Origin of the sequence: Bordetella genomosp. 7, from assembly GCF_002261415.1 — a bacterium.
Taxonomy (GTDB): Bacteria; Pseudomonadota; Gammaproteobacteria; order Burkholderiales; family Burkholderiaceae_B; genus Bordetella_A.
Genome location: NZ_NEVI01000001.1, coordinates 226,187 through 283,857 on the forward strand (window position 1 = coordinate 226,187; position 57,671 = coordinate 283,857).

Sequence of the window (57,671 nt, forward strand, 5' to 3'; positions counted from 1 at the left end):
GCGGCCTCGGCGGCCAATGCTGGCGCCACGTTCGACAGCATCAAGAAGAAGGGCTTCGTCCAGTGCGGCGTGTCTACCGGCATCCCCGGCTTTTCCATCGCAGACAGCAAGGGCCAATGGCAGGGCATCGACGTGGACATGTGCCGCGCCATCGCCGCCACCATGTTCAACGATGCAAGCAAGTTCAAAGTCACCCCCCTGAATACACAACAGCGCTTTACCGCGCTGCAGTCGGGCGAAGTCGACGTGCTGACCCGCAATACCACCCAGACCTTGACGCGCGACACCACGCTCGGTCTGATCGGCGCGGGCGTCAACTACTACGACAGCCAGGGCGTCATGGTCTCCAAGGACCTGGGCGTCAAGAGCGCCAAGGAACTCGACGGCGCCACCATCTGCGTGCAGCCGGGCACCACCACCGAACTGAACCTGGCCGACTGGTTCCGCGGCCAGAACATCCAGTTCAAGCCCGTGGTCATCGACAAATACGACGAAATCATCCGCGCCTTCTCGGCAGGCCGCTGCGACGCCTTCACCACCGACAAGTCGCAACTGGCCTCGACCCGCACCACGCTCGAAAACCCGGACAACTTCGTCATCCTGCCCGAAGACTTCTCGAAAGAGCCGCTGGGCCCCATGGTTCGCCAGGGCGACGAGCAATGGTTCAACATCGTGCGCTGGACGCTCAACGCGATGCTGGAAGCCGAGGAATACGGCATCACGTCGAAGAACGTCGACGAAATGCTCAAGAGCTCCAACCCCAACGTGCAGCGCATCCTGGGCGTGACCCCGGGCATGGGCAAGAACCTGGGCGTGGACGACAAGTGGGCCTACACCATCATCAAGCAAGTGGGCAACTACGGTGAAGTGTTCGAGCGCACGCTGGGCAAAGACAGCGCCATGAAGCTCGAGCGCGGCTTGAACGCGTCGTACAAAGACGGCGGTTTGATGTACGGCTGGCCGGTGCGCTAAGCACGGCTGCCCGGCAAGGCGGGGCCCCCCGCCTTGCCAAGCCCGCCTGCGGCGGGCGGCAGGAGTAAAGGTGGCGAGCGGATCTGCAGCCATCCCTGTTCGACTTCTGTAGATTCAATCCATGACAACTACCAACCCCCAGGTCCCGGCGGCGGCGCCCAAGCGACGCCTGAGCTGGAACGACCCCGGCGTGCGCGCCGTGGTGTATCAGGTTGTCGCGCTGGCCTTGGTTGCACTGGCCGCGTGGTACCTGGTTTCGAACACGCTGCATAACCTTGCAGTGCGCAATATCTCTACCGGATTCGGTTTCATCGACCGCGAGGCCGGCTTTGCCATCGGCGAGACGCCGATCGCGTATTCCCCTGCAGATACTTATGGCCGCGCCATTGCCGTCGGCCTGCTCAACACGCTGCGCGCCGCCGTGCTGGGCATTGTGCTGGCGACCCTGCTCGGCACGCTGATCGGGGTGGGGCGGCTGTCGAAAAACTGGCTGATCGCCAAAGTATGCTCGGCGTACGTCGAGGTCATGCGCAACGTGCCGTTGCTGTTGCAACTGTTCTTCTGGTATGCGCTGATCACCGAGAACATGCCCGGGCCGCGGCAGGCGGCCAATCCGCTGCCGGGCGTCTTTATTTCGAACCGCGGGCTGAAGGTGCCGGCCGTCGAAGGCGCGTCGCTGGATTTCGTGCTGGGCGGGCTGGCCCTGGCCATCATCGGCATCCTGGTGGCGGCCCATTGGGGCAAGAAGCGGCAGGAAGCCACCGGCAGGGTGTTCCCGCTGGGGCGGCTGGCGCTGGCGCTGCTGATCGGCCTGCCCGTGGCGGGCTGGCTGGTAAGCGGCGCGTCGTTGAGTCTGCAGATGCCGGAGCTCAAGGGCTTTAACTTCAGCGGCGGGCTGACCATGTCGCCGGAGTTCGCCGCCTTGCTTGCCGGGCTGGTGATCTACACGTCGGCCTTTATCGCCGAAGTGGTGCGTTCCGGTATCCAGGCCGTCAACCAGGGGCAGTGGGAAGCCGCCGGGTCCCTGGGGCTGAGCCGCGCACGCGTGCTGCGCCTGGTGATCCTGCCGCAGGCGCTGCGCGTGATCATCCCCCCCATGACCAGCCAGTACCTGAACCTGACCAAGAACAGCTCACTTGCCGTGGCTATCGGCTACCCGGATATCGTGTCGGTGGTCAACACCACCATGAACCAGACCGGGCAGGCCATCGAGGGCATCCTGATCATCATGGCGGCCTACCTGACGGTGAGCCTGTCGATCTCGGTGTTCATGAACTGGTACAACAAGCGCATCGCGCTGGTGGAGCGTTGATATGAGCACGACGACTCCCGTCCTCAATGAAGGCCTGCCCCCGCCCCGCAACCACGCGGGCCCCTGGGCCTGGCTGAAAGAGCGCCTGTTTTCCTCGCCGCTGAGCATCCTGGCCACGGTGCTGATGGCCTGGCTGCTGATCATGACCGTGCCGGCCCTGGTCGACTGGGCCTTCCTGCAGGCCGACTTCACGTCGGCCACCGCGCAGGAATGCCGCAAGGCGGCCGGCGCATGCTGGGCATTCATCGTCGAGAAACACCGGCTGATCCTGTTCGGCACCTACCCGTACGACGAGCAATGGCGCCCGCTGCTGGCCACCATCATTCTCATCGCCGTGATTGTCTGCAGCGGCCTGAGGCGTTTCTGGAACATGCGCCTGGCGGTGATCTGGGTGGTGGGCCTGACCGCCGTTGCGATCCTGATGTGGGGCGGCGTGTTTGGCCTGACCTACGTCGAGAACTCGCAGTGGGGCGGCCTGCCGCTGACGCTGATATTGTCGACCTTCGGCATCGCCTTCGCGTTCCCCATCGGCGTGCTGCTGGCGCTGGGCCGCAGGTCGCGGCTGCCCGCCATCAAGGCGCTGTGTGTCGTGTACATCGAGCTTATCCGCGGCGTGCCTCTGATCAGCCTGCTGTTCATGTCGTCGGTGATGCTGCCGCTGTTCCTGCCGGTGGGCTTTTCCATCGACAAACTGCTGCGGGCGCAGATCGCCATCATCATGTTCGCGGCCGCCTACATTGCCGAGACGGTGCGCGGCGGGCTGCAGGCGATACCCAAGGGGCAATACGAAGGCGCCGATTCGCTGGGCCTGAACTACTGGCAGCAGATGCGCAAGATCATCCTGCCGCAGGCGCTGCGCATTGTGATCCCGCCGCTGGTCAGCATCTTCATCGCGCTGTTCAAGGACACGTCGCTGGTGGTCATCATCGGCATCTTCGACCTGACGCTGGCCGCCAAGGCGGCGCTGTCGGATGCGGCATGGCGCGGGTTCGGCGTAGAGGCCTATGTGTTTATCTCGCTGATTTACTTCGTATTCTGCTTTTCGATGTCGAAATACAGCCAACGCCTCGAGAAACGCCTGGCGACCGGGCATCAACGATAGTTGCCGGGCCCGCGCCCGCCATCGGCGGGCCGGGCTGGCGTACCTTATGGGAGTAAAGGCATGAGCGATGCCATCATCCGCATGCAGAACGTGAACAAGTGGTACGGCCAGTTCCACGTGCTGCGCAATATCAACCTGGACGTGGCGCCCGGCGAGCGCATCGTGGTGTGCGGGCCGTCGGGCTCGGGCAAGTCGACCATGATCCGCTGCATCAACCGGCTGGAAGAGCACCAGCAGGGCCACATCATTGTCGATGGCACCGAGCTGACCAACGACCTGAAGCACATCGAGACCATCCGGCGCGACGTGGGCATGGTGTTCCAGCACTTCAACCTGTTCCCCCACCTGACGGTGCTGGAGAACCTGACGCTGGGGCCGACATGGGTGCTGAAGAAGCCCCGCGCCGAGGCCGAGGCCACGGCCATGAAATACCTGGAGCGCGTGCGCATTCCCGAACAGGCCAACAAGTATCCCGGCCAGTTGTCGGGCGGGCAGCAGCAGCGCGTGGCGATCGCGCGTTCGCTGTGCATGAACCCGAAGATCATGCTGTTCGATGAGCCCACGTCGGCGCTGGACCCGGAAATGGTGAAAGAAGTCCTGGATGTGATGGTGACGCTGGCCCAGGAAAGCGGCATGACCATGCTGTGCGTGACCCACGAAATGGGCTTTGCGCGCAAGGTGGCCAACCGTGTGATTTTCATGGACCGCGGCGAGATCATCGAGCAGAACACGCCCGACCAGTTCTTCGATAATCCGCAGAATGAGCGCACCAAGCTCTTCCTGAGCCAGATCCTGCATTAAGGGCCGGCCCGCGGGACGGAAAGCGCCTGTGCGTCGGGGTGGAGTATGCTAACCGACGCACAGAAGCTCAATCCGGAGACTCAAAACAATGCGCAACCCGCAAAAATTCCACGTTTCTTCTACCCGTCGCGCGCTGGTGCGCGGCGCCGTCGCCCTGGCGGCAACCTTCGGCTGCCTGGCGCCTGCCGCCGCGCAGGGCACCGATTTCCCGACCAAGCCGCTGCGCTTTGTCGTGCCGTATCCGCCCGGCGGCCCGCTGGACACGACGGCGCGCCTGCTGGCCGAGAAGGTCCGTGTCACGCTGAACCAGCCTGTCATCGTCGAGAACCGCTCGGGTGCGGGCGGCAACATCGGCGCCGACCTGGTCGCCAAGGCCGCGCCCGACGGCTATACGCTGGTGATGGGCGCGGTGGCCACGCACGCCATCAACCCGTGGCTGTTCGCCAACCTGCCCTACGACCCCATCAAGGATTTCGCGCCGGTCACGATTGTGGCCGCCGTGCCCAATGTGCTGGTCGTGAACGTGGATTTCGCCAAGAAGAACCAGATCGAGTCGCTGCAAGACCTGATCGCGTACGCGAAGAAGAACCCCGACCGCCTCAATTACGGCTCGGGCGGCAATGGCAGCGCGGGGCACCTGGCCGGCGAACTGCTGAAGGCCCGCGCGGACATCGATGTGGTGCACGTGCCCTACCAGGGCGCCGCGCCGGCGCAGCTGGCGCTGCTGGGCGGCCAGTCGGACTTCATGTTCGACAACCTGGCCGCCGCGGCGCCGCTCATCAGGGACGGCAAGGTAAAGGCGCTGGCCGTGACGACGCTGAAGCGCTCGTCGCTGTTGTCGGATGTGCCCACCATGGACGAAGCGGGTGTCAAGGGCTTTGACCTGGGCACCTGGTTCGGGGTGTTCACCACCGGCGGCACACCGGCCGATGTGGTGGCCAAGCTCAACAAGGCCTATGCCGACGCACTGCGCCAGCCGGACGTGCAACAGCGCCTGCTGGCCATGGGGTCCGAGGCGCAACCCATGACGGCCGAGGAATTCGCCGCGTTCGTCAAGCGCGAGAAAGACAAGTACCAGGAGATTGTGAAGCTCTCCGGGGCCAGCTTGAATTAATCGTTCTGCAGAGGGCGCGCTTATTGAGCCGCCCGGAACAAAGGGCGCCTCATGGCGCCCTTTGTCGTTCCGATCCCGTGCGCAATGACAGCGCCGGAGCTTCGGCGCTCGACGGTGTTTCGGCCTGGCTCGGAAGGTGTCAGACACCCGTCGACGGTGTCCCGGCCGGGCTAACGTGTCAGACTCCCGCAGGGTGTCTGACACTGGCGTGTCGGCGTTGCCGGCGCCATTGCGTATGGTGTCAGACACCCGCCGAGACCGGCGTTGATTGGTCGTGTCTCGCACCGGGTGTCAGACACCTGGTGCACTGTCTCGCATCGGGAGTCTGACACCGGGTGCACGGGTATCAAACACCGGGTACACGCCCGCTGCATATCGCGGAAGGCATCTGCGGAAGGCGTCAGACACCCGTCGACGGTGTTCCGGCCGGGCTAACGTGTCAGACTCCCGCAGGGTGTCTGACACTGGCGTGTCGGCGTTGCCGACGCCATTGCGTATGGTGTCAGACACCCGCCGAGACCGGCGTTGATTGGTCGTGTCTCGCATCGGGTGTCAGACACCTGGTGCACTGTCTCGCATCGGGTGTCAGACACCTGGTGCCACTGTCTCGCATCGGGAGTCTGACACCGGGTGCACGGGTTTCAAACACCGGGTACACGTCCGCGGCATATCGCGGAGGGTACCTGCGGAAGGTGTCCGACACCCGTCGATGGTGTTCCGGCCAGGCTAACGTGTCAGACTCCCGCAGGGTGTCTGACACTGGCGTGTCGGCGTTGCCGGCGCCATTGCGTATGGTGTCAGACACCCGCCGAGACCGGCGTTGATTGGTCGTGTCTCGCATCGGGTGTCAGACACCTGGTGCACTGTCTCGCATCGGGAGTCTGACACCGGGTGCACGGGTATCAAACACCGGGTACATGCCCGCTGCATATCGCGGAAGGCATCTGCGGAAGGTGTCAGACACCCGTCGACGGTGTTCCGGCCTGGCTAACGTGTCAGACTCCCGCAGGGTGTCTGACACTGGCGTGTCGGCGTTGCCGGCGCCATTGCGTATCGTATGGTGTCAGACACCCGCCGAGACCGGCGTTGATTGGTCGTGTTTCGCATCGGGTGTCAGACACCTGGTGCACTGTCTCGCATCGGGAGTCTGACATCGGGTGCACGGGTATCAAACACCGCGTACACGGATATCAAACACCGCGTACACGCCCGCGGCATGTAGATCGACGCAAACGCCCACGGCAAGCGGTTTCCGAATGGCCGCGCACGCCGCGCGGGGCGGCGTGCGCGGCCGGCGCTGCACTATCTTCCTCGCCCCCTACAGCGTCGCCAAATATGCAAGAACCCTGTTCGCCCCAGCGCCGTTGCGAGTTTGTACGGTGCGAGTCGGGGCGGGCCGGGGTGAGCGGCGCGGCGCCTCGGGGCCGGGCCCGGGCGCGGGGGGCGCCCGGACGGCGCCGTGAAGCCAAGGCGCTCACCCCGGCCCGCCCCGACGCCTCAAGAACCCCTCAACTTTGTAACCCTCCCCCCTCAAGCAAAGTTACGTTTAACCCCTGAAGTATTCCCGTAATCCAGACTGCCTACGATCTGCCCAGTATCCACAACCTGGCCACGAAAGCTGATCCCGAGCAGCCATGGACAACGTCATATCCTTGCAGCGCCGCACCGTCACCGCCCGTACTCCTCTGCCAGCCGCCATGCTGGCGTTCCGCGCCATGGCGGGCCACGAGGCCTTGTCGCAACTGTTCGAACTCGAAGTCGACCTGGTGTCGCCCTCGCATTCGCTGGACATGAAGCAGCTGCTGGGCAAGCCGCTGACGCTGGACATCCAGGCGGCCAGCGGCATCCGCCATCTGAATGGCCACATCACCCGCTGCAAGCTTGCCGGCCGCGAAGGGCCGACCTCGCGCCTGTACCGCTATCGCGTCACGGTGCGCCCCTGGCTCTGGTACCTGACCCAGACCTCGGACAGCAAGATTTTCCAGAACCAGAGCGTGCCCGACGTCATCCGCACCGTGCTCGCCGAGTATCCGTTTCCCGTCGAGTACAAACTGACCGGAGCCTATCGGAACTGGGATTACTGCGTGCAGTACCAGGAGACCGATTTCGCCTTCATCAGCCGCCTGATGGAGCACGAAGGCATCTACTATTGGTTCCGCCACGACGCCGAGCAGCACACCCTGGTGCTGACCGACGACGTGACGCAGCACGAAACCTGCCCGGGCTACGACACCATTCCGTACTACGGCCCCGACCGCGTCGCAGTACCCCGGCAGGAATACATCTCGAGCTGGGAAGTCGCCGAGCAGATCACGCCCGGCGCCTTCGCCACGTCCGACTATTTCTTCGAGACTCCCGGCGCAGACCTGCAGGCCCGCCGCAACAATCCGGGCGCCTACGACCATGGCGACCTGGAAATGTACGAATGGCAGGGGGGCTACACCAATCCTGCCGATGCCGAGCGCTATACCCGCGTGCGCCTGGAAGAACTGCAGTCCCGGCAGGAACAGGTAAGCGGCGGCTGCAACGTGCGCGGCATGGCGCCGGGCTGGCTCTTTACCCTGCGCAACCATCCGCGCCAGGCAGAGAACCGCGAATATTTGATTGTTTCGGCGCACTACCGCATCCAGGAAGCCGCCCAGGCCAGCGGGCTGGACGCGGCGACATTCGATGTGGGCTTTACCGTATTGCCGGCCGCCGTGCCGTTTCGCGCGCCGCGCGTCACGCCCATGCCGCATACCCATGGCCCGCAAACGGCCAGGGTGGTGGGCAAGGCCGGCGAGCAGATCTGGACCGACGCATACGGCCGCATCAAGGTGCAATTCCACTGGGACCGGTACGGCCAGAAGAACGAGAACAGCTCATGCTGGGTGCGCGTGTCCAGCCCCTGGGCGGGCGGCGGATTCGGCGGCATCCAGTTGCCGCGCGTGGGCGACGAAGTGATCGTGGATTTCATCGGCGGCCACCCCGACCGGCCCATCGTCATCGGCCGCGTCTATAACGCGAGCAACATGCCGCCGTGGGACCTGCCCGGCAACGCGACGCAAAGCGGCTTTCTGAGCCGTTCGCGCGACGGCACGCCGGGCAATGCCAACGCGCTGATGTTCGAAGACAAGCCGGGCAGCGAACTGGTGTGGCTGCATGCCGAACGCGACCTGACCACCGAGGTCGAAGGCAACGAGCTGCACGCCACCGACGGCACGCGCACCACCTTTGTCGGCTCGCACGATACCACCGTCATCGGTTCGGGCGGCGCAGGCAATCGCGACGTCACCGTGCATGGCACCGACACGCTGCACGTGGACGGCGATCGCACGGTAACGGTAGACGGCAGTGAAACCTATACCGTCAGGCAGGGCCGTACGGTGCACGTTACCGACGGGCTCATGGACGAGAAATTCGACCAGGGCCTGCACACCACCATCGCTGCCCAGGGCGAAATACGCGAAGTGACCGGGCTTTTCGACGAAACCCTGCACAGCGGCGAGCGGCGGCATGTCACCGGCGATGTCAACGAGACGCTCGATGGCAATGTGACCTTTGCCATCGAAGGCGGCGGCACATTTACGGAAACCATCCAGGCGAACCATATCCACGAACTGACCGGCACCCAGGATTCGACCATCACGGGCGAGGTTACCCATACGATCAACGGCGCGCTGACGCAGACGGTGACCGACCCGGTCATCGTCAACGCGCAAACCAGCATGACCGTGAACACGCCCAGCTGGACGGTCAGCGGCGCCAAGCAGGCGTTCTGGGCGTCCAGCTTCGTGCGCGGCACGCCTGCGCGCGCCACGCTGGTGGGCGCGGCCGCAGACCTGTGGGGCGTGCGGCAGCAGGTGTATGCCGGCGTCAACTCGCAGTGGTCTACCGTGAAAATCGACCTGGCCGCGTTCAAGAACGGCGCGTCGGGCTTTGAGTTCGGTGGCGCGGCCACGCAGATCAAGGCGATAGGCGTGCAGGTCAAGAGTGGGGTGGCCGGCATTATTTCGCGCGCGGCCAGCATATTCACGTGAGGCCCGGACAACATGACCAATCTTGCATGGTGGGTGGCCGGCACTGTCGCGACGGTGTTGTTCGTGGGTTTTGTCGCCATGATTGTGCGCGACAACGCCCGGCTGTTTGACCAGGAACGCGCCCTGGCCGGGCAGCTGGCGCAGTCGGGGCAGCCCGCCGTGGCCACGGTGCTGGCGCTGGAGCGCCAGCCGGGGGGAAGACCGTACGCCGCGCCGATGAAGATGCGGCTGCGCTACGCAGATACACGCGGCCGCGAGCAGACGGTCGAGCTGCGGCTGTATATCGATCGCGAATTGCTTGCCGGCTTCATGCCGGGCCAGGCCGTGCACGTGCGCTACGACCCGCAGCAACCTGGCAGCATTGCCATCGACCGCGAGCTCAGCCCCACGGATGTCCCGGCGTCATGGCGCAGTTGAGGGGGCGGGCATGAAGATCGTCAAGCCATTGCGCCTGGGCCTGTTGAGCCGGCCCTACATGATGCGCGGAAGATCGGCTCTGGGCATCAGCGCGCTGGCGCTGGCCGGTCTGGACGCGCGGGCTTTGTTGCTGCCCGAGGCCGAGCTGTGGGAACTGGCCGGCGAGGCGCTGGGCGAAGACGGCGTGCTGGACCTGGGCGTGCCCAAGCCTTGCGCCGAGTTCCTCGTCACCGGCAACGCGTACACCGCGCACCAGGCGCGCCGGGATGCCTGCGCGGTGCGTGTGCGAGTGGGCGACAGACAGAAAAGCCTGATGGTGTTCGGCGACCGGTTCTGGGTGGGCCAGCAGGCCAGCGAGCCGCTGCCGTACGAAATCATGCCGCTGGACTGGCGCCATGCCTACGGCGGCCCGTCTTATCCGGACAACCCGCAGGGGCGCGGCGCGGACGATGAGTTCATCAACGGCGTGCGCACCCGCCGCCTGCCCAACATCGAGCCCCTGGAAGGCCGCATGGCGCGGCCTGACCAACAGCCCGCGCCCGCGGGGCTGGGGCCGGTGTCGCCGCTGTGGCCGCGCCGTTTCGAGCGCGCCGGGGCCTATCACGACAGTTATCCGGATACCGCCTTTCCGGGGTTCCTGGACACGCTGGACCCCCATTTTTTCAACGCTGCGCCGCCCGACCAATGGTGGCCCGGCCGCCCCGAACTTGCGCCCGGTATCGATTACGAGTTCTGGAACATGCACCCGCGGCATGCCTGCATGCAGGGTGTACTGCCGGACTGGCGCGCGCGCTGTTTCGTTCGGCGCGCCGCCACCCAGGCCCTGGAGGCCGTGCCGCTCGCACTGACGACGGCCTGGTTCTTTCCTGACCGCGAGCGGGTGCTGCTGATCTATCAGGGCGTTGCGCCGCTTGCCGAAGATGACGGCGCGGATGTGGACCTGCTGATGCCCGCCCTGGACACGGGCGTTGATGAGCGGCCCATGTCTCATTACGAGGCCGTGCTGGCGCGGCGGCTGGACCCGGACTATGGGCCGCTGCACGTGCTGCTCGATGATGAACTGCTGCCGGCCGGGCACCTGGGGCCCTGGGAATCGCTGGCGGCATGGGATCCGATGCGCAGCCCGCTGGCCCGCAACCAGCATGCGCGCGCGGCGTCGATGCGCGCGCACATGCAGGCCGAGGCGCAGGCCGCCGGATTGGATGCGCAAGCCTTTGACGTGACGCTGCCCCCGGACACTGCCTTGCCCGCCTTGCAGGACCTGCCGTCGATGGCCCGGCAGGCAGCGCAGGCCGCCCAAGAGGCGCGTATCGACATGCTGCATGCGCGCAGGCAGGTAGCCGCGCAGATACGCGACCAGGCCGGCGACATGCCGGCCGGCATGAACGCCGCCACATTGCTCGACAGCGCCGAGAAGCCCGCCAGGGGCGGGCCGCCGACGCTGCTTGGGCATCCCGGCCTGGCGGAGCTGCAGGCGCTTGCGTCGCGCCGGCCGCCCGAGCCGGGCGGGCAGGCGCTGGATGACGCGTCGGTGCGCGGCATGATGAAACAGGCCGACGACCAGCTGCGGTCGCTGTATCTGCAGGGCGCGCACCTGCAGCCGCCCGCCGACGCGGCAAGGCCGGCGCGCGCGGCGCGCATGAGGCGCCGGGTGCAGTCCATCATGGCCGGCAGCCGCGATCTGTCCGGCCTTGACCTGACCGGCGCCGACCTGTCGGGGCTGGACCTGCGTGGCGCCCGATGTGCAGGCACGATGTTCGAAGGCGCCGACTTGTCGGGCGCGCGCCTGGACGGTGCGGACTTGACGCGCGCGGTGCTGGCGCGTGTGCGGGCGCAGGGCGGTTCATGGCGCGCCACGCAGTTGCATGGCGCCAATCTGGGGAGCGCCGTGTTGCGGGATATCGACCTTGGCCAAGCCACGATGACCGACTGCGAACTGACGGGGCTCAGGCTCAGCCATTGCCGGCTGGCGGGCCTGGCCATGAAGAATTGCGCCCTGGCAGAAACGGAATGGACCGATTGCTGCTGCGACGGCGCCAGTTTTGATACGGTGACGTTCTGGCAACAAACCCGCCTGACGCGCGTGAGTTTCGCCAACGCGAGCATGACGCGCGTAAGCTGGGTGGACTGCGTGCTCGACGAAGCGGCGTTCGGCGACGCGCAGTTCGTGCGTTGTTCGTGGGTGCAGTCGCATTGCGTGACGCCGCCGGACTTTACGCGCGCGCAACTGACCACTTGCTGCGCGGTAATGACCGATATGGACGAGGCAGTGTTCGCGGGGGCCTTGCTGCGCGAGTGCAGCCTGCGCGGTATCGGCCTGGCGGGCGCCGATTTCGGCAAGGCCGGCCTGCTGCGCTGCGACCTGTCGGGTGCGGACCTGCGCGGCGCCGACCTGTCGGGCGCGTGCGCGGACGAGTCGCTGTTCATCCGCGCCTTGCTCGACGGCGCCGATTGTTCAGATGCCGACCTGAAGCAGGCATTGCTGCACGATGCCACGCTTGCACATGCCAGCCTGCGCGGCGCCAACCTGTTTCGCGCCGATCTGGCGCGCGCGCGGCTGGATGGCAGTACCGATACGCGGGGCGCCTACGTGCACCTGGCCAACACGCGGCCCGTCGCGCCCAAGGCGTCATGCTGACGCCCGCCGACTTGCAGGCCCGCGTCAAGGGCGGCGAGATGCTGGCCGGCCTGGATCTGCGCGGCCTGTCGTTGCGCGGCATGGACATGGCCGGCGCCGTGCTGCATGACTGCGACCTGACAGGCGCCACCCTGGCGGACACCGATTGGCGCGACAGTCGCTTCCATGCCTGCCGCATGTCGCACACCGATTGGCGCGGCGCGGATATCAGCCATTGCGCCTACTTCCGCTGCGCACTGGAGCAGGCCGATTTCCGTGCTGCCGTGTGCAACGAGGCCGCGTTTACGGAATGCCGGGCGCGGGGCATAGATTTCAGCGGCACGACGCTGGCGGCCTGCCACTTTACCCAGACCGACCTGGCCCATTCGCGTTGGGAGGCCGCCCAGCTGCATGACGGATCCTGCGGCGAATGCGCGCTGGAGCACGCGAGCTTTGCGCAAGCCAGCCTGGTCAAGGTTGTGTTTATGCACGCCGATCTGCGGGTCACGGTATTGAGCGGGGCTGCGCTGGACAAATGCGTGTTCACCGAAGGCGACCTGCGCGGCCTGGCGCTGGGCGGGCAGCGGCTGGAAGGCTGCCAGTTCATCGATGCGCGCATGGATGGCTGCGACCTGAGCTGGGCGCAACTGCGGCAGGCCAACTTCAAGGGCGCATCGCTGCGCGGCGCGCGGCTGGTGCAGGCTCGCGCCGACCGGGCGCTGTTCGTGCAGGCCGACCTGACCCAGGCCGATGCAACAGGGGCTTCATTTGTGCAGAGCATGTGGCCCGACGCCTGCCTGGATGGCGCGACGCTGAGCGGGGCGAACCTGACGCAGGCGGTGCTGCATCGTGCGCGCTGCGCCGCCGCGCGGTTTGATGGGGCGCAGTTGGGGTATGCCGATTTTTCGTGCGCCGACCTGCGCGATGCCGACCTGCGGCACGCCAGCTTCGGGCGCACCCAGTTGCACCGCGCGCTGACCGAGGGCGCACGCTGGACGACGCGCGCTGGCGTGCTGGAAAACGATGCCGCCCTGTATGAGGCCGAGCTGTGGTCGGCCCGCCGCCCTGGCGCGACTTCGGCCGCGTCAGGGCCCTAGCTACAACCGGAGGCTCTGTGTTCGCCGACTGCCAGCTCATGGGAATGGACCTGGCCTTTCCCGATATTTGCAAGACGCCCCCTGCGTTGTTGCCGGTTCCGTACCCCAACTTTGCGCTCGGGCCGATGGCGATTCCCAATGTGTGGAACACGCTGCTGATGATGATGCCGGCGCACAACCTGCTCACCACCATTCCCATCACCAATGGCGACAATCCCGGCGTGGCCCTGGGGTTGATTTCCCAGACGGTGATGGCGCAGGCGCGCCGCATCACCTGCGTGCCGAATGTGTTGTTCGGGTGCATTCCCGCCACCCGGCTTACGGGGCTGACCATCCAGAACACCATCAATGCGCGCGGCATGCGGGTGCTGCCCAGCCAGCTGAAAGTGGTGTTGCTGGGCGGCGGAGCAGGCGCCGGGCGGGCGGCGTCGGCCGCGCGCGGCGCGGGGGTGGGCGGCACGACGCGCACTGGCCGCCTGGCGGCGCGCGCATCAGGCAAGTCCGGCCAGAGCCGCGCGGCGCCCGCCCCGAGCGCGGCGTCGCGCCCGGCCACGCCGGCGGCCAGGTCGGCCCCGCGGGGCGGCCAGCCCCGCGCCGAACCGCCCAAGGCCGATCCACGCTACAAGCGCGGCAAGTTTCGCAAGGGCGTGCGCGACCAGGCCTGGGACGCCGCCAAGGGCAGGGACGGCAAGGTGCGCGACCCCGTGTCCGATAAGGTGATGAAGAAAGACGAGCCCTGGGATATGGGGCACAAGCCGGGTTTCGAGCATCGCAAGCACGCCAGGAGCGCCGCCGAGCGGAACATCGACCGCAAGCAGTTCCTCGATGAATACAATGACCCTTCCCACTACCGGCCCGAACTGCCCAGATCCAACCGCAGCCACCGGGGCGAACTGAAAACGGACGACTACTTTGGCTACTGACGCGTCTCCCGCCGTAACGCCGCAACGCAAGGCCGTGGCCCGGCATGTGCTGGATGTGTTCGACGGCGCACCGGTGGTGCATGCCTACCACCACGACACGCTGGCGCTGTCGATCGACATCCTGGAAGTCGATGACAGCCCCGATGACGGGCTGGTGTCGTATTCCACGCTGGGGCTGTTCGAGACCCTGCTGCGCCACGGCGACGGCACGCCCTTGGAAACGCGGGTAGAACTGTGCGCCGAGGCCCCGCAAGAGCAAGACCTGTGGGGCAATATCCTCGGCACCGCGGCCTTCGGGCTGATGCGGTCAGGGCAGGCCGTGGGCCCCGGCAGCGTGCTGCGCGACTGCGTGCTCGAGTACTACCCGCAATGCAGCGTTCCGCATCTTTATCTGTGCGCGCCGTTTTCGTGGCAGGACGGCGAGTTCGCCCGGGTCGAGGTCGACGGCGAGCCGGTCAACTGGCTGCAGGCGTTTCCGATCAGCGAAGCCGAGCGCCAGTACGTGCAGGAACGTGGCGCAGATGCGTTCGAAGACATCCTGCTCGACCAGGATCCCGACCTCTACGATCTCGAACGCCCGTCGGTCGTATAACACCGCCACCCGCCCCCGCCGGGTGGCCGCAGCCACATAGGTGTCTGACACCCTTCGGGAGTCAGACACCGTCCTGGCACAAAGCCGACCGCCACAGCGATGGGGTGTCTGACTCCCAAAGGGTGTCAGACACCGTACCCGCACAGAGCCGACCGCCACAGCGATGGGGTGTCTGACTCCCGAAGGGTGTCAGACACCATACCCGCACAGAGCCGACGCCACAGCGATGGGGTGTCTGACTCCCGAAGGGTGTCAGACACCGTCCTGGCACAGAGCCGACCGCCACAGCAACCGGGTGTCTGACACCATACGAACTCGCGCGGGCCGCGCCTGTTTCTTACGTCGGCCGCGCCCAGCCCTTGGCGTGTTCCACCGCCTGACGCCAACGGGCCAGGCGCGCCTGGCGCTGGTCGGCGGACCATTGGGGTTCGAAGCGGTGCTCCGCTTCCCATTGCGCCGCGAATTCGTCCAGCCCGGACCAGAACCCCGTGGCCAGGCCGGCCAGACCGGCTGCGCCTCGCGCGGTGGATTCGGCCACGCGCGGGCGCACTACCGGTACGCCCAGCAGGTTGGTCTGCATCTGCATGAGCAGATCATTGCGCGCCGCGCCGCCGTCGACGCGAAGTTCCGACAGCTCGATGCCGCTGTCTGCATTCATGCATGTGAGCAGTTCGGCGCTTTGCAGCGCGATGGCTTCCAGCGTGGCGCGCGCCACGTGCGCGCGCGTGGTGCCGCGCGTCAGGCCCACCAGGGTTCCGCGCGCATACGGGTCCCAGTCGGGCGCGCCCAGGCCGGCGAAGGCCGGCACCAGGAACACGTCGTCTGTGTCGGCCACGCTGGCTGCCAGCGCCTCGACCTGGTCTGACCGCTGGATGATGCCCAGCCCGTCGCGCAGCCACTGCACGGCGGCGCCGGCCATGAAAACGCCGCCTTCCAGCATGTACGTCGGTTGCCCCGCCGTGCCCGCGCCGGGCGCGGGCAGGCCCCAGCCTATGGTGGAAAGCAGGTTGTTCTGTGACGCGACGGGCCGGTCGCCGACATTCATCAACATGAAGCAGCCGGTGCCGTAGGTGTTCTTGGCCATGCCCGGCTTGAAGCACGCCTGCCCGAACGTCGCGGCCTGCTGGTCGCCGGCGACGCCTGCAATAGATATGGGGCCGCCGAACCACTCGGGCAGGGCATGGCCCACTTCTGCGCTGCTGGGAGCCACCGCCGGCAGCACGCTGCGCGGAATGTCCAGCAATGCCAGTATCTCGTCGCTCCAGTCGTGCGCATGGATGTCGTACAGCAGCGTGCGCGACGCATTGCTGGGGTCGGTACTGTGCACCTGCCCGCCGGTCAGGTTCCATACCAGCCAGGTGTCTACCGTGCCGAAGGCCAGCTGGCCGCGCTGGGCGGCCTGGCGCGCACCCGGCACATGTTCGAGCATCCAGGCCAGCTTGGTGCCGGAAAAATAAGCGTCCAGCACCAGCCCCGTGCGTTCTTGCAGCAGTTTGTCGTGGCCTTGCTGGCGCAGCGCGTCGCACATGGGCGCGGTGCGGCGGTCTTGCCAGACCAGGGCGCGGGCCAGCGGCCGGCCAGTGGCGCGGTCCCAGATCAGCGTGGTTTCGCGCTGGTTGGTGATGCCGATGGCGGCGATATCGGCCGCGCTGGCGCCGGCATTGCGCAATGCCTCGCGCGCCACATCGAGCTGGCTCTGCCAGATCTCGTTGGCGTCGTGCTCGACCCAGCCCGGCTGCGGGTAATACTGGCGGAACTCGCGCTGCCCGACGCCGCGCGCCGCGCCATGCCGGTCGAACACGATGGCGCGCGAACTGGTGGTGCCCTGGTCCAGGGCCAGAATGTACGATTTCGTCACGGATGCCTGCCTATCAACCTTGCAGTTGAGCCCCGGCCTGCGGCGCCAGCCGCCTGAACGACAGCGTAGAGGCCGCGCACAGCACGCCGATGACCACGAACGCCACCATCGCGTCGCCAGTGGCGAAATGGTCGGCGCCACGCACAGCCATGCTGATATTCAGCGTGACCGCGGCCACCCCGACCCCCAGGCTGATGCCCAGTTGCTGGGCCATGGCCGCAAAACTGCTGGCGCTGCTCATGCGCTCGGGCGCGATGTCGGCATAGGTTAGCGTATTTACCCCGGTGAACTGCAAGGACCGGAAGAAGCCGCCCACCAGCAGGATGCCGATCAGCAGCCACACCGGGGTGCCTGGCGTGAACGCGGCGCAGGCCATGATGAACAGCCCCGTGAGCACCGCGTTGACGGTCAGCACGCGCCGGAAACCGAAATGCCGCACGATGGGGGTGGCCACGAACTTCATCAGCAGCGCGCCGGCCGCGCTGGCAAAAGTGATAAGCCCGGCCGAGAACGGCGTCAGCCCGAACCCCACCTGCAACTGCACGGCCAGCAGGAAGGGCATCGCGCCCACCGCAAACCGGCACAGGTTGCCGCCCAGCACCGAAATGGCGAAGGTCGGCTCTCGCAGCAGGGTGAGGTCGAGGATGGGGTGGGCGGCCCGCCGGGCATGCCACACGTACAGGCCGCCGCAGACCAGGCCCACGAGGGCCATGCCCGCCACCATCAGGGGCGGCACCAGGCTGTGGCCCAGCGCCTCGAAGGCGCTGACCAGGGTGGCCAGGCAGACGGCGCTGAGCAGAAAGCCCAGCCAGTCCAGGCGCGGCGTGGACGCCTCGCGGATTTCGGGCACGTAGCGGCGCACCAGCGCAATGCCCGCGATGCCTATGGGTATGTTGATCAGGAAAATCCAGTGCCAGGACATGTAGGTGACCATGAATCCGCCCAGCGGCGGCCCGATCACGGGGCCCAGCAGGGCCGGTATGGACAGGAAAGACATGGCCTTGAGCAGGTCTTGCTTGGGCACCACGCGCAGCAGGATGATGCGCCCCACCGGCACCATCATGGCGCCTGCCATACCCTGCACGACGCGCGCGGCCACCAGCTGGGCCAGGCTGTGCGACATCGCGCAGGCGATCGAGCTCAGGGTGAACAGGGCGATGGCGGCGGTGAACACCCGGCGAGCGCCATAGCGGTCGGCGGCCCAGCCGCTGACGGGCACGAACACCGCCACTGCCAGCAGATAGGACGTAATGGCCACATTGAGCCGCACCGCCGTGGTCTGCAGCGACTGCGCCATGGCCGGCAGGGCCGTGGCGACGACGGTGGAGTCGAGCATCTGCATGAAAAGCGCGCACCCGACAATGAAGGGAATCATCCGCGCCGCGCGGGCCGCGTCCGGGGAAGGGGGAGGAGAGGAGGCTGGTGCGACGGAATCTGCAGACATGTGGACGGGAGACAGGGGGGCCAGCCGATTGTAACGTCCGGGGGCCGGCCGGGCTGAAGTAAACTGGGGGAATCTGCAACCTGTTTTTATACGGTGCCATGGCAAGTCATTACGAATCCGACATCACTCGCTTTCTGAAGTCGTACAAGGCGCAGCATCCCGACGTCGAGCAACGCCAGCGCGAAGGCCGCGCCCGCCTGTGGGACAAGAAGCAGGACACCGAGCTGCTCGAGGCCTTCCGCGCCGCGCGCGTGCCGCAGAAGCCTTACGTGTATCACAGTGAATAAGCGCCATCGCCGCGCGCGCCTCGTGTCTGCATCCTGACGACGCGCCATGCCTGCGAACCATCCCGTTTCCGGCGAGGCCCTGGCCGCCCTGGTCGAACCCCCCGTCGACAGCACGCCCGACGTGGTCGACAGCGTGGCCTTTGCGCGCCTGTACGGCGAACCGCTGTTCCAGCTGCCGACCGACCTGTACATTCCGCCGGACGCGCTTGAAGTATTCCTGGAAACCTTCGAAGGCCCGCTGGACCTGCTGCTGTACCTGATACGCAAGCAGAACTTCAATGTGCTCGACATCCCTATGGCTGATGTCACGCGGCAGTATCTGTCGTATGTCGAGCAGATCCGCATGCACAACCTCGAACTGGCGGCCGAATATCTGCTGATGGCGGCCATGCTGATCGAGATCAAGTCGCGCATGTTGCTGCCGGTAAAAAAGACAGACACCGGCGAAGAGCCCGAAGACCCGCGCGCCGAGCTGGTGCGGCGGCTGCTCGAGTACGAGCAGATGAAGCTGGCGGCCCAGAAGCTCGACACCCTGCCGCAGCTGGGCCGCGATTTCAAGCGCGCCCAGGCCGTGGCCGACATCACGACCGAGCGCATGCTGCCCGATGTCAGCGTCGACGACCTGCGCGCCGCGTGGGCCGATATCCTGAAGCGCGCCAAGCTGAACCAGCATCACCACATCACGCGCGAACAGCTGTCGGTGCGCGACCACATGACCCACATCCTGCGCCGCCTGAATGATGTGCGTTTCATCGAGTTCGGCGAGCTGTTCATGGAACGCATCCGCGAAGGCGCGCCGGTGGCGGTGGTGGTGGTACATTTCATCGCCATGCTCGAACTGGCGCGCGAATCGCTGCTGGAAATCACCCAGGCCGAGCCCTACGCGCCCATTTATGTGCGCCTGGCGTATACCAGCGTAGCTGCCGCCGCCTGAAGCCGCGCGCGGGCTGCACGCCGTTTCGGAGATTCCCTTGAAAGTCGTCCACACCATCCAAGAGTTGCGCGACCACTTGCGCGGGCAGAACCGCGTGTCGTTCGTGCCCACCATGGGCAATCTGCACGCCGGCCACCTGGCGCTGATGAAGCTGGCGCGCCAGCATGGCGACCCCGTGGTGGCCAGCATCTTCGTGAACCGCCTGCAGTTCGGCCCTGCCGAGGATTTCGACCGCTATCCGCGCACGCTGCAGGACGACGTCGCCAGGCTCGAAGCGGCGCGCGACGTCTACGTGGTGTTTGCGCCCGACGAGCGCGAGATGTACCCCGAACCGCAGAACTACCGGGTGCAGCCGCCCGACGATCTGGGCAACATCCTGGAAGGCGAGTTCCGCCCGGGCTTCTTCGGCGGCGTCAGCACCGTGGTGCTCAAGCTGCTGGCCTGCGTGCAGCCGCGCGTGGCGGTGTTCGGCAAGAAAGACTACCAGCAGTTGATGATCGTGCGGAACATGTGCCGCCAGTTCCAGCTGCCGGTGGACATCGTCGCCCACGAAACGGTGCGAGCCGAAGACGGCCTGGCGCTGTCGTCGCGCAATCGCTATCTGACGCCGGCCGAGCGCGCCGAGGCGCCTGCGCTGTACCAGGCGCTGCTGTCGATACGCCAGCGCATCGGGGCCGGCGAACGCGACCTGGCCGCCATCGAGCGCGAGTGCGCGCAGGCGCTGTCCGCGCGCGGCTGGCAGGTCGACTACCTGGCCGTGCGCCGCCAGCGCGACCTGCAATCGCCCGCGCCGGCCGACCTGGATGCCAGCGAACCACTGGTGGCCCTGGCCGCCGCCAAGCTGGGCGCCACCCGGCTGATCGACAACCTGGAACTCTAGGCGCGCGGGGGCGCGCGCCATCGCGCGTAAAAATCCTGTCAAGTTTGACAGTATCTGGGGCCCAGGCGGCCCTGGCAGACTGCCTTGCAATCCGACATTGCAAGCGAGCTCTTCATGCAGGATACCCCCCCGCCGCATGGTCCGGCCGCCATCGCCCGCCTGACGCCGCGCGAGCAGCAGATTGTGTCGTACCTGGCGGCCGGCAGGCCCAATAAGGTCGTGGCGATTGAACTCGGCATTTCGTTGCGCACCGCCGAGGCCCACCGTGCGCGCATCTTTCGCAAGCTGGGCGTGCGCAACGCCCTGGAACTGGCCTGCCGGCTATGCCCGCGCCAGGGCACCACTTCCCTGCGCGGCTGAATGCGTCAGCGCATCGGCGCCGCCCCGGCGCTGCCTGCCTGCCGAGCTGCGGTCGCCGCCAGCACGCCGGCGCCGAACGGGCCGCCGCCGTCCGGCGGCAAATCTTCCAGCAGTGTCGCAGCGCCCCATACGCCATTGTTGCGCGCCAGCACCTGGTAGGTCTGCATCTGGCCGGCGCTGCGCGCCACGACGTACAACGTGCCGTGCAAGAAACGCATGGCGGGTAGCGACGCGGCGTGCGCCTGCAGCCGGGTCGCGCGTTCGCCTTCCACCAGCCACAGGGCCCCGCCCGGGCTTTCGAGTACGGCCACGGCGACGTGCCCATGCGCATCCGCGCCCACCGCGGGCTTGCCCACGTACGGCACGCCCAGATCGACGGCCGGTGTCCAGTGCAGGGTGCGGGCGGTATCGGCAGCTTGCCCGCCGGCTTGCGCAATGCGCATCAGGTGGCCGGTGCCGTGGGCGCGGAAATACAGTTCGATCAGGCCCTGGCCGTTGCGTATGGCGGCCAGGCCTGCGCTGCTGCGCGGGGCGGGCAGGCGCTGCCACGGGGCCCAGGCGGCGCTCTCGTGCGCTTCGCGCTGCCATGTGGCGAACAGCTGCCCGTCTTTATCGATGGCAAAGGCCCAGTAACGCCGGGCTTCGTCGCGGGCGATGGCGGCATTGCCGCGCGCGTCCGGCAGCAGGGGCAGGGGTTGCCAGGGCGTCCAGCCGCTGTCGAGCCCTGTCAGGGCGGTCCAGTGGTAAAGGCCGTCGTGCCCGATGGCCACGATGGCGGCATCGCCGCGGGGCGCCACGGCGGGCGATCGTGCCGCACGCATTCCCGCCATGGCCTGCCACCCGTTCCAGGCGCCGTCCAGGCCCTGTCTATTGATCCACAGGCCGCCCAGGGTATCGCGGGCCACGATGCCGACGCTGGAGTCCGGGAATGCCAGCGACACCAGCGGGCCCGCGGTGCGGCCGCCCAAGGTGTTCCAGCGGCGCTGCCGGGCATCCCACATATTGACGGCGTCGTTGGCTTCGCCCGCCGCGAACACCATCAGGCCGCCCTGCGGGCCGGCATAGAGTTCGGGCGCGACGTCGTGCCGCGACACATAATAGGCGCGGCGCACCCATGCCGCGGCCGGGCCGGCCGGCTCTTTGCACCCGACGGGCCCGCTGCAATAGTGGTAATCGTTCCATGCGTAATGGCGGAAGATCTCGGACTTGCGCGCGATTTCTGCCTCGGCCAGGTTGATGCCCCGTTCCTGGCTGGGGTAGTCGACATAGCCCGTCTCGGCATAGTTGCCGGGGGCCAGGGCGATGGCGTCGCGCACCAGCCGCGCGCTGGAGATGTGGTCCGGGTGGCCATGGCCCGCGCAGCGCCAGCACAGCTGGGTGTAGGGCACGCTGATGGTGTCATCGAGATGGCGCACCGCCGTGGGCCGGTATGTGTCGATGATGGCGGCGAGCGTGCGCACCAGATCCTCGCGGCCGTATGCCTGCAGGCGCGGGCCCAGTGTAAGCGCCACCATGCCCGGCACGGATTCTGCCTGGCTCAGCGGCGTCAGGCTGCCCCAGCCCTCGCCCAGCCATGGATCCTGCAACCGCATGTGCCATAACTGCACGCCGGGGTTGCCCTGCAGGGTGAAGCGCGCGATGTCGTAGCCATCGACCCGCACGGCGTCTTCCTTCCACAGGTCCGGCTGCCCGGCCATGTATGCGTAGGCGGCGCGCACGCCTCGCTCGCGTCCCAGCATGTAGGGCTCGCCTTCGCCGGCATCGCTGGCCGTCAGATACACCACGCGCACGCACCCGCCGGCCTCGATGTTGGCGGCCAGGTCCGGGTTCATGAACAGCAGGTCGTCGTCCAGGTGGGCCACAAAGGCCAGGTCTTTGATCCCCCGGCAGTCAGCCAGGGACGGCGTGTCGGGGGCGGCGGGCGCAGCGGGGGGCGTGGCCATGGCGGCGCCGGCCCAGGCCAGCCAGCCCAGGCAAGGCAGCAAACAACGGAAGGCGCGCGCGCAGCGGGCCCGGAAATGGCGCATGGATCGTCTGTGGGCGACAACCCGATACTTGGCTTGGCGGGGCTGCTGCCGCGCGAGTATCTTGGTATGAGGTGATGGTTTTCTGTGCGCGGCGAGTATAGCGAGCCGCCGCGACGCGCGCCATGGGGATGAACGCGAATGCGCCCGGCTGGCGCCGGGCGCGGCAGGTTCAGCGGCTGACGGCCCGCGTCAGGCGCGGCAGGTTCAGCGGCTGACGGCCCGCGTCAGGCGGAACACTTGGGGGCGGGCTGCTTGGACAGTTCGTCGATGGCGTCCAGGTCGGGCTGGCGCGTCAGGCTGTAGTTCAGATTGGGCGTCTTGCCCAGTACCGACCGCAGTCGCAGCACGTTATTGGCCGCCACCACGAATTCCGCGCGCGGCGCGCCGTCGGCGTCGAATATCAATACGCGCGGCGGGCGTTCGGTCGTGGCATCCCAGCAGCCTTGCTCGGCCGTGGGCTTGCTGAGATTGCCGGCGTTGTCCAGGTAGGCCACGCGGCTGCGCCAGCGGCCGTTGGGGGCCAGGGTCAGCGTGATGCGTTGCGCGGCGCATTGCTCCGAGGGCGACAGGCAGGGCAGGGTGCCCATGTAGGTCTGTGCCTGGGGCACCAGCGCGTGGGCGGCCGGCGAAGCGCTGCCCGCGGCCTGCGCCGCCGAGGCGGCGCTGGATTCGGCGGCTTCCTGGGCTGCGGCGTCTTCGGCTTCGGTGCGGGGGCGCGTCTGGCCCGGGGGCGGCGCCTTGAGTTCGATCTGCAACTGCGAGGGGGCGCGCACCACGCTGCGGTAGGCCGCGCCTTCGCCCTGGTACTGTGCGTCGGTCAGCGTGCCGGCCGGCGGCGGGTTGTAGTAGCCCTCGGTGCGCTGCTGCGCGCAGCCCGCGATCAGCGCCGTGCCAGCCAGCGTGGCCGCGGTCAGGGTCAGGAATCGATGGCGAGGCGCCTGAAGACTTGCGGGTGCGGGCATGATGGCTGACAAACGTAGTGGATATGTCGGAATTCTACGCATTTATGGAAACATCCGATACGTTTGCATCACGGCGCGCGTTTGAACTATTTGCCGCATGCCGGAATAATGCGGCGTCACCGGCCCTGTTGCGCGTCATGCCGCGCCCGGCCCCTACACAATGCTGGCCTGAATACCTATGCGGCACGCCTTCGCAGTCGATCTCCACTGGGCCATCGCCATGGCTGCGGTGCTGGGCCTGTTGGCCGGCGCCTGGCTGACCGTGCTCGCCCATCGCCTGCCGCGCATGATGGAGCGCGAGTGGCTGCAGCAATACTACGACTACCGCCAGTCGGCGCTGCCCGATGCCCTTGCGCCGCTCGCGCCGGCTCCCGGCCCGGCCGCCTATAACTTGTGGACCCCGGGCTGGCACTGCGCCGCGTGCGCCGCTCCCATACGCGGCTGGCGCCGGCTGCCCGTGGCCGGGTGGCTGTGGCTGCGGGGCCGCTGCGGGGCATGCGGCAGCGCCATAGGCTGGCGTTATCCCGTCACCGAACTGGCCACCGCCGCGCTCTTCGCGCTGTGCGTCTGGCGGTTCGGGCCCACGCCGCTGGCCTTGTGCGCCATGCTGTTGTGCGCGGCGCTGGTGGCGCTGGCGTGGATCGATCTGCAGACCAGCCTGCTGCCCGATGCCATTACCCTGCCCCTGGCGTGGCTGGGCCTGCTGGTCAACCTTGGCGGAGCAATCGCGCCGCTGCCGCTGGCCGTGCTGGGCGCGGTGGTGGGCTACGTGTTCCTGTGGCTGCTGTTTCATATGTTCCGGCTGCTGACCGGGCGTGAAGGCATGGGGTACGGCGATTTCAAGCTGCTGGCCGCGCTGGGCGCGTGGTTCGGCCTGGCGGCGCTGCCCGCCCTGTTGCTGATGGCTTCGCTCGCGGGCGTGGCCGGCGCAGGTATCCTGCGGTTGACGGGCCGCGCGCGGCGCGGGCAGCCTTTGCCCTTCGGCCCTTATCTTGCGTTGGCCGGCGTGGTGATGCTGCTGACCCCGGGGGGGCCGGCATGGTTCTAGCTAGCCGACGCGGGCCGGGCGCCCATGGCTTTGACGGATTACATCTATGTACAAAATCGGGCTGACCGGCGGCATTGGTTCCGGCAAGACTCGCGTGGCCGACATGCTGGCCGAATGGGGCGCGGCGGTGGTCGACACCGACGCCATCGCGCACGCCCTGACGGCGCCCGGCGGGGCCGCGCTGCCCGCCATACGCGAGGCGTTCGGCGATGCGGCCATCGGCGCCGACGGCGCCCTGGACAGGGCCTGGATGCGCGACCTGGTATTTCGGGAACCCGACGCGCGCGCACGGCTCGAAGCCATCATGCATCCGCTCATCGGCGCGGATACCCGGCGCGCGGCCGCCGTGGCCACGGGCGCGTACCTGGTGTTCGTGGTGCCGCTGCTCGTAGAGTCCGGCCGCTGGCGCGACCGGGTCGATCGCATCTGCGTCGTCGACTGCGATCCGGCTACCCAGGTCGCCCGGGTGCAGTCGCGCAGCGGGCTGACGGAGCCAGCCATACGGCGTATCATGGCGGCACAGGCCGCGCGGGCAACCCGGCTCGCGGCAGCAGACGACGTCATCGTCAACGACGGCGCCACTACTGTCGAACAGCTGCGCGCGCGGGCAAAGGCTCTGCACGACCAATGGCGCCGACTGGCGGCGGCGCCGCGCAATCCGCCGCCCGGTGCGGCCGGCTCTCCTGAATAACCCGGCCCGCGGGCCGATCACAAACAGGCCTGTACATAGCGTGATTCTGTACGAATATCCTTTCAATGAACGCGTCCGTGCCTACCTGCGGCTGGAATACCTATTTGACCGCCTGAACTACTTTGCGCGCGAAGGCGATCCCAGGCATCACCAGATCGCGGTCGCGACCCTGTTCGATATCCTCGACGCCACGGAACGCACCGACATCAAGACCGCCGTGCTGCAAGATCTCGATCGCCAGCGCGTGGCCTTGCAGGCGCTGCGCGACCATCCCAATGTCGCCCAGGACGCCCTCGAATCGATGCTTGCCGACCTGGAACGCACGGTGGGCAACCTGGCCGCCCAGGGACGCGCCGGGCAGCCGCTGCGCGAGAACGAATGGCTGGTCAGCCTGCGCGGCCGCCTGGCGGTGCCCGGCGGCGCCACGCAGGTCGACATGCCCTCGTATCATGCCTGGCAGCACCGGCCCGAGGCCGATCGCTGCGCCGACCTGCAGGCCTGGACGGCGCCGCTGCGCCCCTTGCACAACGCCGTGGCCATGGCGCTGCGCCTGTTGCGCGAATCGGGCCGCCGATCCGAAATCCAGGCCGAGGGCGGCGCCTACCAGCAGATGCTGGCCGGCAAGCTGTTTCAATTGCTGCGCGTCTGGATCGACCCCCAGTTGGGCGTGTTTCCCGAGATCAGCGCCAATAAGTACATGATCTGGATACGTTTTTCGTGCCAGAACGGCGACGCGAAGCCCCAGCAGGTCACGCGCGACCTGTCCTTCCAGATGTCGCTTTGCAGCGCCTGAGCCGGCGCGGCATGCCGCCGTCGCGGCGCGACGGCCGATTTCCTGTTGCGGCGTATTTCAAGCGCCGCCGCCCGGCGCCGTAAACGGCTGCTCTTGGGGGACAATAGCGCCTTCAGCCGCTTGTGTCCGACCCTTTATGCCCCAAATGTCCGAACCGACCAGGCCGCGCCGCCGGCGCTTGCTGGTGGCGACTCTGTCATTGCTGGCCCTAGCCGTTGTCGCATGGCTGGCGCTCAAGCCTGGCGATCAGCCGGCGCAGCGCCAGGGCCGTGGGTTCGGCGGGGGCGGCGCGATGGACATGCCGGTGCCCGTGCGGGTGGCCGCAGCGGGCACGCAGAACATCGACATCGAACTGCGCGCGTTGGGCACCGTTACCGCGTACAACACCGTCACTGTACGCAGCCGCGTCGATGGCGAGCTGATCGACGTGGCCTTCAATGAAGGCCAGCGCGTCAAGGCGGGCGACCTGCTCGCGCAGATCGACCCCCGCCCCTATGAAGTGGCGCTGGCCCAGGCGCGCGGGCAGCAGCAGCAGAACCAGGCGCAGCTGGCCAATGCGCGGCGCGACCTGCAGCGCTATCAAACCCTTTTCAAGCAGGATTCGATCGCACGGCAGCAGCTCGATACCCAGGCCGCGCTGGTGCGCCAGTATGAAGGCACCCAGATCAGCGACCAGGCCGCCGTCGACGACGCCAAGCTGCGCCTGGAGTACACGCGCATCACCGCGCCCATAGACGGCAGGCTGGGGCTGCGCAAGGTTGATGTGGGCAATCTGGTATCGACGGGCGACACCGAAGGCCTGGTGGTCATTACGCAGACCCAGCCTATCTCGGTGCTGTTTTCGCTGCCCGAAACGCAATTGCCCGAAGTGCTCGAACAGGTGCGCGCCGGCCGCACGCTGGCCGTGCGCGCCTACGACCGCAACGATACCGAACTCGTCGCCACCGGGCAGCTCGAGACCCTCGACAACCAGATCGACGTGGCCACCGGCACGGTCAGGCTCAAGGCGCGTTTCGATAATGCCGACGAACGCCTGTTTCCCAACCAGTTCGTCAACGTGCGCCTGCTGGTACAGACGCGCGACGACGCCACGGTGATTCCCACGGCCGCGGTACAACAGGGCAACGCCGGCCCCTTCGTGTTCCTGCTGCGTCCCGACAACACCGTAGAAGTGCGGCAAGTGCAGCTGGGCGCCATCAATGGCGACCGAGTGGCCGTCAACGCGGGGCTGGCGCCAGGCGACCGAGTGGTCGTCGAAGGCACCGACCGTCTGCGCACGGGCGCCAAGGTCAGTGTCGTCACGGGCGACGCCACCATTGCGGCCACGCCCGGCCAGACACTGGGCGCCGGCGCGCGTGCGGGCGCCGGCCAGCCAGCGAAGGCGCCGTGAACCCGTCACGCCTGTTCATCCTGCGGCCGGTCGCCACCACACTGTCAATGGTGGCGATCCTGATCGCCGGCTTCATCGCCTACCGCCTGCTGCCCGTATCGGCGCTGCCCGAGGTGGACTATCCCACCATCCAGGTCGTCACGCTGTATCCGGGCGCCAGCCCCGACGTCATGACCTCGCTGGTGACCTCGCCGCTCGAGCGCCAGTTCGGGCAGGTGCCGGGGCTGAACCAGATGTCTTCCACCAGTTCGGGCGGGGCGTCGGTGATCACGCTGCAGTTCAGCCTGGACGTATCGCTGGACGTGGCCGAACAAGAGGTGCAGGCCGCCATCAACGCGGCGTCCAACCTGCTGCCCGGCGACCTGCCCGTGCCTCCGGTGTACAACAAGGTCAACCCTGCCGACGCGCCGGTGCTGACACTGGCCATTACTTCGCCCACCATGCCCTTGCCGCAGGTGCGCGACCTGGTCGATACGCGCATGGCGCAGAAGCTGTCGCAGGTGCCAGGCGTGGGGCTGGTCAGCGTGGCCGGCGGGCAGCGCCCCGCCGTGCGCATCCAGGTCAACCCGCGCGCGCTGGCCTCGGCAGGGATGTCGCTGGCCGACCTGCGCAACGCGGTGGTCGGCGCCAACGTCAACCAGCCCAAGGGCAACCTGGACGGGCCCGAGCGTTCGACCACCATCAACGCCAACGACCAGCTCAAGTCGCCCACCGACTATAACGACCTGATCATCGCCTACCGCAACAACGCGCCCGTGCGCCTGTCGGACGTGGCGCAGGCCGTGCAGGGCGCCGAAGACGTGCGCCAGGCCGCGTGGGCGGGCGACCAGCCCGCGATTCTGCTGAATGTGCAGCGCCAGCCGGGGGCCAATGTCATCGATGTGGTCGACCGCATCCGCGCCATGCTGCCGCAGCTTGAAGACGCGCTGCCCGCTACCCTGGATGTCACCGTCGTGTCCGACCGCACGCAGACCATCCGCGCGTCCGTGTCCGACGTGCAGTTCGAGATGCTGCTGGCCGTGGCCCTGGTGGTAATGGTGACCTTCGTGTTCCTGCGCAGCCTGACGGCCACGGTGATCCCTAGCGTGGTGGTGCCCCTGTCGCTGGTGGGCACGTTCTGCATCATGTACCTGGCCGGGTTCAGTATCAACAACCTGACCTTGATGGCGCTGACCATCGCGACCGGCTTCGTCGTCGATGACGCGATCGTCATGATCGAGAACATCGCGCGGCACCTCGAAGAAGGCGAAACGCCCATGCAGGCCGCGCTCAAGGGCGCCCAGCAGATCGGCTTCACGCTCATCTCGCTGACGTTCTCGCTGATCGCGGTGCTGATCCCGCTGCTGTTCATGACCGAAGTGGTGGGGCGGCTGTTCCGCGAATTCGCCATCACGCTGGCGGTGGCCATTCTGATTTCGCTGGTGGTGTCGCTGACGCTTACCCCCATGATGTGCGCCCGCCTGCTGCGGCCCGAGTCCGAACAGCGGCACGGCCGCTTCCACCGGGCCACGGGGGCGTTCATCGACGGCGTCATCAGGCGCTACGACGTCATGCTGCAATGGGTGCTGGCGCGCCAGCGCCTGACCCTGCTGGTGGCGCTGGGCACCTTTGTGCTGACCGTGCTGCTGTACATCGCGATTCCCAAGGGTTTCTTCCCGCAGCAAGACAGCGGCATCATCCAGGCCATCACGCAGGCGCCGGCCTCGGTGTCTTTCCCCGCGATGGCGCAGCGCCAGCAAGCCGCCGCGCGCATCGTGTTGCAAGACCCGGATGTCGAATCCGTGGCCTCGTTCATCGGCGTGGACGGCACCAACGCCACGTTGAACACCGGCCGCATGCAGATCGCCCTGAAGCCCCATGCAGAGCGCGACGGCGACCTGGCCGAGATCACCCGCCGCCTGCAGGATGCGCTTGCCGCGCAGCACGACCTGAAGGTCTACATGCAGCCGGTGCAGGATCTCACCATCGAAGACCGCATCAGCCGCACGCAGTACCAGATGACCCTGTCCAATCCCGACATGGCGCTGCTTGCCGAGTGGGCGCCGCGGCTGGTCGAGCGCCTGTCGCAGTTGCCCGAGCTGACCGACGTGGCGCACGACATGCAGAACGACGGCCTGCAGACCTGGGTGGAAATCGACCGCGATGCCGCGGCGCGGCTGGGCATCACCACGGCCGCCATCGATGAGGCGCTGTACAACGCGTTCGGGCAGCGGCTGATTTCCACCATTTTTACGCAGTCGAACCAGTACCGGGTGGTGCTGGAGGTGCTGCCGCAGTTCAGCCAGTCTCCCCAGGCGCTGGAACAGATACACCTGACCACCGAGGCCGGCACGCTGGCGCCGTTGTCGGCGGTGGCGCAGATTTCGCAGGGCCGTACCATGCTGGCCATCAGCCGGCTCGACCAGTTCCCCATGACCACCGTGTCGTTCAATCTGGCGCCCGGCGCATCATTGTCGGGCGCGGTCGAGGCCATCAAGGCCGCCGAGGCCGAGATCGGCATGCCGGCCGGCATCGAGACGCGCTTCCAGGGCGCGGCGCTGGCTTTCCAGAACTCGCTGTCCAGCACGCTGTGGCTGATCCTGGCCGCGGTGGTCACCATGTACATCGTGCTGGGCGTCCTGTACGAAAGCTATATCCACCCCATCACGATTCTTTCCACGCTGCCTTCGGCCGCGGTGGGCGCGCTGCTGGCGCTGATGATCCGGGGCACCGAGCTCGACATGATCGGCATCATCGGCATCATCCTGCTTATCGGCATCGTGAAAAAGAACGCGATCATGATGATCGACTTTGCGCTTGAGGCCGAGCGCAAGCGCGGGCTGACGCCGCGCGCGGCCATCCACGAAGCGGCCCTGCTGCGTTTCCGCCCCATCCTGATGACGACGCTGGCGGCGTTGTTCGGTGCGTTGCCGCTGATGCTGTCGACCGGCACTGGCGCCGAACTGCGCCAGCCGCTGGGCCTGGTCATGGTGGGCGGGCTGCTGCTCAGCCAGGTGCTTACGCTGTTTACCACGCCGGTCATCTACCTGATGTTCGACCGCCTTTCGCGCCGGGGCAGGGCGCGGCAGGCCACGGAGCCGGCATGATCCTGTCGGCGCCGTTCATCGTGCGCCCGGTGGCCACGGTCTTGCTGTGCCTGGGGCTGGTGCTGGCGGGGCTGCTGTCGTACCGCATGTTGCCGGTGGCGCCGCTGCCGGAAGTCGACCTGCCTATCATTTCGGTCACGGCCAATCTGCCGGGCGCCAGCCCGGAAACCATGGCGTCCAGCGTGGCCACGCCCCTGGAACGCTCGCTGGGCGCCATTGCCGGCGTCACCGAAATGACGTCGCGCAGTTCGCAGGGCAGCACCCGCATCACCCTGCAGTTCGACCTCAGCCGCGACATCGACGGCGCCGCGCGCGACGTGCAGGCCGCCATCAATGCCGCGCGTTCGCTGCTGCCCACCGGCTTGCGCAGCAACCCCACGTATCGCAAGGTCAACCCCTCGTCGGCCCCCATCATGGTGCTGGCCATGACTTCCAGCACCCTGAGCCAGGGCAGGCTGTACGACCTGGCCTCGACCATCGTGGCGCAGAAGCTGGCGCAGGTAAAAGGCGTCGGCGAAGTCACGGTGGGCGGCAGCTCGCTGCCGGCGGTGCGGGTCAATCTCAATCCGGGCGCGCTGTCGAGCCGCGGCGTGTCGCTGGACGAAGTGCGCAGCACGCTGACCGAGGCCAATGCCAACCGGCCCAAGGGCTTTATCGAGAACGACAGCCATCATTGGCAGATCATGGCCAGCGACCAGCTCGAACGCGCCGAGCAGTACCGCCCGCTGGTGGTGGCGTGGCGCGACGGCGCGCCGGTGCGGCTGTCCGACGTGGCCACGGTGGAAGACTCGGTCGAAGACCTGTTCCAGACGGGTTTCTACAACAACAGCCCGGCCATCCTGCTTATCCTGCGCCGCCAGGCCGACGCGAACATCATCGAAACCGTAGAAGCGGTGCGCGCCCAGTTGCCGCAGCTGGCCGCGATGCTGCCGGGCGACGTAGACCTGACCATCGCGCAAGACCGAACGCCCAGCATCCGCGCTTCGCTGCACGAGGCCGAGTTGACGCTGGTGGTGGCGGTGGGCCTGGTGATGCTGGTCGTGCTGCTGTTCCTGCGCCATTGGCGCGCCGCGCTCATTCCCAGCGTGGCGGTGCCGGTTTCATTGATCGGCACGTTCTGCGTGATGTACCTGTGCGGCTATACGCTGAACACGATCTCGCTGATGGCGCTGATCATCGCCACGGGGTTCGTGGTGGACGACGCCATCGTGGTGCTCGAGAACATCATGCGCCATATCGAGCAGGGCGCCTCGCCCATGCGGGCGGCGTTGCGCGGCTCGCGCGAAGTCGGCTTCACGGTGCTGTCCATGAGCCTGTCGCTGGTGGCCGTATTCATTCCCATCTTGTTGATGGGCGGCGTGGTCGGGCGGCTGTTCCGCGAGTTCGCGGTGACCCTTTCGGCCGCCATCCTGGTGTCGCTGGTGGTGTCGCTGACGCTTACCCCCATGATGTGCGCACGGCTGCTGCAGCCGCAAAACCGCGAGCGCAGGCCGGGGCGGCTGTCGGCGGCGATCGGGCGCGGCTTCGACGCCATGCTGGCGCATTACCGGCGCAGCCTGTCCTGGGCGCTCGCGCACGGACGCATCATGATGCTGCTGCTGGCGGCCGCCATCGGCCTGAACGTGTATTTGTACGCCGTGGTGCCCAAGGGCTTCCTGCCGCAGCAGGACACCGGTCAGCTGCTGGGCTTTTTCCGCGTCGACCAGGGCACGTCTTTCCAGGCCACGGTGCCCAAGCTGGAATACTTCCGCAAGGTGATTCTCTCGGACCCGGCCGTGGCCAGCATCACGGTGCATGCGGGCGGGCGCGGGGGCAGCAACAGCAGCTTCATGTCGATACAGCTCAAGCCGCTGGACGAACGCAATGTCAGCGCCAACGATGTGGTCAACCGCCTGCGCGGGCGGCTGCAGAATACCCCGGGCGCGCGGGTGTTCCTGGTGCCGCAGCAGGATATCTTCCTGGGTGGCGGGCAGGGCAGCGGCTCGTACGACTACACGTTGCTGTCGGGCGATCTGTCGCTGCTGCGCGCCTGGATGCCGCGGGTGCAGCAGGCCATGGCCGCGTTGCCCGAACTTGTCGACGTGGACTCCAGCGTCGAAGACAAGGGCCGCCAGATCGAGCTGGTCATCGACCGCGAGGCCGCGACGCGGCTGGGCATACGCATGGCCGACATCGCGGCCGTGCTGAACAATTCGTTCAGCCAGCGCCAGGTTTCCGTGATGTATGGCCCCCTGAACCAATACCATGTGGTCATGGGTGTAGACCAGCGCTTTGCGCGCGATGCCGAATCGCTCAAGCAGGTGCATGTCATCACGCAGGATGGCCAGCGCGTGCCGCTGTCGGCCTTCGCGCGCTTCGAAAACACGAATGCCCCGCTCAGCGTGCGTCACAACGGGCTGTTCGCGGCCGACGATATTTCGTTCAACCTGGCGCCGGGCGTGTCCCTGGATCAGGCCATACGCGCCATCGACGCCGCCGTGGCGCGCATCGGGCTGCCCTCGGACCAGATCCAGGCGGGCTTTTTGGGCGCCGCCGCGGCGCAGCAGCAGGCGCAAAGCCAGCAGCCCTGGTTGATCCTGGCCGCGCTGGTCACCATGTATATCGTGCTGGGCATCCTGTACGAAAACCTGGTGCATCCGCTTACCATCCTGTCCACGCTGCCATCGGCCGGCATCGGCGCCTTGCTGGCGCTGATGCTGGTGGGCAGCGAGTTCACCATCATTGCGCTGATAGGCGTGTTCCTGCTGATCGGCATTGTGAAGAAGAACGCCATCATGATGGTCGATTTCGCGCTGGAGGCCGAACGCCGACGCGGCCTGACGCCGCGCGACGCCATCTTCGAGGCGTGCCTGACGCGCTTTCGCCCCATCATGATGACCACGATGGCGGCCATTTTCGGGGCATTGCCGCTGGTGCTGGCCACCGGGGCCGGCGTCGAAATGCGTCAGCCGCTGGGGGTGACGATCGTCGGCGGCCTGATACTCAGCCAGATCCTCACGCTGTACACGACTCCGGTCGTGTACCTGTACCTGGACCGCTTCCGCCTGTGGCTGCGGGGCCGCCGCCGCGGCGGCGGGGTGGCGGGTCCGCAACCGGATATAGAACGCCCATGAGCCGCGCCATGTTGTTGCTTTCGTTTCCCGACCTTGCACGCGCGCCGCGCCGCGCGCTGCTGCTTGCGTGTTGCTGCGCGTTGTTGTCCGCCTGTGCGGTAGGCCCCGATTACCAGAGGCCCACGCTTGATGTGGGCGACAGCTACAAAGAAGCGCCGGCTTCCGTCGACGGGTGGAAACCCGCCCAGCCGCGCGATGCCGCAGAACGCGGCGCATGGTGGCAGGTGTACGGGGACCCGACGCTCGACGGGCTGATGCAGCAGTTGAATACGGCCAACCAGACCATTGCGCAGGCAGAGGCCAATTACCGCCAGGCACAGGCGCTGGTGCAGGGTGCGCGCTCGGGGTTCTTTCCCACGGTGGGCGCCAACACCAGCGCCACCCGGGCGGGCGGCGGCGGCAACGGCGCCGCCGGGGGCGTTGCCAACCAGTACAACCTGAGCGGCTCGGCAAGCTGGGAAGCCGACCTGTGGGGGCGCGTGCGTCGCGAAGTGGAGGCCAGCCGCGCCGAGGCCGACGCCAGCTTCGCCGACCTTGCCAACGCGCGGCTCAGCGCGCAGTCGGCCCTGGCCCAGAACTATTTCCAGCTGCGCATCCTGGACGAACAGAAGCGCCTGCTGGAATCCACCGTGGCGGCCTACGAAAAGTCTTTGCGGCTGACACAGAACCGTTATCAGGCAGGCGTGGCGGGCAAGAGCGACGTGTCGGTCGCCCTGGCGCAGCTGGAAAACACGCGCGCGCAGTTGATCGATCTGGAATGGCAGCGCGGCCAGTTCGAACATGCCATAGCCGTGCTGGTGGGGCTGGCGCCTTCGCGCTTTGCTCTTGCGCCGGCGCGCTTCGCGCAGGCGTTGCCCCACATTCCGGCGGGCTTGCCGTCCGAACTGCTCGAGCGCCGGCCCGACGTGGCGTCGGCCGAACGCCGCGTGGCGGCCGCCAACGCACAGATCGGCGTCGCGCAGTCGGCCTGGTTCCCCGACCTGGTCCTGAGCGCCGACGGCGGCTTTCGCAGCGGGCAATTCGCGCAGTGGCTGACCGCGCCCGCACGGTTCTGGTCGCTGGGCCCGGCCTTGGCGCTGACGCTGTTCGACGGCGGAGCGCGCCAGGCCGAACTGGACCGCGCCCGCGCCGCCTACGACGGGCAGGCGGCCCTGTATCGCCAGACCGTGCTGGGCGCGCTGCGCGAAGTCGAAGACTATCTGATCCAGCTGCGCGTCATGGAACAAGAGCAGGTCGTGCAGCGACGCGCACTCGAAGCCGCGCGCGAATCATTGCGGCTGGCGCGCAACCAGTACGAGGCCGGCCTGATCGGATACCTGGACGTGGCCGTGCTCGAAACCACCGCGCTCAACAGTGAGCGCAATGCGCTGAGCCTGCTGGGCAGCCGCCTGGCCGCCAGCGTACAGCTCATCGCCGCCCTGGGCGGCGGTTGGGAAGGATTGCCACCGCAAGACACCGCGCAGGCCGAGCCGCAGCAGGAATAAACATCGCCGGTGTCAGACACCCTGCGGGAGTCAGACACCAGGCATCAGCAAGCGGGGGGCAGGGCGTACGGGTTTGTAGGTGTCAGACACCCTGCGGGAGTCAGACACCAGGCATCAGGAAGTGGGGAGCAGGACGTACGGGTTTGAAGGTGTCAGACACCCTGCGGGAGTCAGACACCAGGCATCAGCAAGCGGGGGGCAGGGCGTACGGGTTTGAAGGTGTCAGACACCCTGCGGGAGTCAGACACCGAGCATCAGGAAGTGGGGGGCAGGGCGTACGGGTTTGTAGGTGTCAGACACCCTGCGGGAGTCTGACACCAGGCATCAGGAAGCGGGGGGCAGGGCGTACGGGTTTGTAGGTGTCTGACTCCCGCAGGGTGTCTGACACCAAACGCATGGGCATAACGCTGCGAGTGCGCGCAGGCCTTAGAAAAACCCCCGGATACCTGCGACCCCGTGGGCGCCATGCCGTTGCGCGTCGGCCAGCGTGTTGGCCGACTGCCCGCCCAGCGCATAGACGGGCAGCCCGGCGTCGCGCGTGCCTTGCACGAACCCCTGCCACCCTAGCGTGGGAGCCCCCGGATGCGATGGTGTTTCCAGCACCGGCCCCAGCACCGCGAAGTCGGCGCCCAGGTTGCGTGCGTGCATCACCTGCGCATTATCGTGCGTCGAGACCCCCACCCACGCATGTTCGGGAAGCGCCGGGCGCGCATGCAGCGCCGCGGCGTCGGACCAGCGCAGGTGCACGCCGTCGGCATGGCGCCACCACGCCTGCGGATGCACGCTGTTGATCAGCAGGCGCGCGCCCGCGGCATGGCATTGCCTGGCGACCGCCTGCATCGCGTCGCGCAGCGACGTGGCCGCGGGGCCGTCGGGCCAGTTGGGTTCGCGCAGCTGCACCAGTTTCAGGCCGCGCGCCAGCGCCAGATCGAGCCGTTCCAGAAAGGCCGGCAGCCCGGCGCGCCCGCCGATGGACGTAATGCCGTAGGCGTCGGGCAGTTGCAGCCAGCGCAATGGGGGCAAGGTGGCCGGCAGCAGGTCGCCGACCTGGTCGGCATGCGCGGGTTTTACCCAGCGCAACTGCTGGTCTTCGAGCCCGCGCGGCTCGCCCTGCCATGCCGTGACCTTGCAGAAGCACAGGCGCACCGTAGTGTGCGGATAGGCGTGCACATAGGTTACCCAGGGCACCGCCTGCGTGACTTCGATGCCCAGTTCTTCGCGCAGTTCGCGCGTCAGGGCCTGCAGCACGGTTTCGCCGGGCTCGAGCTTGCCGCCGGGCAGTTCCCACCAGCCCGCCCAGGGTTTGCCGTCGGGGCGCTGCCCAAGCAACAGCTGGCCGTCGGGGCGCAGGATGAGGCCCGCGGCGACATCGATGATGCGCTCAGACATGGCGTGCCGCCCAGTCGCGCGCAAACTGATAGGCCACGCGACCCGAACGCGAGCCGCGTTCCAGGGCCCATTGCAGGGCTTCGGTGCGGCTGGTTTCGATATGCTCTGCGGGGCAGTCGAGCTCGCGCAGCCAGTGCCGCACGATGTCGAGGTAGTCGTCCTGCTTGAATGGATGGAACGACAGCCACAGGCCGAAGCGTTCGGATAGCGAAATCTTTTCTTCGACGGTTTCGCCCGGGTGGATCTCGCCATCGGGCTGGTGCCGGGCCTGCAGGTTCTCGCTCATGTATTCCGGCATCAGGTGACGCCGGTTGGATGTCGCGTAGATCAGCACGTTGTCGCCCGAGGCCGACACCGAACCGTCAAGCACCGACTTCAGCGCCTTGTAGCCCGCTTCGCCTTCTTCGAACGATAGGTCATCGCAGAACACAATGAAGCGTTCGGGGCGTTGCGCCACCAGTTCGACGATGTCGGGCAGGTCGCCCAGGTCGGACTTGTCGACCTCGATGAGCCTGAGGCCCTGGTCGCCATAGGCGGCCAGCATGGCCTTGACCAGTGAACTCTTGCCCGTGCCGCGCGCCCCGGTCATCAGGACGTTGTTGGCGGGCTTGCTCTGCAGGAACTGCCGGGTATTGCGGTCGATGATGTCTTTCTGGCGTTCGATGTGGTGCAGGTCGGACAGGTCGATGCGCGCGACGTGGCGCACCGCATCGAGCCAGCCGCGCGCGCCGCGCTTGCGCCACCGGTAAGCGTGGGCCGACCAGTCGATCTCGGGCGGTGCGGCGGGCAGCCAGGCTTCGAGCTGGGCCAGCACGCGTTCGGCGCGCTCGATGAGTACGGAAAAATCAGTAGCGGTCACTTCGGTATCCGGTGCGTGGAGCTCAGGAGCGGTAGTCGGCATTGATGCTGACATACTCGTGCGAGAAGTCGCAGGTGTACACGGTTTCGGCGGCCTGCCCGCGCCCCAGGGCGACGCGCACCTCGATCTCGGCCTGCTTCATGACACGTTGGCCGTCGGCTTCCTGGTAGTCGGGATTGCGGCCGCCGTCGCGCGCCACCAGCACGTCGTCGAGCCACAGGCGCAGCCGGGAGACATCCAGGTCGTCGACGCCGGCATAGCCGATGGCGCACAGGATGCGGCCCAGGTTAGGGTCCGACGCGAAGAACGCGGTCTTGACCAGCGGCGAGTGCGCCACCGAGTACGCGACCTTCAGGGCCTCTTCGGCATTTTGCGCCTGCTCGACCCGAACCGTGATGAATTTGGTGGCGCCTTCGGCGTCGCGCACGATCTTCTGGGCCAGGTCCAGCGCGGCGGCGCCCAGCGCGTCGCGCAGGTCGGCATAGTGGGGGTCGGATGGCGATGTGATGTTCAGGCCCGACTGGCCGGTGGCGGCGATGATGAAAGAATCGTTGGTGGACGTGTCGCCGTCGACGGTAATGCGATTGAATGACCGGTTGGCGAGGTCTGTGGCCAGCGTGCGCAGCAGCGGCTGCGCGATGCCCGCGTCGGTGGCCAGGAAGCTGAGCATGGTGGCCATGTTGGGGCGGATCATGCCGGCGCCCTTGCTGATGCCGGTAATGGTGATGGTGCGGCCGCCGATCTGCACCTGCCGCGAGTGGATCTTGGGCAGCGTGTCGGTGGTCATGATGCCGTGGGCCGCGTTGAACCATTCGTTGGCGCCCAGCCTGGCCAGCGCGTCGGGCAGGGCGGCCGTCAGGCGGTCCAGCGGCAGGGGTTCCAGGATGACACCCGTGGAAAACGGCAGCACCTGCTCGGCCGGCACGCCCAGCAGCTTGCCGAGCGCGGCGCAGGTATCTTGCGCCTTCTGCAGGCCTTCGGCGCCAGTGCCGGCATTGGCGTTGCCGGTATTGACCACCAGCGCGCGGATCGGCCCGCCAGCGGCAAGGTGCGCTTCGCAAACCTGCACGGGAGCCGCACGGAAGCGGTTGCGGGTGAACACGCCTGCCACGCTGGTGCCTTCGGCCAGCTTGAAGACGGTGAGATCGCGTCGGTTGGCCTTGCGGATGCCGGCTTCGGTAACGCCGATTTCAACGCCGGCTACGGGGAAAATGTCGGACTCGGAGGGGATCTGCAGGTTAACGGCCATGACTCGGTCTCTGTGGCAGGGCAAATAAACCGCGCTTGGGCGGGTGGAAGCTTCGTATTATCCCACCCAGCCGCGCCGTGTGGGCATGCGGCCCCGGCGTGAAAGGGCAGCGGGTTATACGGTGTACGGTGCGCTGCCGGTGTGCGGTGTCAGGCGCTGGCGATATGTTGTAGGGTGTCAGGCACCTGCGGAGCCTGACACCAGGAAAGCGACACGAGGAAAAGGGTTGCCAGGGGGTGATGCCCGGCTCGATCGCGCTCCCGTTTCTTGCCGGCGCGGTCTCGCCGGTGCTGTCTCGTTCTTGCCAGTGCGGTCTCGCTTCTTGCCGGTGCAGTCTCGTGGCGTGGGGCACTGTGGGGTGGCGCGTTGGGCGGCGGGGCAGCCGGCGCAGCCGGCCGAGGGCGCCTGGTTGCGCCCGAGCCCGACGCACGTGCGCCGCCCCGCAGTGCCCCACGCCGCGAGACGCCATAAGAACCCGTCCAGCCCCAGCCCAGCTCCCAGCCCCCCAGCCTAAGCCCCCAGCCCTCAGCCCTCAGCCCCCAGCCGCAGCCCCCAAGCACCACGCCCCCCGTTCGCTACTGGCCGCCCCCGCGCGCCGCCACAATCTGCAGCTTCAGTTCCCCCAGCGCCTGGAACAACGCATCCCGGCTGTGGTCCGGCAGCCCGTCGAACATCCCCTTGACCCAATTTTCGTGCGCGCGAGCCATGCGCGTGAACACGCGGCGGCCTTGCGGCGTGAGTTTGAGCACCGAACTGCGCCGGTCGGTAGCCAGCTTCGTGCGCATCACCAGCCCTTCCTTTTCGAGCTGGTCGGCAATGCCCGTAATATTTCCGTTGGTCACCATCATCCGGCGCGACAGTTCGCCCATTTTCATCCCCTTGGGCGCGCGCTGCAGTTGCGCCATCAGGTCAAAGCGGGGCAGCGTCGTATCGAATTCAGTGCGCAGGCGGCCGCGCAGGTCAGATTCGATCAAGTTGCAGCACGTCAGCAGACGCAGCCACAAACGCAACGCATGGTGGTCGTCGGGCGCGGCGCGGGTTTCCAGGTCGGGAGCGTCGATCATGGCGGGCATCAGCAGGCGGCCTGGCCGCCGGCCAGGCCCATTTGGTCGAAAATGGCGCGCGTCAGCGGGCTGGCGGGATCATTCAGCGTAAGCACGATATCGAAATGATTGGCATCGGGCATGGGCACATACTGCGCCGGCAGGCCGCGGGCCCGCCAGGCGTCGAGATAATCGTCGCTCTGGCGCTTGAATTCAGCCGTTTCATTGCCGCCGTAACTGATCAGCAGCGGGCAGGCGGCGCCGGCGGGAAGCAGGGCGGGGCTGTTGCGTTCGGCGTCGGCCGCAGTAAGCCGCATCCAGTCATTGACATGCGTATGCACCAGCGGCCGCAGGTCATACAGGCCCGACAGCGGCGCCGCGCCGGCCACCACATCGGCCGGCACACCATAAGAGCCGTGCCAGCCATCGGCCAGCAGCATGCCCGCCAGGTGCCCGCCCGCCGAACTGCCCGACACATGAATGCGCCGCGGATCGCCGCCATACCCGGCAATATGCCGATGCACCCAGGCCAGCGCGCGGCGGTTCTGGTCGACGATATGGTCCAGCGTCACGGCGGGGGCCAACGAATAATTTACCGCCACCACCACCGCGCCGGCCCGAGTAAACGCCGGCGCCATGCAGCTGGAATCATCCTTCGACAGCAGTCGCCAATAGCCGCCGTGTATAAACACAAACACCGGCGCCCCGCCCGGTGGCCGCCCGGCTTGCGGCGATGCCGGAAAAATATCGAGCAGCTCGTCCGGGTGGCTGCCATACGGCACATTGGCCGCATGTGGCAGGGCGTCGCGCGCCGCCTGGCTTTGCAGGGCATACTGCGCCAGGTACGGCTGCACATCGGGCACCGTAGCGCGCGCGTTGTATTGCGCGTCGAGCTCGGCGCGGTCGTAATGGCGGTAAAGGGCTGGCATATCGGGGCCGGGCGCGGGCGGATTCTTGGTAAAAACCCTAGGCTTGTCTTGCGGAATACTTTAAACCTAAACTATGCCGCACGCCAGCCTTTGCCGCGTCATTGTTTGATGCCGGGCAGCCGATGGCAATAGCATCCACATTCGCCCACACATAAGAATATCCGCCGCGCGCCTCGCGCAAGGAGCTATACGATGCGTATCCTGACCACTCTGGTGATGGCCGCCGCACTGGCGCCCGCCCTGTCATCGGCCGATCCCATTAAAGTCGGCATTGCGAATGATATATCGGGGCCGTTCGCCGCGCTGGGCGCCGAAGCGCGCGACGGCTTCAATCTTGCCATCAAGCAGCTGGACGGCAAGCTCGGCGGGCAGCCCGCAGAGTTCCTGCAATCCGACATGGGTGGCAACCCCGACCAGGCGCGCCAACTGGTCACGCGCTACATCCAGCGCGACAAAATCGACTTTTTCACCGGCCCCATCGGCTCGAACGTAGCGCTGGCGGTAGGCCCGGCGCTCTTTGCCGCCAAGGTGCCCTACTTGTCGAACAACCCGGGTCCCAGCCAGTATGCCGGCGAGCGCTGCAACCGCTATTGGTTCGGCACGTCGTACCAGAACGACGCCTTTCATGAAGCCGCCGGCAAAGTGGCCGCCGATCGCGGGTTCAAGAACGTGCTGATCATGGCGCCCGACTACCCGGCGGGCAAAGACGCCCTTACCGGCTTCAAGCGCGGCTACAAGTCGCCGGTTGCCGAAGAGGTCTACACCAAACTGGGCCAGCTCGACTACGCCGCCGAACTGGCACAGATTCGCGCCGCCAAGCCCGATGCCGTGTTCATTTTCCTGCCGGGCGGCATGGGCATCAACTTCGTCAAGCAGTTCGTGTCCACCGGGCTGTCGCAAAGCATCACCCTCATCGGCCCGGGCTTCTCGGCCGACGAAGACGTGATCCAGGCCGTGGGCGAACCGATGCTGGGCATGTACAACACCGCCCAATGGGCGCACGACCTGGACATTCCGCAGAACAAGCAGTTCGTCGAAGCCTTCCGCAAGGAATACAACGGCCGCTACCCGTCGGTGTATGCCGCGCAGGCCTATGACGTCATCATGGCCATGGACGCGGCGGTCAAGCAGGCGGGCGGCAAGGTCTCCGACCGCGAAGCCGTGCTCCAGGCGCTGGCCAAGGCCGATTATCCGTCGGTGCGGGGCGAGTTCACCTACGGCAAGAACCACTATCCCATCCAGGCTTACTACCTGCGCGTCATCGAAAAAGATGGCGAAGGCCGTATCACCAACAAGCTGGTGGGCAAGGTGTTCGACAGCTACCAGGACGTGTACGTGGACCAGTGCAAGCTGTAGTCCGGCCCATGCGCGGGCATAGCCAGGCGCCGTGCCCGCGGCCCACCCCATTGACGGAATCCAGATGACCCTGGTTGTCGAGCAGCTGCTGAATGGCCTGCAGTTCGGATTGATGCTTTTCCTGATCGCCGCCGGCCTGACGCTGGTATTCGGCATCATGGACATCATGAACCTGGCGCACGGGTCGCTGTACATGGCGGGCGCCTACGTCGCCGCCGAGACAATGCAGCGGTCCGGCTCTTTCGTGGCCGCGGTGCTGGTCGCCGCGCTGGCCACCGGGCTGGTGGGCCTGGTGCTGGAACTGGTGCTGGTGCGCCGCCTGGCCGTGCGCGACCACCTGGCCCAGGTGCTGGGCACCTATGCCGTCATCCTGATCGCCAATGACCTGGTCAAGATGGTCTGGGGCCCAGCCCCCGTCATGCTCAATATGCCGGCGGCGCTGTCCGGGCCGGTGCGGCTGCTGCCCGACCTGATGTACCCCGCCTACCGGCTGATGATCATCGCCTGCGGCCTGGCGGCCGCCGTAGGCCTTTACTGGTTCGTGACCCGCACCCGCGCGGGCGTGCTGGTGCGCGCGGGCGCATCCAACCGGCAAATGGCCACCTTGATGGGCGTGCGCGTGCCGCTGCTGTTCCTGGGCGTATTCACGATCGGCGCCATGCTGGCCGCCGTGGCGGGCGCATTGCTCGGCCCGATCACCGCCGTGCAGATCGGCATGGGCGAAGAGATCCTGATCCTGGTGCTGGTGTGCATCGTCATCGGCGGCATCGGTTCCATACGGGGGGCATTCGTGGGGGCCCTGCTGGTCGGCATGGTCGATACCGCCGGCCGGGCCTTCCTGCCCATGCTGCTGCGCGAGTTCCTGCCGCCCGCCATGGCGTCCAGCGTGGCCGCGACGCTTGCCGCGATTTCCATTTACCTGCTCATGGCCGGCGTGCTGGTGTTTCGCCCGGCCGGACTCTTTCCGGCGCGTGGCTGAACGATGCGCAGATCGACTCTCTGGACCCTGTTGCTGCTGCTGGTGCTGGCGCTGCTGCCTTACCTGGCGGCGGCGCTCGAACTGGACTTCTATGTGTCGGTGGTGCGGCGCATGCTGATCTATGCGGTGGCCGCCACCAGCCTGAACCTTATCCTGGGCTACGGAGGCATGGTGGCGCTGGGCCATGCGGCCTTCTTCGGCGCGGGCGCCTATGCTGTGGGCATTCTGGATGCGGCGGGCATAGCTTCGGCGCTGGTCGCCTGGCCGGCCGCGGTGGGCGTCGCGGCGTTGCTGGCCTTGCTGATCGGCGCGGTGTCGCTGCGCACGCGGGGCGTCTACTTCATCATGATCACGCTGGCATTCGCGCAGATGGTGTATTACCTGTTCATTTCGCTGCGCCAGTATGGCGGCGAAGACGGCCTGAACCTGTCGGGATATTCGCTGCTGCCGGGGCTCGATCTTGCCGACGGCACCCAGTTCTACTATCTGGTGTTGGCGCTGTTCATCGTGGTGATGTGGGCATTCAACCGTCTGGTTGATTCGCGGTTCGGCATGGCGTTGCAGGGCGTACGCGAAAACGAGTCGCGCATGGAAGCGCTGGGTTATCCGGTGTATCGCCTGAAGCTGGTCGCCTTTGTGTTCAGCGGGGCAGTGGGCGGCCTGGCGGGCGCCTTGCTGGCCAACCACAATCTCTTCATTTCGCCCAGCCTGATGCACTGGACGCAATCGGCCAACCTGCTGGTGATGGTGCTGGTGGGCGGAATCGGCCTGCGCTACGGCGGCGTGGTGGGCGCAGTGCTGATGCTCACGCTCGAAGAAGTGCTGCGCATGTGGACAGAATACTGGCACCTGCCGCTGGGCGTGCTGCTGCTGTGCGTGGTGTTCGGTGCGCCGCGCGGCGTGGCGGGCCTGGCGGGCCCGTGGTTCACGGGCGCCGCGCGCGGAGAACGCGCATGACGGCGGCCCGCACACCCATGCCCGCCGGCGCGGCCGCCGCATCCCAGAGCGCCGTGCTGCAGGCCACCGGCCTGGTGCGCCGCTTCGGCGCGCTGCTTGCCACCGACCACGTATCCCTGACCCTGGCGCCTGGCGAGATACATGCGCTGATCGGCCCCAACGGCGCGGGCAAGTCCACGCTGATACACCTGCTGTCGGGCACCCTGCCCGCCGACGAAGGCAGGCTGCTGCTCAACGGCGCGGACATCACCCGGCTCAATGCGCACCAGCGCGTGGCTGCGGGGCTGTCGCGTTCATACCAGGTCACCAATATTTTCAAGGCGTTCAGCGTGCGCGACAACCTGCTGCTGGCGGCGCAGGCCCGCGCGGGCAGCAGCTTCCGCTTCTGGTCGCCGCGGGCGGCGGATACCGCGCTTCATGACGCGGCGCATGCGCTGGCGCGGCAGTGCGCCATCGACGACAGCCTGTTCGACCGCCCCGCCGGCACGCTGCCGCACGGCGAACAGCGCAAGCTGGAGTTCGCGCTGGCGCTGGCCGCGCGGCCCAGCGTGCTGTTGCTGGATGAGCCCATGGCAGGCATGGGGCCCGACGAAACGCTGCGCCTGACCGACCTGATCGAATCATTGCGGGGGCAGGCGGCCATGTTGCTGGTAGAGCACGACATGCAGGCCGTGTTCCGGCTGGCCGACCGCATTTCGGTGCTGGTGTACGGACGCATTATCGCTACCGGCACGCCCGCCGAAATCCGCGCCGATCCGGCCGTGCGGCAGGCGTACCTGGGCGAAGACGCAACCCCCACGGAGCGCGCGACATGTTGACGATGCAGGGTGTGCAAAGCGGCTATGGCGCCAGCCAGGTGCTGTTCGGTGTCGATCTGCAGGTGGGCGCGGGGCAGGTGGTCACCCTGCTGGGCCGCAATGGCATGGGCAAGACTACCTTGCTGCGCACGCTGTTCGGCCAATTGCCATTGCGCGCCGGCGCCATACAGTTCGCCGGAAACGATATCGGCGGCTGGGCCCCCGACCGCATCGCGCGCGCCGGCCTGGCCATCGTGCCCGAAGGGCGGCAGTGCTTTCCCAACCTTACCGTGCGCGAGCACCTTACCGCGTTTACCGCGGTTCGCAACCCCGACATCGGGCAGCCCTGGACGGTGGACCGGGTGCTGGAGCTGTTTCCGCGCCTGGGCGAGCGCGCGCGCAACATGGGCAACCAACTGTCGGGCGGCGAGCAGCAGATGCTGGCCATCGGGCGCGCGCTGGTCACCAACCCTCGCCTGCTGGTGCTGGACGAAGCCACCGAAGGGCTCGCGCCGCTGGTGCGCGAAGAAATCTGGTCGTGCCTGGCCACGTTGCGCGCCGCCGGCCAGACCATTCTCGTGATCGACAAGTACGTCGAGCGCCTGTTGGCGCTGGCCGACCGCCATGTCATCCTGGAGCGCGGCAAGGTCGTCTGGACCGGCGACTCGCAGCAGCTCGACCGCGACCGGAGCCTCTGGGAACGTTACCTGGGCGTGTAGCCCAGGCGGCCGCGCGGGGTCAGGGGGGCGGGCGCTACGATACGGCATGACGCTTGCTGGCCTTGCGCCATCACATCCGGAGCTTCCCATGCCCATGACCCATCGCTACGTACCGGAAACACTCACGCGCGCCGACATCGACGCCCGCCCGGGCGGACTGGTGCTTGAGTTCGGCACGAACTGGTGCGGCTTCTGCCAGGGCGCCCAGCCGCTCATCGAACAGGCTTTCGCCGCGCATCCGCAGGTGCAACATATCAAGGTCGAGGACGGCAGCGGCCGCCCGCTGGGGCGTTCTTTCCGCGTCAAGCTGTGGCCCACCCTGATCTTCCTGCGCGACGGCCAGGAAGTGTCGCGCCTGGTGCGCCCGGGCAATGCCCAGGAGATCGTCCGCGCCCTGGGGCAGGTCGCCTGACAATCGGCGCCCCCGGCGCCTCCGGCGCTTCCTGTACTGCCTTGTGCCGCCCCAACGCGGCATGGACCGCTTGCGCCGTCCGCGGGTGCAGGCGGAACTTGGCGCGCACCCGGTATTAACCCGGCATTGCCATTCTTGCGTCGCTGGTTCCACGGGTATATAGTTGAAACCTAAACTAATTGGCCGGTGGAACTTGTCCGCCGCTGTCCGGTGTCACGGAGGCTGTTGCGCAATGAAGATCGTCTGCCTGGGCGGTGGGCCCGCCGGCCTGTATTTCGGCCTGCTCATGAAGCTGCAGAATCCGGCCAACGATGTCACCGTCATCGAGCGCAACCGCCCGTACGACACGTTTGGCTGGGGCGTGGTGTTTTCCGACGCCACCATGGACAACCTTCGCCAGGCCGACCCGGTATCGGCGCAAACCATAGGCGACGCGTTCAACCACTGGGACGACATCGACATCCACTTCAAGGGCCGCAGCGTGCGCACGCACGGGCACGGCTTTATCGGCATCGGCCGCAAGAAGCTGCTGAACATCCTGCAACAGCGCTGCGAAGACGTGGGTGTGAAGCTGGTGTTCGAAACCTATGTGCAGGACGACCAGGCGGTGGCGCAGCAGTATGACGCCGACCTGGTCATTGCTTCGGATGGCATCAACAGCCTGGTGCGGACCCGCTACGCCGACACCTTCCGGCCCGACATCGACACCCGCCGCTGCCGCTTTGTGTGGCTGGGCACCACCAAGGTATTCGACGCTTTCACCTTCGCGTTCGTAGAAAACGAGCACGGCTGGTTCCAGGCGCACGCCTACCGCTTCGAAGACGGGCTGTCGACCTTCATTGTCGAGACCCCCGAAGAAACCTGGCAAGCTGCCGGCATCGGCGACATGAGCCAGGAAGAGGGCATCGCCTATTGCGAAAAACTCTTCGCGCCCTGGCTGGACGGCCACAAACTCATCAGCAATGCCACGCATCTGCGCGGCGCGGCCATCTGGATACGCTTCCCGCGGGTCATCTGCGATACCTGGGTGCACTGGAACACCCTCGACACGCCGCGCGGGCGCCGCCGTGTGCCCGTCGTGCTGATGGGCGACGCCGCGCATACCGCTCACTTTTCGGTAGGCTCGGGCACCAAGCTCGCGCTCGAAGACGCCATCGAACTGGCGCGTTGCCTGGGTGGAGCCGAAGGCGGGCTGGAGCAGGGCCTGCAGCACTACCAGGACGTGCGCAGCGTCGAAGTGCTCAAGATCCAGAACGCGGCGCGCAACTCCACCGAATGGTTCGAGAACGTGCGGCGCTACGCCGGGCTGGAGCCCGAGCAGTTTGCCTATTCGCTGCTGACACGGTCGCAACGCATTTCGCACGAGAACCTTCGGGTGCGCGACCCGGCCTGGCTGGACGGCTACGAACGCTGGCTGGGCGCGCGAGCCGGTGCCGACGTGGGCAACTCGGCGCGGGCGCCGCTGCCCATGCTCACGCCCTACCGGGCAAGGGGCGTGCAACTGAAAAACCGCATCGTCGTGTCGCCCATGGCCATGTATTCCTGCGTAGACGGGGTGCCGGGCGAGTTCCATCTGGTGCACCTGGGCGCCCGCGCGCTGGGCGGCGCCGGCCTGGTCATGGTCGAAATGACCTGCCCGTCGGCCGACGCGCGCATTACGCCGGGATGCCCGGGGCTGTGGAACGACGAGCAGGCTCGCGCCTTTGCCCGTATCGTCGATTTCGTGCACGCCAACAGCGACGCGCGCATCGGCATCCAGCTGGGTCACGCCGGCCGCAAGGGCTCGACGCAAGTGGGGTGGCAGAAAATGGATCATCCGCTGCCCGACGGCAACTGGCCGTTGTTGTCGGCTTCGGCCTTGCCCTATCTGCCGGGCGTGTCACAGACGCCGCGGGCAATGGATCGCGCCGACATGGACCGCGTGCGAGACGACTTCGTGGCCGCGGCGCGCCGCGCCGGGCAGGCGGGGTTCGACTGGCTCGAACTGCATTGCGCGCACGGGTACCTGCTGTCCAGCTTCATATCCCCGCTTACCAACCGACGCGACGATGAATATGGCGGCAGCCTGGACAACCGCCTGCGCTACCCGCTTGAAGTGTTTCGCGCCGTGCGGGCCGCCTGGCCGCAGGACCGGCCGATGTCGGTGCGCATTTCCGCCCATGATTGGGTAGAAGGCGGCATCACTGCCGACGACGCCGTCGAGATCGCCCGCCGCTTCAAAGAGGCCGGCGCCGACATGATCGATTGTTCTTCGGGCCAGGTCAGCCCCGACCAGCAACCCGTGTACGGCCGCATGTATCAGACGCCATTCGCCGACCGGGTGCGCAACGAAGCGGGCATACCCACCATCGCGGTGGGGGCGATTTTCGAGGCCGACCACGCCAACGGCATCATCGCCTCGGGCCGCGCCGACCTGTGCGCGCTGGCGCGTCCGCACCTGGCCGATGCGGCCTGGACGCTGCGCGAGGCCGCGCGGGTAGGCTACAGCGACACCACCTGGCCGCCGCAGTACATGGCCGGCAAGCGGCAACTCGAAACCAATTTCGAACGCGCCGCGATGATGGCGCAACAGGACCTGAAATGACATCGTCCGTGATTTCCCTGGCCGGCCGGCACGCGCTGGTAACGGGCGGCGCGCGCGGCATCGGCCTGGCCTGCGCGCAGGCGCTGCTGCGGCGCGGCGCTGCGCTGACCTTGCTGGGCCGCGACCGCGCGGCGCTGGATGCGGCGGTTGCCGACCTGGGCAGACACGGCGCGGTGCGCGCCGTGTCTGCCGATATTGCCGACGAACGTTCGGTGCGCGCCGCGTTCGAGCAGGCCGCACGCGAGGCCGGACCGGTGGACATCCTGGTCAATAACGCCGGGCAGGCCGTCAGCCAGCGCTTTGACCGTACCGACGCCGAGATGTGGCAGGCCATGCTGGCCGTGAACCTTACGGGCACATTCCACTGCATCCAGGCGGCGCTGCCGGCCATGCTGGCCAGCGGCTGGGGGCGGGTCATCAACGTGGCAAGCACCGCGGGGCTGATCGGCTACCCGTACGTCAGCGCCTATTGCGCGGCCAAGCACGGCGTGGTGGGCCTGACACGGGCGCTGGCGCTCGAGGTGGCGCGCAAGGGCGTCACGGTAAACGCCGTATGCCCCGGTTTTACCGAAACCGATATTGTGCGCGACGCGGTGCACAACATTGTGCAAAAGACCGGGCGCACCGCCGAACAGGCGCGCGCCGAACTGGCCGCGCGCAACCCGCAGGGCCGGCTGGTGCAGCCCGACGAAGTGGCCGAGGCCGTCGCTTGGCTGGCTCTGCCCGCATCCGCAGCCATCAATGGCCAGGCGATCGCCGTCGACGGCGGTGAAGTCATGCCCGGCTGACATCGGCCTTCCGGCCAGGAGACCCCATGAACCAGGCAGCATCCGAACACACCATGAAACACCACCGGCGCCCCTGCGCCGACTACGCCGCCCGCACCTTCCTGTGGCAGGTGTCGGACGACGGCAAGGTGGGCACCATTACGCTGAATCGGCCCGAGCGCAAGAACCCGCTGACCTTCGATTCGTATGCCGAGCTGCGCGACCTGTTCCGCCGCCTGGTGTATGCCACCGATGTGAAGGTGGTGGTCGTTACGGGCGCGGGCGGCAATTTCTGTTCGGGCGGCGACGTGCACGAGATCATCGGCCCGCTTACCCGCATGAGCATGCCCGAACTGCTGGACTTCACCCGCATGACCGGCGACCTGGTCAAGGCCATGCGCGCCTGCCCGCAGCCCATCGTGGCCGCCGTGGATGGCGTGTGCGCCGGCGCGGGCGCCATGATCGCCCTGGCCTCGGACATGCGGCTGGGCACGCCGGCGGCGCGCACGGCGTTCCTGTTCAGCCGGGTAGGGCTGGCGGGCGCCGACATGGGGGCCTGCACATTGCTGCCGCGCGTCATCGGGCAGGGCCGCGCGTCCGAACTGCTGTACACCGGCCGTTCCATGAGCGCCGAGGAGGGCCTGCAATGGGGTTTCTTCAACAGCCTGCACGACGGCGCGGCGCTGATGGACGCGGCGCACGGGCTGGCCGCACAGCTGGCCGCCGGCCCGACGTTCGCGCACGGCATTACCAAGAAGCTGCTGCACCAGGAATGGAACATGGGCGTGGACGAAGCCATCGAGGCCGAGGCCGAGGCGCAGGCTATCTGCATGCAGACGCGCGATTTCCGCCGCGCCTATGAAGCCTTCGTGGCCAAGCGCAAGCCGGTATTCGAGGGAGACTGACGTGGCCGACACGACATGGCTGGACTGGCCGTTCTTCGATGATGGGCATCGGTCCATGGCGGCCGGGCTAGAGGCATGGTGTGTGGATGCGCTGGCCCGCATCGACCACCGCGACACCGACGCGGCCTGCCGCAAGCTGGTGTCCGAGTTGGGGCAGGCGGGATGGCTGCGCTATTGCGTGCCGGCCGGGCCAGATCAGTCGTGGGGCGGCGCATTGCCGCAAATTGATTCGCGCATGGTGTGCATCCTGCGCGAAACGCTGGCGCGGCACGACGGGTTGGCCGATTTCGCGCTGGCCATGCAGGGCCTGGGCAGCGGGGCCATTGCGCTGATGGGGCCCGATGCGTTGCGCGAGCGGTACCTTCCGCGCGTGGCCAGCGGGCAGGCCATCGCGGCCTTCGCGCTGTCGGAGCCGGACGCGGGCTCTGACGTGGCGGCTCTGTCGTGCCAGGCGCGCCAGGATGGCGACAGCTATGTGCTGGACGGCGCCAAGACCTGGATATCCAACGGCGGCATCGCCGATTTCTACTGCGTGTTCGCTCGTACGGGCGAGGCGCCCGGCGCACGCGGCATCAGCGCGTTTGTGGTGGATGCGGGCACGCCCGGCCTGGAAATCGCCGAGCGTATCGACGTCATCGCCCCGCACCCGCTGGCCACGCTGGCGTTCGACGGCTGCCGCATCCCCGCGAGCCAGCGTCTGGGCGACGCCGGGCAGGGCTTCAAGCTGGCCATGATGACGCTGGACATCTTTCGCGCGTCGGTGGCCGCGGCGGCCCTGGGCTTTGCCCGCCGCGCGCTGGACGAAGCCGTGAAGCGCTCGCGCGAGCGCCGCATGTTCGGCCAGACCCTGGCCGACATGCAGCTGACCCAGGCCGCGCTGGGCGACATGGCAACCGCCATCGATTCGGCGGCCCTGCTTACGTATCGTGCCGCCTGGCTGCGCGACGTGCAGGGTGGGCGCACGACCCGCGAGGCCGCCATGGCCAAGATGGCGGCCACCGAATCGGCGCAAACGGTCATCGATCGCGCGCTGCAGATGTTCGGGGGCGCGGGGGTCGTGTCGGGCATGCCCGTCGAGAAGCTGTACCGGGAAATCCGCGCCCTGCGTATCTACGAAGGGGCCACCGAAGTCCAGAAACTGATCATTGCACGAGAGCTGCTCAAAGACTGACGGCAGCCATACACCGCATTGCCAAGGGGATTAGCATGGAACGCTCTGCCCACGTGGATACTTTCGCCCGCGATCATCTGCCGCCCGTCGAGGAATGGCCCGAGTTTTTGCTGGACAGCCCCGACGTGGCCTACCCCGCGAGGGTGAATTGCGCGGTGGAACTGGTGGACGCAATGGTCGGGCGCGGCTTCGGCTCGCGCCCGGCGCTGCGCTGGCGGCGCGACGGCGCGGCCGCCGTGATGACCTACGCCGAGCTGCAGGCCCTGACCAACCGCATCGCGCGCGTGCTGGTCGAAGACATGAAGCTGGTGCCCGGCAACCGCATCCTGCTGCGCGGCCCCAACAACCCCATGATGGCGGCGTCGTGGCTGGCGGCCATCAAGGCCGGGCTGGTCACGGTGCCCACCATGCCGCTGTTGCGCGCCAAGGAACTCAAGCAGATCATCACCAAGGCGCGCGTATCGGCCATGCTGTGCGATGCACAGCTGCGCACCGAGGCGCAGTACTGCATGCAGCCCGGGCACGAGCACTATTGCGAAGACCTGCGGCAGATCGTGCTGTTCAATGATCCGGCCGCCGACGCGCTGGACGCCCGCGCGGCCGCCAAGCCCGACGACTTCACGGCGTGCGACACGGCGATCGACGATGTATGCCTGATCGCCTTCACCAGCGGCACCACCGGCTCGCCCAAGGGCTGCATGCATTTTCATCGCGATGTGCTTGCCATGTGCGACCTGTTCCCGCGCCACGTCATCAAGCCGGGCCCGGATGATATTTTCTGCGGCACGCCGCCCCTGGCGTTCACGTTCGGATTGGGCGGACTGCTGTGCTTTCCGCTGCGCGTGGGCGCCAGCACTGTCCTGGGCGAAAAGCTCACGCCCGACAGCCTGCTGGAGCTGATCCAGGATTTCCGCGCCACGATTGTGTTCACCGCGCCCACCTTTTATCGCCAGATGGCGGCGGCGGCGGGCAAGTACGACATCAGTTCGCTGCGCAAGAGCGTGTCCGCGGGCGAGGCGCTGCCCGACGCGACGCGGCAGCTGTGGAAACAGGCCACGGGCATCGAGATGATCGACGGCATCGGCGGCACCGAGATGATCCATGTGTTCGTTTCCAGCCCGCCCGACCAGGTGCGCCCGGGCGCCATCGGCAGGGTGGTGCCGGGCTATGTGGCCTGCGTTGTGGACGACGACATGCAGCCGGTGCCCAACGGCACGCCCGGCCGCCTGGCGCTGAAGGGCCCCACCGGGTGCCGCTACCTGGCCGATGAACGGCAGCGCCGCTTCGTGCAGCAGGGCTGGAACCTGCCGGGCGATACGTTCATACGGGATGATGACGGCTATTTCTTCTATCAGGCGCGCAACGACGACATGATCGTCTCGGCCGGCTACAACATCGCCGGCCCCGAAGTCGAAGACGCCTTGCTGCGCCACGAGGCCGTGGCCGAATGCGGCGTGGTGGGCGCCCCCGACGAAGAGCGCGGCCAGGTGGTCAAGGCGTTTGTGGTGCTCAAGCCCGGCCATGCCGCCAGCCCCGAGCTGGCGTCCGAGCTGCAGGCTTTTGTAAAGGCCACCATCGCGCCCTACAAATACCCCCGCGCGATCGACTTCGTGGATGCGCTGCCGCGCACCGAAACCGGCAAGCTGCAGCGCTTTGCGCTGCGCAAGCTGGCACAGGGGCAGGGATGAGCGCGCCGTTTGTCAGCGAAGTCGAAGTACGCTTCCGGCACTGTGACCCGGCCGGCATCGTCTTCTACCCGCGCTATTTCGAGATGATCAACGACTTTGTCGAAGAGTGGTTCGACAAAGGGATGGGCATGCCTTTTCATGCCCTGCATGTTGATCGCCAGATCGGCACGCCGCTGGCGTCCGTGCAATGTGATTTCACCGCGCCCAGCCGCTGGCACGAAAGGCTGCGCCAGGAACTCGCCGTGCGGCGTATCGGCGGGGCCTCGTTTACGGCCGGGGTGCGCTTTGCCGGCCCCGACGGCAGCACGCGCCTGAAGGCCGAGCTGACGATTGTGACGGTCGACCTGCGCGTCATGCGCTCGACGGCCATTCCCGATGATTTGCGCCAGCGCATGCAGGCGTTTCTTATTACAGGATGACCCCATGAAGATTCTTCAACCGCCCAGCTGGACGCCGCCGCGTGGATACTCGAACGGCGTGATGACGCAGGTGGGCGTGGGCGACCGCCTGTTGTTCGTAGGCGGACAGGTGGGCTGGAACTGCAACCAGCAGTTCGAAACCGACGACTTTGCGGGCCAGGTGCGCCAGACGCTGGAGAACATCGTGGCCATTCTCGCCGAAGGCGGCGCGCGTCCCGAACACATTGTGCGCATGACCTGGTACGTGACCGACAAGCAGGAATATGTGGCGGCGTATCCCGAAATCGGCAAGCACTACCGGGAGGTCATCGGCCGGCATTTCCCGCCCATGACGGCGGTGCAGGTGGCAGACCTTATCGAAGACCGCGCGAAGGTCGAGATCGAGGTCACCGCAGTGGTTCCGGCCTGATCCGGCCGGGCCCGCGTCAGCGCAAGACCAGCTCGCCCGCCTCCAGGCGGGCCTGCCCGCCCGGCTGGTCTTCCAGCAAGGTTTCCACTTTGACGCCCACCTGCAGCGTGCAGCCGCCGTAGAAACGCTTGCCGGCGATGATGGCGGCCGATTGCAGCGGCTGCATGCGCCGTTCCAGCTCGGCTTCCTGCTGCTGCACGCCCTGCAGCCCGGCGCACACTTTGGCGTGCGTATTGTGCGCCCGCTCGCCCACGTCACCTGCGGCCTTTTGCGGATTCATCCGCAGAAACACCAACAGTTTTTCCAGCTTCGACTTTTCTTCTTCCAGGCGCTGGCGTTCGTCCTTGAGCACGGCCCGCCGGGCCTGTGCATGAGGGTCCAGGCCTACACGCACGATCGTGGGCACGGCCGCCATAGAGCCCAGCGTGCCGGCGCGCACCGCATGCAGCGCGCAGGTTTCGCCGCCGGTGATCACGCCCTGCTGCGAGCCGGGCGGCCCTACCATCACACTGTGCCCGGCCAGTACGCGGCTGTGGCGGATTTCACGTTCGGCCATCACCTGCTGGCCGGCGTGAACCAGAGCGTGTTCGATAAAGCGCGCCTTCACCGAGCCCTGGCACTGTATGTGAGCAGCGCGGGAGCCGCCCGGGCCTTCGCCCGGCGCAGGCTCGGCCATGCCGATGATGCCGCCATTCACCGTCAGGCTGCCGCCGGCGACGATCTGCGCCGCCTCGACCGTGCCGCCCACCACGACATCGCCGCTGACGCGTACGGTCATGCCGGCAGTCACATCGCCCTTGACCCGCAGGGTGCCGTCGAATTCGACATTGCCGGAATGCAGGTCCACCGCCTCGACCTCGACCACCGAGTTCACCAGCGCACCCTGTGGCACCAGCATGGGCGCGCCCGCCACCGCCGCGCGCAGGACGTCAGGGTCTTGTTCGTCGACAGCCACGCCGGCCAGCCCCGGCGCGAACGGCAGGTCGGGCTGCGGCTCGGCGGCCACCGGCTGGCCGGTCACATCCTGGCCGTCCGTGCCGGGCGTCGCGGCAATGCGGCGCACCAGCGGCGTGCCGGCCTGCACCAGCACCAGGTTGCCCAGGTTGCGGTAGTCCACGGGCGCGTTGTCATCGTGAATCTGCGCCAGCGGGTTGCAGATCAGGCTTTCGAACCGGGTGGGCGTGCCGGGCCGGGCGGGCACGCCGTGCGCGACGGGCATGGCTTCGCAACGCCCGCGTTCCAGAGCCAGGCGGATCGCCGCGGCATCGATGCCGGCCACCACGTTCTGCGCGGCCAGCGCGGCCTCGATATCCTGTTGACTGACGGGGCGGCCGCCGCGCGGCGGCGCCAGCGTGAGCAGGGCGGTCATGCGGTCGGGCTCGACATCCACCTGCACTGCGCCGTCGCGCACCTCGCCCACCACCGCGGTAACCGGGCCATCGGCGTCACGGCACTGCTGCACGAATGCCGCCGCTTGGGCGTGGTCCAGTACTTCGGGCCCCCAGCCCTGTCGCTGCGCGGCCGCAGCCAGCGTGTCCCAGGTAATTGGCTGGCCGCCAGCGCCCGCCGCGCCGAAGGTGGCCGACAGCACGCCCGTCGCGGGATCCACGGCCAATTGCACTGCATCGTCGCCCATGCCGTCCTCCGGACTGAACACCGGCATCATGGGCCAGAGTTCGGGATTTGTAAGATCCCGAAATATTAAGACATATTCAGTGCGGATGCAGGTGGCCGATGCCAAGTGTCTGACACCCAAAGGGTGTCAGACACCCTTCCACTGCAGGCACAGCCGCCCCTTTAAGCGCTTCTGGTGTCTGACTCCCAAAGGGTGTCAGACACCTTTCCACCCCAGGCACAGCCGCCCCATTAGCGCTTCACGTGTCAGACACCCGCCCCGCATCCGACCTTATTTCTTCATTTCCCCGAAAACCGCTTCGGCGATGTCGAGCGTGGCGTCGATGACGCTGTCGTCGTGCGTGGCCGAGACGAATCCGGCTTCAAAGGCCGACGGCGCGAAATGTACGCCGCGGTCCAGCATGGCGTGGAAAAACTGTTTGAAGGCATCGGTATCGCTGTCCGAAACTTCGGCGAAAGAGGTCGGCACCGTGTCGCGGAAATACAGGCCGAACATGCCGCCGATGGCATCGGCCGCAAACGGGATGCCCGCCGCCCGGGCGCGCTGCTGCAGGCCGTCGGCCAGGCGCAGCGTCTGGCGCGACAATTGTTCATAGAAACCCGGCTGCGCAATCAGTCGCAACGTGGCCAGCCCCGCCGCGACCGCCACCGGGTTGCCCGACAGCGTGCCGGCCTGGTACACGCCGCCCAGCGGCGCCATATGCTGCATCAGGTCGGCGCGACCACCCACCGCGCCCACGGGCATGCCGCCGCCGATCACCTTCGCCAGCGTCGTCAGGTCGGGCGTCACGCCGGACAGCCCCTGCACCCCTTGCGGGCCGACCCGGAAACCGGTCATGACCTCGTCAAAGATCAGCACCGCGCCGTGCCTGGAGCAGACATCGCGCAGGCCCTGCAGAAAGCCTTCGGCTGGCTTGATGAGGTTCATGTTGCCGGCCACCGGCTCGACAATGACACAGGCGATGTCGGCCCCATGCTGGTCAAAGGCCGCCTGCACCGCTTGCAGGTTGTTGTATTCCAGGGTCAGCGTGTGGGCCACGAACTCGGGGGGCACGCCTGCCGAACTGGGATTGCCGAGGGTCAGCAACCCCGACCCGGCCTTGACCAGCAGGCTGTCGGAATGCCCGTGGTAGCAGCCCTCGAACTTCACGATCTTGGCCCGGCCCGTGGCGCCGCGCGCCAGGCGGATGGCCGTCATGGTGGCCTCGGTGCCCGAACTGACCAGGCGCACGCGTTCCAGCGAAGGCAGGCGCTCGATCAGCACTTCGGCCAGCTCGACCTCGGCCTTGGTGGGCGCGCCGAACGACAGGCCGTCGAGCGCCGCCGTGCGCACCGCTTCGACGACATCCGGGTGTGCATGGCCCAGGATGGCCGGCCCCCACGAGCCCACGTAGTCGATATAGCGGGTGCCCTCTTCGTCCCACACATAGGGGCCCTGGGCGCGCTTGATGAAGCGCGGCGTGCCGCCTACCGAGCGGAAGGCGCGTACGGGCGAATTGACGCCGCCGGGAATGCTGCGGCAGGCGCGATCGAATAGCTGGGCGTTACTGGACATGGCGTTACGGCTTTGAGTAAGAAGAAGCGGAAAACGGCGCCGCGCAGGCCGCGGCGGCCTGTTGGATATCGGGCGCCTCGAACAACCCGTTGATGACGGCAATGCTGTCGGCGCCGGCCTGCGCCACCTGGGGCGCGTTGGCCGGCGTGATGCCGCCGATGGCCACCACGGCGGGCCGCGGGCCGGGCATGCCGGCGGCCAGCTCCCGTGCCTGGGCCAGCAGCGACAAGGGCGCGCGCACGGCCTGCGGCTTGGTCGCAGACGGAAACACCGCGCCGAACGCGATGTAGTCGGCGCCCGCGTCGAGAAGTTCGCGTGCGCGGGCAAGGTCGTTGTAGCAGGACGCGCCCAGCAGCAGGCCCGAGCCGGCCTGGGCGCGGGCCTGGGCCAGGTCGCCGTCGTCGCGGCCCAGGTGGGCGCCGTCGGCGCCGACATCCAGCGCCAGGCGCCAGTGGTCGTTGACCAGGAACACCACGCCCAGCTCGCGGCACACGTCAGCCAGCACGTGCGCCTGCGCGGCGCGTTG

47 protein-coding genes (2 of these 47 running past the window's edge) are annotated in these 57,671 nt (G+C 67.2%); 35 read left to right on the forward strand and 12 right to left on the reverse strand.

All coding sequences use genetic code 11. From position 1 onward, the window contains the following. The 11 genes from CAL18_RS01040 to CAL18_RS01090 form a co-directional block, all read left to right on the forward strand. Window positions 1-972 carry the 3' portion of an amino acid ABC transporter substrate-binding protein gene (locus tag CAL18_RS01040; protein ID WP_026639418.1) on the forward strand. It extends 45 nt beyond the left edge of the window, so only the last 972 of its 1,017 coding nucleotides appear in the window; its start codon lies off the left edge, out of view; its stop codon occupies window positions 970-972. 121 nt (window positions 973-1,093) lie between these two features. Beyond that, window positions 1,094-2,284: an amino acid ABC transporter permease gene (locus CAL18_RS01045; protein ID WP_026639417.1), complete on the forward strand. Its 1,191-nt coding sequence runs from the start codon at window positions 1,094-1,096 to the stop codon at window positions 2,282-2,284. Window position 2,285: 1 nt separating this feature from the next. Continuing rightward, window positions 2,286-3,386, forward strand: coding sequence for an amino acid ABC transporter permease (locus CAL18_RS01050; RefSeq protein ID WP_094817178.1), 1,101 nt, complete (start codon window positions 2,286-2,288; stop codon window positions 3,384-3,386). A 60-nt stretch (window positions 3,387-3,446) separates the two neighbouring features. After that, entirely contained in the window at window positions 3,447-4,187 is a 741-nt protein-coding gene (locus tag CAL18_RS01055; RefSeq protein WP_026639415.1) for an amino acid ABC transporter ATP-binding protein, read from the forward strand. A gap of 88 nt (window positions 4,188-4,275) precedes the next feature. Next, window positions 4,276-5,301 carry a Bug family tripartite tricarboxylate transporter substrate binding protein gene (locus CAL18_RS01060; RefSeq protein WP_094817179.1) on the forward strand — a complete coding sequence of 342 codons (1,026 nt, stop codon included), beginning with the start codon at window positions 4,276-4,278 and terminating at the stop codon, window positions 5,299-5,301. Window positions 5,302-6,935: 1,634 nt separating this feature from the next. Beyond that, window positions 6,936-9,320 carry a type VI secretion system Vgr family protein gene (locus CAL18_RS01065; RefSeq protein WP_094817180.1) on the forward strand — a complete coding sequence of 795 codons (2,385 nt, stop codon included), beginning with the start codon at window positions 6,936-6,938 and terminating at the stop codon, window positions 9,318-9,320. 12 nt (window positions 9,321-9,332) lie between these two features. Next, on the forward strand, window positions 9,333-9,737 hold the full coding sequence (locus tag CAL18_RS01070; protein WP_026639412.1) for a DUF3592 domain-containing protein: 405 nt from the start codon (window positions 9,333-9,335) through the stop codon (window positions 9,735-9,737). Window positions 9,738-9,747: 10 nt separating this feature from the next. Beyond that, window positions 9,748-12,375, forward strand: a complete 2,628-nt coding sequence (locus CAL18_RS01075; RefSeq protein ID WP_094817181.1) for a DUF2169 family type VI secretion system accessory protein — start codon at window positions 9,748-9,750, stop codon at window positions 12,373-12,375. After that, entirely contained in the window at window positions 12,369-13,451 is a 1,083-nt protein-coding gene (locus tag CAL18_RS01080; RefSeq protein ID WP_094795806.1) for a pentapeptide repeat-containing protein, read from the forward strand. Before CAL18_RS01075 ends, CAL18_RS01080 begins: the two co-directional genes overlap by 7 nt. A 17-nt stretch (window positions 13,452-13,468) precedes the next feature. After that, complete coding sequence (locus CAL18_RS19915; protein WP_094817182.1) at window positions 13,469-14,374, forward strand: PAAR-like domain-containing protein; 906 nt, start codon at window positions 13,469-13,471, stop codon at window positions 14,372-14,374. After that, window positions 14,364-14,966: a suppressor of fused domain protein gene (locus tag CAL18_RS01090; protein WP_249278363.1), complete on the forward strand. Its 603-nt coding sequence runs from the start codon at window positions 14,364-14,366 to the stop codon at window positions 14,964-14,966. The genes CAL18_RS19915 and CAL18_RS01090 overlap by 11 nt, the downstream gene beginning before the upstream one ends. A 337-nt stretch (window positions 14,967-15,303) precedes the next feature. Here the strand turns inward: CAL18_RS01090 and glpK are convergent, their stop codons facing one another. Continuing rightward, window positions 15,304-16,824: a glycerol kinase GlpK gene (gene glpK, locus CAL18_RS01095; RefSeq protein ID WP_026640633.1), complete on the reverse strand. Its 1,521-nt coding sequence runs from the start codon at window positions 16,822-16,824 to the stop codon at window positions 15,304-15,306. A 13-nt stretch (window positions 16,825-16,837) separates the two neighbouring features. Then, window positions 16,838-18,268: a DHA2 family efflux MFS transporter permease subunit gene (locus tag CAL18_RS01100; protein WP_094795808.1), complete on the reverse strand. Its 1,431-nt coding sequence runs from the start codon at window positions 18,266-18,268 to the stop codon at window positions 16,838-16,840. A gap of 98 nt (window positions 18,269-18,366) precedes the next feature. Between CAL18_RS01100 and CAL18_RS01105 the strand changes: the two genes are divergently transcribed. The 4 genes from CAL18_RS01105 to CAL18_RS01120 all read left to right on the forward strand — a co-directional run bounded on the left by CAL18_RS01105 (window position 18,367) and on the right by CAL18_RS01120 (window position 20,729). Then, window positions 18,367-18,555, forward strand: a complete 189-nt coding sequence (locus tag CAL18_RS01105) for a DUF3460 family protein (RefSeq protein ID WP_026640635.1) — start codon at window positions 18,367-18,369, stop codon at window positions 18,553-18,555. A gap of 46 nt (window positions 18,556-18,601) precedes the next feature. Then, window positions 18,602-19,489, forward strand: coding sequence for a segregation and condensation protein A (locus CAL18_RS01110; RefSeq protein ID WP_026640636.1), 888 nt, complete (start codon window positions 18,602-18,604; stop codon window positions 19,487-19,489). A 37-nt stretch (window positions 19,490-19,526) separates the two neighbouring features. Further along, window positions 19,527-20,369, forward strand: a complete 843-nt coding sequence (gene panC / locus CAL18_RS01115) for a pantoate--beta-alanine ligase (RefSeq protein ID WP_094817183.1) — start codon at window positions 19,527-19,529, stop codon at window positions 20,367-20,369. Window positions 20,370-20,453: 84 nt separating this feature from the next. Beyond that, a complete protein-coding gene (locus CAL18_RS01120) occupies window positions 20,454-20,729 on the forward strand; it encodes a response regulator transcription factor (RefSeq protein WP_231494599.1) in 276 nt (91 codons plus the stop codon). 5 nt (window positions 20,730-20,734) lie between these two features. Here the strand turns inward: CAL18_RS01120 and CAL18_RS01125 are convergent, their stop codons facing one another. Together CAL18_RS01125 and CAL18_RS01130 are read right to left on the reverse strand one after the other, a co-directional pair. After that, on the reverse strand, window positions 20,735-22,756 hold the full coding sequence (locus CAL18_RS01125; protein WP_094817184.1) for a PIG-L family deacetylase: 2,022 nt from the start codon (window positions 22,754-22,756) through the stop codon (window positions 20,735-20,737). Window positions 22,757-22,980: 224 nt separating this feature from the next. Beyond that, window positions 22,981-23,718 carry a copper resistance protein NlpE N-terminal domain-containing protein gene (locus tag CAL18_RS01130; protein ID WP_026640638.1) on the reverse strand — a complete coding sequence of 246 codons (738 nt, stop codon included), beginning with the start codon at window positions 23,716-23,718 and terminating at the stop codon, window positions 22,981-22,983. A 178-nt stretch (window positions 23,719-23,896) separates the two neighbouring features. Here CAL18_RS01130 and CAL18_RS01135 point away from each other — a divergent pair, with 178 nt between their 5' ends. The 7 genes from CAL18_RS01135 to CAL18_RS01165 all read left to right on the forward strand — a co-directional run bounded on the left by CAL18_RS01135 (window position 23,897) and on the right by CAL18_RS01165 (window position 35,323). Then, entirely contained in the window at window positions 23,897-24,766 is an 870-nt protein-coding gene (locus CAL18_RS01135; RefSeq protein ID WP_094795811.1) for a prepilin peptidase, read from the forward strand. A 46-nt stretch (window positions 24,767-24,812) separates the two neighbouring features. Continuing rightward, complete coding sequence (gene coaE / locus CAL18_RS01140) at window positions 24,813-25,457, forward strand: dephospho-CoA kinase (RefSeq protein WP_026640640.1); 645 nt, start codon at window positions 24,813-24,815, stop codon at window positions 25,455-25,457. Window positions 25,458-25,497: 40 nt separating this feature from the next. Beyond that, window positions 25,498-26,250: a cell division protein ZapD gene (zapD, locus tag CAL18_RS01145; RefSeq protein WP_026640641.1), complete on the forward strand. Its 753-nt coding sequence runs from the start codon at window positions 25,498-25,500 to the stop codon at window positions 26,248-26,250. A 136-nt stretch (window positions 26,251-26,386) separates the two neighbouring features. Continuing rightward, window positions 26,387-27,640, forward strand: a complete 1,254-nt coding sequence (locus tag CAL18_RS01150; RefSeq protein WP_038852519.1) for an MdtA/MuxA family multidrug efflux RND transporter periplasmic adaptor subunit — start codon at window positions 26,387-26,389, stop codon at window positions 27,638-27,640. Continuing rightward, window positions 27,637-30,726 carry an MdtB/MuxB family multidrug efflux RND transporter permease subunit gene (locus tag CAL18_RS01155; protein ID WP_094817185.1) on the forward strand — a complete coding sequence of 1,030 codons (3,090 nt, stop codon included), beginning with the start codon at window positions 27,637-27,639 and terminating at the stop codon, window positions 30,724-30,726. Before CAL18_RS01150 ends, CAL18_RS01155 begins: the two co-directional genes overlap by 4 nt. After that, a complete protein-coding gene (locus CAL18_RS01160) occupies window positions 30,723-33,839 on the forward strand; it encodes a multidrug efflux RND transporter permease subunit (RefSeq protein WP_094795813.1) in 3,117 nt (1,038 codons plus the stop codon). The genes CAL18_RS01155 and CAL18_RS01160 overlap by 4 nt, the downstream gene beginning before the upstream one ends. Then, on the forward strand, window positions 33,836-35,323 hold the full coding sequence (locus tag CAL18_RS01165; RefSeq protein ID WP_249278364.1) for an efflux transporter outer membrane subunit: 1,488 nt from the start codon (window positions 33,836-33,838) through the stop codon (window positions 35,321-35,323). The genes CAL18_RS01160 and CAL18_RS01165 overlap by 4 nt, the downstream gene beginning before the upstream one ends. Before the next feature lie 426 nt (window positions 35,324-35,749). Here the strand turns inward: CAL18_RS01165 and CAL18_RS01170 are convergent, their stop codons facing one another. The 5 genes from CAL18_RS01170 to CAL18_RS01190 all read right to left on the reverse strand — a co-directional run bounded on the left by CAL18_RS01170 (window position 35,750) and on the right by CAL18_RS01190 (window position 40,792). Then, window positions 35,750-36,712, reverse strand: coding sequence for a Nudix family hydrolase (locus CAL18_RS01170; protein WP_026640645.1), 963 nt, complete (start codon window positions 36,710-36,712; stop codon window positions 35,750-35,752). Continuing rightward, window positions 36,705-37,571 (reverse strand): ATP-binding protein, encoded by an 867-nt coding sequence (locus CAL18_RS01175; RefSeq protein WP_026640646.1) that lies wholly within the window; start codon window positions 37,569-37,571, stop codon window positions 36,705-36,707. Before CAL18_RS01175 ends, CAL18_RS01170 begins: the two co-directional genes overlap by 8 nt. Window positions 37,572-37,593: 22 nt before the next feature. Beyond that, entirely contained in the window at window positions 37,594-38,820 is a 1,227-nt protein-coding gene (gene argJ / locus CAL18_RS01180; RefSeq protein ID WP_026640647.1) for a bifunctional glutamate N-acetyltransferase/amino-acid acetyltransferase ArgJ, read from the reverse strand. Between the two features lie 575 nt (window positions 38,821-39,395). Further along, window positions 39,396-39,884 carry a MarR family winged helix-turn-helix transcriptional regulator gene (locus CAL18_RS01185; RefSeq protein ID WP_026640648.1) on the reverse strand — a complete coding sequence of 163 codons (489 nt, stop codon included), beginning with the start codon at window positions 39,882-39,884 and terminating at the stop codon, window positions 39,396-39,398. Between the two features lie 8 nt (window positions 39,885-39,892). Then, window positions 39,893-40,792, reverse strand: a complete 900-nt coding sequence (locus CAL18_RS01190; protein WP_026640649.1) for an alpha/beta hydrolase — start codon at window positions 40,790-40,792, stop codon at window positions 39,893-39,895. A gap of 192 nt (window positions 40,793-40,984) precedes the next feature. Here CAL18_RS01190 and CAL18_RS01195 point away from each other — a divergent pair, with 192 nt between their 5' ends. The 13 genes from CAL18_RS01195 (at window position 40,985) to CAL18_RS01255 (ending at window position 53,955) form a co-directional block, all read left to right on the forward strand. Then, a complete protein-coding gene (locus tag CAL18_RS01195) occupies window positions 40,985-42,148 on the forward strand; it encodes an ABC transporter substrate-binding protein (RefSeq protein WP_026640650.1) in 1,164 nt (387 codons plus the stop codon). Between the two features lie 58 nt (window positions 42,149-42,206). After that, entirely contained in the window at window positions 42,207-43,127 is a 921-nt protein-coding gene (locus CAL18_RS01200; RefSeq protein ID WP_094817230.1) for a branched-chain amino acid ABC transporter permease, read from the forward strand. 3 nt (window positions 43,128-43,130) lie between these two features. Next, window positions 43,131-44,084 (forward strand): branched-chain amino acid ABC transporter permease, encoded by a 954-nt coding sequence (locus tag CAL18_RS01205; RefSeq protein ID WP_026640652.1) that lies wholly within the window; start codon window positions 43,131-43,133, stop codon window positions 44,082-44,084. Next, window positions 44,081-44,902, forward strand: a complete 822-nt coding sequence (locus CAL18_RS01210; RefSeq protein ID WP_419670209.1) for an ABC transporter ATP-binding protein — start codon at window positions 44,081-44,083, stop codon at window positions 44,900-44,902. Before CAL18_RS01205 ends, CAL18_RS01210 begins: the two co-directional genes overlap by 4 nt. Beyond that, window positions 44,896-45,600, forward strand: a complete 705-nt coding sequence (locus tag CAL18_RS01215) for an ABC transporter ATP-binding protein (RefSeq protein WP_094817186.1) — start codon at window positions 44,896-44,898, stop codon at window positions 45,598-45,600. The genes CAL18_RS01210 and CAL18_RS01215 overlap by 7 nt, the downstream gene beginning before the upstream one ends. An 88-nt stretch (window positions 45,601-45,688) precedes the next feature. Further along, a complete protein-coding gene (locus CAL18_RS01220; protein WP_026640655.1) occupies window positions 45,689-46,012 on the forward strand; it encodes a thioredoxin family protein in 324 nt (107 codons plus the stop codon). A 232-nt stretch (window positions 46,013-46,244) separates the two neighbouring features. Further along, window positions 46,245-48,596 (forward strand): bifunctional salicylyl-CoA 5-hydroxylase/oxidoreductase, encoded by a 2,352-nt coding sequence (locus CAL18_RS01225; protein ID WP_026640656.1) that lies wholly within the window; start codon window positions 46,245-46,247, stop codon window positions 48,594-48,596. Beyond that, complete coding sequence (locus CAL18_RS01230) at window positions 48,593-49,384, forward strand: SDR family NAD(P)-dependent oxidoreductase (RefSeq protein ID WP_026640657.1); 792 nt, start codon at window positions 48,593-48,595, stop codon at window positions 49,382-49,384. Before CAL18_RS01225 ends, CAL18_RS01230 begins: the two co-directional genes overlap by 4 nt. A gap of 26 nt (window positions 49,385-49,410) precedes the next feature. After that, entirely contained in the window at window positions 49,411-50,268 is an 858-nt protein-coding gene (locus CAL18_RS01235; RefSeq protein ID WP_026640658.1) for an enoyl-CoA hydratase family protein, read from the forward strand. Between the two features lies 1 nt (window position 50,269). Beyond that, the gene (locus CAL18_RS01240) at window positions 50,270-51,439 is read left to right on the forward strand and encodes an acyl-CoA dehydrogenase family protein (protein WP_026640659.1); all 1,170 of its coding nucleotides are present in this window, start codon (window positions 50,270-50,272) and stop codon (window positions 51,437-51,439) included. Between the two features lie 35 nt (window positions 51,440-51,474). After that, the gene (locus CAL18_RS01245; protein ID WP_026640660.1) at window positions 51,475-53,127 is read left to right on the forward strand and encodes an AMP-binding protein; all 1,653 of its coding nucleotides are present in this window, start codon (window positions 51,475-51,477) and stop codon (window positions 53,125-53,127) included. Further along, window positions 53,124-53,546: an acyl-CoA thioesterase gene (locus CAL18_RS01250; RefSeq protein WP_026640661.1), complete on the forward strand. Its 423-nt coding sequence runs from the start codon at window positions 53,124-53,126 to the stop codon at window positions 53,544-53,546. Before CAL18_RS01245 ends, CAL18_RS01250 begins: the two co-directional genes overlap by 4 nt. Before the next feature lie 4 nt (window positions 53,547-53,550). After that, on the forward strand, window positions 53,551-53,955 hold the full coding sequence (locus tag CAL18_RS01255; RefSeq protein ID WP_026640662.1) for a RidA family protein: 405 nt from the start codon (window positions 53,551-53,553) through the stop codon (window positions 53,953-53,955). A gap of 16 nt (window positions 53,956-53,971) precedes the next feature. Here the strand turns inward: CAL18_RS01255 and CAL18_RS01260 are convergent, their stop codons facing one another. The 3 genes from CAL18_RS01260 to thiE form a co-directional block, all read right to left on the reverse strand. Beyond that, a complete protein-coding gene (locus tag CAL18_RS01260) occupies window positions 53,972-55,591 on the reverse strand; it encodes a DUF342 domain-containing protein (RefSeq protein WP_094817231.1) in 1,620 nt (539 codons plus the stop codon). 270 nt (window positions 55,592-55,861) lie between these two features. Continuing rightward, on the reverse strand, window positions 55,862-57,145 hold the full coding sequence (gene hemL / locus CAL18_RS01265) for a glutamate-1-semialdehyde 2,1-aminomutase (RefSeq protein WP_094817187.1): 1,284 nt from the start codon (window positions 57,143-57,145) through the stop codon (window positions 55,862-55,864). Window positions 57,146-57,149: 4 nt separating this feature from the next. Next, on the reverse strand, window positions 57,150-57,671 hold the 3' portion of the coding sequence (gene thiE, locus CAL18_RS01270; RefSeq protein WP_094817188.1) for a thiamine phosphate synthase. The gene runs 180 nt beyond the window's last position; only the last 522 of its 702 coding nucleotides appear in the window; the start codon falls outside the window, past its right edge; it ends in the stop codon at window positions 57,150-57,152.

What these genes read in the sequence shown, in the direction of transcription:
- CAL18_RS01045 (WP_026639417.1), top strand. Translation starts at nt 1,094, where the DNA reads ATGACAACTACCAACCCCCAGGTCCCGGCGGCGGCGCCCAAGCGACGC.
- CAL18_RS01050 (WP_094817178.1), top strand. Translation starts at nt 2,286, where the DNA reads ATGAGCACGACGACTCCCGTCCTCAATGAAGGCCTGCCCCCGCCCCGC.
- CAL18_RS01055 (WP_026639415.1), top strand. Translation starts at nt 3,447, where the DNA reads ATGAGCGATGCCATCATCCGCATGCAGAACGTGAACAAGTGGTACGGC.
- CAL18_RS01060 (WP_094817179.1), top strand. Translation starts at nt 4,276, where the DNA reads ATGCGCAACCCGCAAAAATTCCACGTTTCTTCTACCCGTCGCGCGCTG.
- CAL18_RS01065 (WP_094817180.1), top strand. Translation starts at nt 6,936, where the DNA reads ATGGACAACGTCATATCCTTGCAGCGCCGCACCGTCACCGCCCGTACT.
- CAL18_RS01070 (WP_026639412.1), top strand. Translation starts at nt 9,333, where the DNA reads ATGACCAATCTTGCATGGTGGGTGGCCGGCACTGTCGCGACGGTGTTG.
- CAL18_RS01075 (WP_094817181.1), top strand. Translation starts at nt 9,748, where the DNA reads ATGAAGATCGTCAAGCCATTGCGCCTGGGCCTGTTGAGCCGGCCCTAC.
- CAL18_RS01080 (WP_094795806.1), top strand. Translation starts at nt 12,369, where the DNA reads ATGCTGACGCCCGCCGACTTGCAGGCCCGCGTCAAGGGCGGCGAGATG.
- CAL18_RS01100 (WP_094795808.1), bottom strand. Translation starts at nt 18,268, where the DNA reads ATGTCTGCAGATTCCGTCGCACCAGCCTCCTCTCCTCCCCCTTCCCCG.
- CAL18_RS01105 (WP_026640635.1), top strand. Translation starts at nt 18,367, where the DNA reads ATGGCAAGTCATTACGAATCCGACATCACTCGCTTTCTGAAGTCGTAC.
- CAL18_RS01110 (WP_026640636.1), top strand. Translation starts at nt 18,602, where the DNA reads ATGCCTGCGAACCATCCCGTTTCCGGCGAGGCCCTGGCCGCCCTGGTC.
- CAL18_RS01125 (WP_094817184.1), bottom strand. Translation starts at nt 22,756, where the DNA reads ATGCGCCATTTCCGGGCCCGCTGCGCGCGCGCCTTCCGTTGTTTGCTG.
- CAL18_RS01130 (WP_026640638.1), bottom strand. Translation starts at nt 23,718, where the DNA reads ATGCCCGCACCCGCAAGTCTTCAGGCGCCTCGCCATCGATTCCTGACC.
- CAL18_RS01135 (WP_094795811.1), top strand. Translation starts at nt 23,897, where the DNA reads ATGCGGCACGCCTTCGCAGTCGATCTCCACTGGGCCATCGCCATGGCT.
- coaE (WP_026640640.1), top strand. Translation starts at nt 24,813, where the DNA reads ATGTACAAAATCGGGCTGACCGGCGGCATTGGTTCCGGCAAGACTCGC.
- CAL18_RS01150 (WP_038852519.1), top strand. Translation starts at nt 26,387, where the DNA reads ATGCCCCAAATGTCCGAACCGACCAGGCCGCGCCGCCGGCGCTTGCTG.
- CAL18_RS01160 (WP_094795813.1), top strand. Translation starts at nt 30,723, where the DNA reads ATGATCCTGTCGGCGCCGTTCATCGTGCGCCCGGTGGCCACGGTCTTG.
- CAL18_RS01165 (WP_249278364.1), top strand. Translation starts at nt 33,836, where the DNA reads ATGAGCCGCGCCATGTTGTTGCTTTCGTTTCCCGACCTTGCACGCGCG.
- CAL18_RS01170 (WP_026640645.1), bottom strand. Translation starts at nt 36,712, where the DNA reads ATGTCTGAGCGCATCATCGATGTCGCCGCGGGCCTCATCCTGCGCCCC.
- argJ (WP_026640647.1), bottom strand. Translation starts at nt 38,820, where the DNA reads ATGGCCGTTAACCTGCAGATCCCCTCCGAGTCCGACATTTTCCCCGTA.
- CAL18_RS01185 (WP_026640648.1), bottom strand. Translation starts at nt 39,884, where the DNA reads ATGATCGACGCTCCCGACCTGGAAACCCGCGCCGCGCCCGACGACCAC.
- CAL18_RS01190 (WP_026640649.1), bottom strand. Translation starts at nt 40,792, where the DNA reads ATGCCAGCCCTTTACCGCCATTACGACCGCGCCGAGCTCGACGCGCAA.
- CAL18_RS01195 (WP_026640650.1), top strand. Translation starts at nt 40,985, where the DNA reads ATGCGTATCCTGACCACTCTGGTGATGGCCGCCGCACTGGCGCCCGCC.
- CAL18_RS01205 (WP_026640652.1), top strand. Translation starts at nt 43,131, where the DNA reads ATGCGCAGATCGACTCTCTGGACCCTGTTGCTGCTGCTGGTGCTGGCG.
- CAL18_RS01210 (WP_419670209.1), top strand. Translation starts at nt 44,081, where the DNA reads ATGACGGCGGCCCGCACACCCATGCCCGCCGGCGCGGCCGCCGCATCC.
- CAL18_RS01215 (WP_094817186.1), top strand. Translation starts at nt 44,896, where the DNA reads ATGTTGACGATGCAGGGTGTGCAAAGCGGCTATGGCGCCAGCCAGGTG.
- CAL18_RS01220 (WP_026640655.1), top strand. Translation starts at nt 45,689, where the DNA reads ATGCCCATGACCCATCGCTACGTACCGGAAACACTCACGCGCGCCGAC.
- CAL18_RS01225 (WP_026640656.1), top strand. Translation starts at nt 46,245, where the DNA reads ATGAAGATCGTCTGCCTGGGCGGTGGGCCCGCCGGCCTGTATTTCGGC.
- CAL18_RS01230 (WP_026640657.1), top strand. Translation starts at nt 48,593, where the DNA reads ATGACATCGTCCGTGATTTCCCTGGCCGGCCGGCACGCGCTGGTAACG.
- CAL18_RS01235 (WP_026640658.1), top strand. Translation starts at nt 49,411, where the DNA reads ATGAACCAGGCAGCATCCGAACACACCATGAAACACCACCGGCGCCCC.
- CAL18_RS01245 (WP_026640660.1), top strand. Translation starts at nt 51,475, where the DNA reads ATGGAACGCTCTGCCCACGTGGATACTTTCGCCCGCGATCATCTGCCG.
- CAL18_RS01250 (WP_026640661.1), top strand. Translation starts at nt 53,124, where the DNA reads ATGAGCGCGCCGTTTGTCAGCGAAGTCGAAGTACGCTTCCGGCACTGT.
- CAL18_RS01255 (WP_026640662.1), top strand. Translation starts at nt 53,551, where the DNA reads ATGAAGATTCTTCAACCGCCCAGCTGGACGCCGCCGCGTGGATACTCG.
- CAL18_RS01260 (WP_094817231.1), bottom strand. Translation starts at nt 55,591, where the DNA reads ATGGGCGACGATGCAGTGCAATTGGCCGTGGATCCCGCGACGGGCGTG.
- hemL (WP_094817187.1), bottom strand. Translation starts at nt 57,145, where the DNA reads ATGTCCAGTAACGCCCAGCTATTCGATCGCGCCTGCCGCAGCATTCCC.